Source organism: Erwinia sp. 1181_3 (assembly GCF_052824965.1).
This window is the reverse complement of the sequence record NZ_VTDE01000010.1, coordinates 1-57,671: the sequence shown is the minus strand read 5'-3', so window position 1 is coordinate 57,671 and position 57,671 is coordinate 1. Positions and strand designations below refer to the sequence as shown.

53 protein-coding genes (1 of these 53 running past the window's edge) are annotated in these 57,671 nt (G+C 51.2%); 23 read left to right on the top strand and 30 right to left on the bottom strand.

What is annotated here, in order from left to right; translation table 11 throughout:
* Both FY046_RS19380 and FY046_RS19375 read left to right on the top strand, forming a co-directional pair.
* A protein-coding gene (locus tag FY046_RS19380; protein ID WP_133844594.1) for a dicarboxylate/amino acid:cation symporter crosses the window boundary here: on the top strand, window positions 1–296 show its final stretch. 979 nt of this gene lie to the left of the window's left edge; only the last 296 of its 1,275 coding nucleotides appear in the window; the start codon falls outside the window, past its left edge; it ends in the stop codon at window positions 294–296.
* 260 nt (window positions 297–556) lie between these two features.
* The gene (locus FY046_RS19375; RefSeq protein WP_167864192.1) at window positions 557–2,038 is read left to right on the top strand and encodes a M16 family metallopeptidase; all 1,482 of its coding nucleotides are present in this window, start codon (window positions 557–559) and stop codon (window positions 2,036–2,038) included.
* Between the two features lie 47 nt (window positions 2,039–2,085).
* Here the strand turns inward: FY046_RS19375 and FY046_RS19370 are convergent, their stop codons facing one another.
* Together FY046_RS19370 and FY046_RS19365 are read right to left on the bottom strand one after the other, a co-directional pair.
* Window positions 2,086–2,961 carry an alpha/beta hydrolase gene (locus FY046_RS19370; protein WP_133844590.1) on the bottom strand — a complete coding sequence of 292 codons (876 nt, stop codon included), beginning with the start codon at window positions 2,959–2,961 and terminating at the stop codon, window positions 2,086–2,088.
* A gap of 123 nt (window positions 2,962–3,084) precedes the next feature.
* On the bottom strand, window positions 3,085–3,243 hold the full coding sequence (locus FY046_RS19365; protein ID WP_159338354.1) for a hypothetical protein: 159 nt from the start codon (window positions 3,241–3,243) through the stop codon (window positions 3,085–3,087).
* Between the two features lie 127 nt (window positions 3,244–3,370).
* Here FY046_RS19365 and FY046_RS19360 point away from each other — a divergent pair, with 127 nt between their 5' ends.
* Window positions 3,371–4,651, top strand: a complete 1,281-nt coding sequence (locus FY046_RS19360; RefSeq protein ID WP_167864193.1) for an alginate lyase family protein — start codon at window positions 3,371–3,373, stop codon at window positions 4,649–4,651.
* Here FY046_RS19360 and FY046_RS19355 read toward each other — a convergent pair.
* Window positions 4,617–5,555, bottom strand: coding sequence for a sugar kinase (locus tag FY046_RS19355; RefSeq protein WP_167864194.1), 939 nt, complete (start codon window positions 5,553–5,555; stop codon window positions 4,617–4,619). The two genes, FY046_RS19360 and FY046_RS19355, sit on opposite strands and share 35 nt — an antisense overlap.
* A 285-nt stretch (window positions 5,556–5,840) precedes the next feature.
* Here FY046_RS19355 and pdeH point away from each other — a divergent pair, with 285 nt between their 5' ends.
* A complete protein-coding gene (pdeH, locus tag FY046_RS19350; RefSeq protein WP_133844583.1) occupies window positions 5,841–6,614 on the top strand; it encodes a cyclic-guanylate-specific phosphodiesterase in 774 nt (257 codons plus the stop codon).
* Between the two features lie 63 nt (window positions 6,615–6,677).
* Complete coding sequence (locus FY046_RS19345; RefSeq protein ID WP_133844580.1) at window positions 6,678–8,738, top strand: AsmA family protein; 2,061 nt, start codon at window positions 6,678–6,680, stop codon at window positions 8,736–8,738.
* Between the two features lie 185 nt (window positions 8,739–8,923).
* On the opposite strand, the gene FY046_RS19340 is transcribed toward FY046_RS19345, so the two are convergent.
* A complete protein-coding gene (locus FY046_RS19340; protein ID WP_446186395.1) occupies window positions 8,924–10,252 on the bottom strand; it encodes an MFS transporter in 1,329 nt (442 codons plus the stop codon).
* Window positions 10,253–10,324: 72 nt separating this feature from the next.
* Between FY046_RS19340 and FY046_RS19335 the strand changes: the two genes are divergently transcribed.
* From FY046_RS19335 to FY046_RS19315, 5 genes are all read left to right on the top strand, one after another.
* Window positions 10,325–10,636 carry a hypothetical protein gene (locus tag FY046_RS19335; RefSeq protein WP_339505351.1) on the top strand — a complete coding sequence of 104 codons (312 nt, stop codon included), beginning with the start codon at window positions 10,325–10,327 and terminating at the stop codon, window positions 10,634–10,636.
* A gap of 323 nt (window positions 10,637–10,959) precedes the next feature.
* A complete protein-coding gene (locus tag FY046_RS19330) occupies window positions 10,960–11,658 on the top strand; it encodes an MgtC family protein (protein ID WP_133844575.1) in 699 nt (232 codons plus the stop codon).
* A gap of 196 nt (window positions 11,659–11,854) precedes the next feature.
* Window positions 11,855–14,530 carry a magnesium-translocating P-type ATPase gene (gene mgtA / locus FY046_RS19325; protein WP_238337123.1) on the top strand — a complete coding sequence of 892 codons (2,676 nt, stop codon included), beginning with the start codon at window positions 11,855–11,857 and terminating at the stop codon, window positions 14,528–14,530.
* Window positions 14,531–14,872: 342 nt separating this feature from the next.
* Window positions 14,873–15,193, top strand: a complete 321-nt coding sequence (locus FY046_RS19320; protein ID WP_167864196.1) for a hypothetical protein — start codon at window positions 14,873–14,875, stop codon at window positions 15,191–15,193.
* Window positions 15,177–15,752, top strand: coding sequence for a hypothetical protein (locus FY046_RS19315; protein ID WP_259152191.1), 576 nt, complete (start codon window positions 15,177–15,179; stop codon window positions 15,750–15,752). Before FY046_RS19320 ends, FY046_RS19315 begins: the two co-directional genes overlap by 17 nt.
* A gap of 48 nt (window positions 15,753–15,800) precedes the next feature.
* Here the strand turns inward: FY046_RS19315 and FY046_RS19310 are convergent, their stop codons facing one another.
* Together FY046_RS19310 and FY046_RS19305 are read right to left on the bottom strand one after the other, a co-directional pair.
* The gene (locus FY046_RS19310; protein WP_133844569.1) at window positions 15,801–16,043 is read right to left on the bottom strand and encodes a DUF1158 family protein; all 243 of its coding nucleotides are present in this window, start codon (window positions 16,041–16,043) and stop codon (window positions 15,801–15,803) included.
* A 53-nt stretch (window positions 16,044–16,096) separates the two neighbouring features.
* A complete protein-coding gene (locus tag FY046_RS19305; protein ID WP_167864198.1) occupies window positions 16,097–16,990 on the bottom strand; it encodes a LysR family transcriptional regulator in 894 nt (297 codons plus the stop codon).
* A 104-nt stretch (window positions 16,991–17,094) separates the two neighbouring features.
* Between FY046_RS19305 and FY046_RS19300 the strand changes: the two genes are divergently transcribed.
* From FY046_RS19300 to FY046_RS19290, 3 genes are all read left to right on the top strand, one after another.
* Window positions 17,095–17,691 (top strand): short chain dehydrogenase, encoded by a 597-nt coding sequence (locus FY046_RS19300; protein ID WP_167864199.1) that lies wholly within the window; start codon window positions 17,095–17,097, stop codon window positions 17,689–17,691.
* 433 nt (window positions 17,692–18,124) lie between these two features.
* Entirely contained in the window at window positions 18,125–18,691 is a 567-nt protein-coding gene (gene mntP, locus FY046_RS19295; RefSeq protein WP_133844564.1) for a manganese efflux pump MntP, read from the top strand.
* Between the two features lie 36 nt (window positions 18,692–18,727).
* Window positions 18,728–19,498 (top strand): helix-turn-helix transcriptional regulator, encoded by a 771-nt coding sequence (locus tag FY046_RS19290; protein WP_159338360.1) that lies wholly within the window; start codon window positions 18,728–18,730, stop codon window positions 19,496–19,498.
* Here FY046_RS19290 and FY046_RS19285 read toward each other — a convergent pair.
* On the bottom strand, window positions 19,488–20,120 hold the full coding sequence (locus FY046_RS19285; protein ID WP_167864276.1) for a LysE family translocator: 633 nt from the start codon (window positions 20,118–20,120) through the stop codon (window positions 19,488–19,490). The two genes, FY046_RS19290 and FY046_RS19285, sit on opposite strands and share 11 nt — an antisense overlap.
* 624 nt (window positions 20,121–20,744) lie before the next feature.
* On the opposite strand from FY046_RS19285, the gene FY046_RS19280 reads away from it, so the two are divergent.
* Entirely contained in the window at window positions 20,745–21,272 is a 528-nt protein-coding gene (locus tag FY046_RS19280) for a cysteine hydrolase family protein (protein WP_133844559.1), read from the top strand.
* 49 nt (window positions 21,273–21,321) lie between these two features.
* On the opposite strand, the gene pckA is transcribed toward FY046_RS19280, so the two are convergent.
* Entirely contained in the window at window positions 21,322–22,938 is a 1,617-nt protein-coding gene (gene pckA, locus FY046_RS19275) for a phosphoenolpyruvate carboxykinase (ATP) (protein ID WP_133844558.1), read from the bottom strand.
* 157 nt (window positions 22,939–23,095) lie between these two features.
* Between pckA and FY046_RS19270 the strand changes: the two genes are divergently transcribed.
* Both FY046_RS19270 and FY046_RS19265 read left to right on the top strand, forming a co-directional pair.
* Window positions 23,096–23,989 (top strand): LysR substrate-binding domain-containing protein, encoded by an 894-nt coding sequence (locus FY046_RS19270; RefSeq protein ID WP_167864200.1) that lies wholly within the window; start codon window positions 23,096–23,098, stop codon window positions 23,987–23,989.
* A 160-nt stretch (window positions 23,990–24,149) separates the two neighbouring features.
* The gene (locus tag FY046_RS19265; RefSeq protein WP_133844554.1) at window positions 24,150–24,431 is read left to right on the top strand and encodes a hypothetical protein; all 282 of its coding nucleotides are present in this window, start codon (window positions 24,150–24,152) and stop codon (window positions 24,429–24,431) included.
* 7 nt (window positions 24,432–24,438) lie between these two features.
* Here FY046_RS19265 and FY046_RS19260 read toward each other — a convergent pair whose 3' ends face one another.
* From FY046_RS19260 to FY046_RS19240, 5 genes are all read right to left on the bottom strand, one after another.
* Window positions 24,439–25,002, bottom strand: coding sequence for a hypothetical protein (locus FY046_RS19260; protein WP_238337119.1), 564 nt, complete (start codon window positions 25,000–25,002; stop codon window positions 24,439–24,441).
* Between the two features lie 363 nt (window positions 25,003–25,365).
* Window positions 25,366–26,538, bottom strand: a complete 1,173-nt coding sequence (locus FY046_RS19255) for a Gfo/Idh/MocA family protein (RefSeq protein WP_133844551.1) — start codon at window positions 26,536–26,538, stop codon at window positions 25,366–25,368.
* Window positions 26,539–26,551: 13 nt separating this feature from the next.
* Window positions 26,552–27,472 (bottom strand): TIM barrel protein, encoded by a 921-nt coding sequence (locus FY046_RS19250; RefSeq protein WP_446186394.1) that lies wholly within the window; start codon window positions 27,470–27,472, stop codon window positions 26,552–26,554.
* Window positions 27,473–27,504: 32 nt separating this feature from the next.
* Window positions 27,505–28,935 carry a sugar porter family MFS transporter gene (locus tag FY046_RS19245; RefSeq protein WP_227535478.1) on the bottom strand — a complete coding sequence of 477 codons (1,431 nt, stop codon included), beginning with the start codon at window positions 28,933–28,935 and terminating at the stop codon, window positions 27,505–27,507.
* Window positions 28,936–29,128: 193 nt separating this feature from the next.
* Window positions 29,129–30,160 (bottom strand): LacI family DNA-binding transcriptional regulator, encoded by a 1,032-nt coding sequence (locus tag FY046_RS19240; protein WP_446186393.1) that lies wholly within the window; start codon window positions 30,158–30,160, stop codon window positions 29,129–29,131.
* Between the two features lie 246 nt (window positions 30,161–30,406).
* Between FY046_RS19240 and FY046_RS19235 the strand changes: the two genes are divergently transcribed.
* Together FY046_RS19235 and FY046_RS19230 are read left to right on the top strand one after the other, a co-directional pair.
* Entirely contained in the window at window positions 30,407–31,024 is a 618-nt protein-coding gene (locus FY046_RS19235) for a TetR/AcrR family transcriptional regulator (protein ID WP_339454778.1), read from the top strand.
* Window positions 31,021–31,887, top strand: coding sequence for a helix-turn-helix domain-containing protein (locus tag FY046_RS19230; RefSeq protein ID WP_133844543.1), 867 nt, complete (start codon window positions 31,021–31,023; stop codon window positions 31,885–31,887). The genes FY046_RS19235 and FY046_RS19230 overlap by 4 nt, the downstream gene beginning before the upstream one ends.
* Window positions 31,888–31,958: 71 nt before the next feature.
* On the opposite strand, the gene FY046_RS19225 is transcribed toward FY046_RS19230, so the two are convergent.
* Complete coding sequence (locus FY046_RS19225; protein ID WP_133844541.1) at window positions 31,959–32,171, bottom strand: YdgH/BhsA/McbA-like domain containing protein; 213 nt, start codon at window positions 32,169–32,171, stop codon at window positions 31,959–31,961.
* A 315-nt stretch (window positions 32,172–32,486) separates the two neighbouring features.
* Between FY046_RS19225 and FY046_RS19220 the strand changes: the two genes are divergently transcribed.
* The 5 genes from FY046_RS19220 to fhuB all read left to right on the top strand — a co-directional run bounded on the left by FY046_RS19220 (window position 32,487) and on the right by fhuB (window position 39,298).
* Window positions 32,487–32,987 (top strand): RNA polymerase sigma factor, encoded by a 501-nt coding sequence (locus tag FY046_RS19220; RefSeq protein ID WP_446186392.1) that lies wholly within the window; start codon window positions 32,487–32,489, stop codon window positions 32,985–32,987.
* A 4-nt stretch (window positions 32,988–32,991) separates the two neighbouring features.
* Window positions 32,992–34,044, top strand: coding sequence for a FecR family protein (locus tag FY046_RS19215; RefSeq protein ID WP_446186391.1), 1,053 nt, complete (start codon window positions 32,992–32,994; stop codon window positions 34,042–34,044).
* 90 nt (window positions 34,045–34,134) lie between these two features.
* Window positions 34,135–36,504 (top strand): TonB-dependent siderophore receptor, encoded by a 2,370-nt coding sequence (locus FY046_RS19210; RefSeq protein WP_446186390.1) that lies wholly within the window; start codon window positions 34,135–34,137, stop codon window positions 36,502–36,504.
* On the top strand, window positions 36,504–37,400 hold the full coding sequence (locus tag FY046_RS19205; RefSeq protein WP_446186389.1) for an ABC transporter substrate-binding protein: 897 nt from the start codon (window positions 36,504–36,506) through the stop codon (window positions 37,398–37,400). Before FY046_RS19210 ends, FY046_RS19205 begins: the two co-directional genes overlap by 1 nt.
* Window positions 37,400–39,298, top strand: a complete 1,899-nt coding sequence (fhuB, locus tag FY046_RS19200; RefSeq protein WP_446186388.1) for a Fe(3+)-hydroxamate ABC transporter permease FhuB — start codon at window positions 37,400–37,402, stop codon at window positions 39,296–39,298. Before FY046_RS19205 ends, fhuB begins: the two co-directional genes overlap by 1 nt.
* Window positions 39,299–39,360: 62 nt before the next feature.
* Here the strand turns inward: fhuB and FY046_RS19195 are convergent, their stop codons facing one another.
* From FY046_RS19195 to FY046_RS19120, 16 genes are all read right to left on the bottom strand, one after another.
* The gene (locus tag FY046_RS19195; protein WP_133844529.1) at window positions 39,361–39,756 is read right to left on the bottom strand and encodes a polyketide cyclase; all 396 of its coding nucleotides are present in this window, start codon (window positions 39,754–39,756) and stop codon (window positions 39,361–39,363) included.
* Window positions 39,757–39,945: 189 nt separating this feature from the next.
* Window positions 39,946–40,437 carry a type VI secretion system baseplate subunit TssE gene (locus FY046_RS19190; RefSeq protein WP_446186387.1) on the bottom strand — a complete coding sequence of 164 codons (492 nt, stop codon included), beginning with the start codon at window positions 40,435–40,437 and terminating at the stop codon, window positions 39,946–39,948.
* Between the two features lie 10 nt (window positions 40,438–40,447).
* Entirely contained in the window at window positions 40,448–41,245 is a 798-nt protein-coding gene (locus FY046_RS19185; RefSeq protein WP_133844525.1) for a type VI secretion system accessory protein TagJ, read from the bottom strand.
* 23 nt (window positions 41,246–41,268) lie between these two features.
* The gene (locus FY046_RS19180) at window positions 41,269–42,111 is read right to left on the bottom strand and encodes a TagK domain-containing protein (protein ID WP_446186386.1); all 843 of its coding nucleotides are present in this window, start codon (window positions 42,109–42,111) and stop codon (window positions 41,269–41,271) included.
* Window positions 42,112–42,114: 3 nt separating this feature from the next.
* On the bottom strand, window positions 42,115–42,378 hold the full coding sequence (locus FY046_RS19175; RefSeq protein WP_133844521.1) for a PAAR domain-containing protein: 264 nt from the start codon (window positions 42,376–42,378) through the stop codon (window positions 42,115–42,117).
* Window positions 42,379–42,485: 107 nt separating this feature from the next.
* Window positions 42,486–45,239: a type VI secretion system tip protein TssI/VgrG gene (gene tssI / locus FY046_RS19170; RefSeq protein ID WP_446186385.1), complete on the bottom strand. Its 2,754-nt coding sequence runs from the start codon at window positions 45,237–45,239 to the stop codon at window positions 42,486–42,488.
* Between the two features lie 37 nt (window positions 45,240–45,276).
* The gene (locus tag FY046_RS19165; RefSeq protein WP_446186384.1) at window positions 45,277–45,960 is read right to left on the bottom strand and encodes a hypothetical protein; all 684 of its coding nucleotides are present in this window, start codon (window positions 45,958–45,960) and stop codon (window positions 45,277–45,279) included.
* A 46-nt stretch (window positions 45,961–46,006) separates the two neighbouring features.
* Window positions 46,007–49,873 (bottom strand): type VI secretion system membrane subunit TssM, encoded by a 3,867-nt coding sequence (gene tssM, locus FY046_RS19160; protein ID WP_446186383.1) that lies wholly within the window; start codon window positions 49,871–49,873, stop codon window positions 46,007–46,009.
* A gap of 11 nt (window positions 49,874–49,884) precedes the next feature.
* Entirely contained in the window at window positions 49,885–51,249 is a 1,365-nt protein-coding gene (gene tssL / locus FY046_RS19155; RefSeq protein ID WP_133844513.1) for a type VI secretion system protein TssL, long form, read from the bottom strand.
* Complete coding sequence (gene tssK / locus FY046_RS19150; protein ID WP_133844511.1) at window positions 51,249–52,595, bottom strand: type VI secretion system baseplate subunit TssK; 1,347 nt, start codon at window positions 52,593–52,595, stop codon at window positions 51,249–51,251. The genes tssL and tssK overlap by 1 nt, the downstream gene beginning before the upstream one ends.
* Window positions 52,592–53,131, bottom strand: coding sequence for a type VI secretion system lipoprotein TssJ (gene tssJ / locus FY046_RS19145; protein WP_446186382.1), 540 nt, complete (start codon window positions 53,129–53,131; stop codon window positions 52,592–52,594). The genes tssK and tssJ overlap by 4 nt, the downstream gene beginning before the upstream one ends.
* A 210-nt stretch (window positions 53,132–53,341) precedes the next feature.
* Window positions 53,342–53,827: an Hcp family type VI secretion system effector gene (locus FY046_RS19140; RefSeq protein WP_133844507.1), complete on the bottom strand. Its 486-nt coding sequence runs from the start codon at window positions 53,825–53,827 to the stop codon at window positions 53,342–53,344.
* Window positions 53,828–53,963: 136 nt separating this feature from the next.
* Complete coding sequence (tssC, locus tag FY046_RS19135) at window positions 53,964–55,463, bottom strand: type VI secretion system contractile sheath large subunit (protein WP_133844505.1); 1,500 nt, start codon at window positions 55,461–55,463, stop codon at window positions 53,964–53,966.
* A gap of 17 nt (window positions 55,464–55,480) precedes the next feature.
* On the bottom strand, window positions 55,481–56,014 hold the full coding sequence (gene tssB / locus FY046_RS19130; protein ID WP_133844503.1) for a type VI secretion system contractile sheath small subunit: 534 nt from the start codon (window positions 56,012–56,014) through the stop codon (window positions 55,481–55,483).
* Between the two features lie 120 nt (window positions 56,015–56,134).
* On the bottom strand, window positions 56,135–56,728 hold the full coding sequence (locus tag FY046_RS19125) for a fimbrial protein (protein ID WP_446186381.1): 594 nt from the start codon (window positions 56,726–56,728) through the stop codon (window positions 56,135–56,137).
* On the bottom strand, window positions 56,716–57,671 hold a 956-nt coding region (locus FY046_RS19120; RefSeq protein ID WP_446186380.1), incomplete at its 5' end, for a fimbria/pilus outer membrane usher protein. The genes FY046_RS19120 and FY046_RS19125, both read right to left, overlap by 13 nt.

Sequence of the window (57,671 nt, the reverse complement as noted above, 5' to 3'; positions counted from 1 at the left end):
GGCATCAGATTACCCTGCTGGTGGTGTTGCTGCTCTCCTCGAAAGGTGCAGCAGGGGTGACCGGCAGTGGTTTTATCGTGCTGGCGGCAACGCTCTCGGCCGTTGGGCACCTGCCGGTGGCGGGCCTGGCACTGATTCTCGGCATTGACCGCTTTATGTCCGAAGCCCGCGCACTGACGAATCTCGTGGGTAACGGCGTGGCGACCGTGGTGGTGGCCAAATGGGTGGGTCAGCTGGACGAAAAGCAGTTAAAAGAGACGTTGAATGCGAGTAAAAAGCAGCAAAAAGTAGCCTGAAACATCGCGATAAGTACTTAATTCACAAAAAATCACCTCAAATGCCCGTCGTGACTTGCCCTCACGGCGGGCATTTGCATAATAACCCTCATATTATTTTATGATTTTTCATTCCGCTGTGTGACATCCTCGTCGATGCGTGGTCTAAGAGCTGTTCCTTTTAAAAACAGTGGCTTTCCGGAGCCATCTGTCACCGTGACAGAATCAGGCCGTAGACCGCCAGTGATAATTATTTGGTTTGTGATTGAGTAGGGGTTCACATGCAGGGCACCAGAATTCGTTTATTGATTGGTGGAATCTTACTGGCAGTGGCCAGTAGCACTGTACAGGCTGAAACACTCCAACCCGATCCTGCCTGGCAGCAGGGCAAACTGGAGAACGGTTTTAGCTGGCAGTTGCTCACCACCCCGCAGCGTCCAAGTGACCGCGTTGAAATTCGCCTGTTAGTTAACACGGGCTCGCTGGTTGAAAGCGCCCAGCAGGCTGGCTACAGTCATCTGTTACCCCGTCTGGCGCTGGTGCATAATGCCACGCTGGATCCGGCGCAGCAGCGCTCACTGTGGCAGCAAAGTATTGATCCGCAGCACCCCCAACCGCCAGCCATCACCTCATACGATTACACGCTTTACAATCTGAGCCTGCCGAATAACCGCCCGGAAATGTTGAAAGAAGCCCTGAACTGGCTGGCGGCAACCGCAGGTAAAATGACGATTAACGATCAGGTGGTGAACACCGCCCTCAATGCTGATGACCCGATTGCCACCTGGCCGGGTAATCCGCAGGATGTCTGGTGGCGTTACCGTCTGAAAGGCTCTTCGATGCTGGCGCATGACCCGGCCGCCGCGGTAAAAACCCCGGTCGATATGGCGCAGCTCTATGCGTTCTATAAGCAGTGGTACACGCCCGATGCCATGACGCTGTTTGTGGTGGGTAACGTTGACAGCCGCAGCCTGGCCGAGCAAATCAATAAAGTGTTCTCCCCGCTGGAGGGCAAGCGCGATCAGCCTTCCGCGATGCCAACGCTTTCGCCGTTGCCACAGCAGCCGGTGAATCTGGTGAACAACGGTATTAGCCAGGATCGTCTGTCGCTGGTGTGGGATACGCCGTGGCAGCCCATCCGCGAATCACAAAACCTGCTGCGCTACTGGCAGAGCGATCTGGCGCGTGAAGCGCTGTTCTGGCATGTGCAGAAAGTCCTGAGTGATAACAAAACCCAGGGAATGCAGGTTGGCTTCGATTGCCGGGTGCTGTATCAGCGCGCCCAGTGTGCCATCAATATGGACGCAGACAACGCGGCACTGAACAACAACCTGGAGCTGATCGCCAAAGAGATGGTCAACGTGCGTGATAAAGGGCTGACTCAGCAGGAGTTCGATGCGTTGATGACGCAGAAGAAAAGTGAACTGACCAAGCTGTTTGCCACCTATGCACGCACCGATACCGATGTTCTGATGAGCCAGCGCCTTCGCTCTCAACAGAACGCAGTGGTGGATATCGCTCCTGAGCAATATCAGAAACTGCGTCAGACTTTCCTGTCAGAGTTAACCCTCGACCAGCTCAACCAGGAGCTACGTCAGCAGTTAACCCAGGATATGACGATGGTGCTGATGCAGCCGCAGGGCGAACCTGAAACCAAGGTGAAGATGTTGCTCGAAAGCTGGCAGAAAATTATGACGCCGATAGCGCCAGTGGCTGCCCCAGCGGACGCGGCACAAACGGACGGCAGCGCACCGGCACAGTGACAGGTGTGATCACGGGGCGGACCCGCTGTTTTGGCCCGCCCGTGATATCACCATTTCCGCGCGCGTAGCCATTCGTTGACCAGCATCGGCCAGCTGGCGAGCGGCAGGTCGGCCACGTTGCGAATGCCAAAGCCGTGGCCGCCTTTTTCATAGAAGTGCAGCTCGCACGGCACCTGATGTTCACGCAAAGCGCTAAACATCACCATGCTGTTATTCACCGGGACTGACGCGTCATCAACGGCGTGGATCAGCAGCGTCTGCGGTGTGTTATCGCTCACGCGATTCTCCATTGAGTACGCGTCAATTTCCTTCTGGCCTGGGTTTTCACCCAGCAGTTGCAGACGCGACCCGCTATGAGCCAGCCCGTCACGCATACTGATGACCGGATAGATCAGTACCAGCGCATCGGGGCGCGGAGAGCGCGCATCAGCAGCATCCTGCACCGGATAGAGTTTTTCACCGAAACGCGTTCCCAGACTGGCGGCGACATGCCCTCCGGCTGAGAAACCCATCATGACAATTTTCTCACCATTGCGGCCACGCAGCGCACGTTCACGCAGCACTCTGACGGCGCGCTGGGCATCGGCCAGTGGCGCATCAGCACCTTCATGGTGACCATCTGCGGGCAGACGATAGGTCATGACCGCCAGCGTATAGCCCATAGAGGTAAAGAACATCGCCAGGGCGCTGCCCTCTTTATCGATCATGATGCGCTGGTAACCGCCGCCAGGGGCGACCAGCAGCGTGATGCCGTTCGACTGTTCCGGGTACCACACCGCCAGCTCCGGACAGCGGACGCCGCTGGCAGCACGGTCGAAGGGCTCATAAGGTTTGGCCAAATCAATAATCTGCGGCTGCGCCCGTGAATCGCTGGCGCCTGGCGCATCGCCGTGTGGCCAGAGGTTGAAAATTTCTGCGTTCATAGGCGCCTCAATATTATTGCTGCAACAATAATTAGAAATTATAGAAGCCGTAGAAAAAAGGAAGGTGATATTTATCACGGCGTATTGAACAGAAACTGTGCCGCTTTATTTTTCCGCCGTCTACTATTTCACCTCATCGGTAATCAATTTCGGAATATACTCAATTCTTTCTTTTTTCCGGCCTGATGCACTGTCATTGCTGCTCTGGGCGGCTTTTACATTAGATTTTTTTAAATATTGACCTAAACACAAACTATTTATGCGGCTGCTGTTTTTACTCATTAATAATGGTTCTTTGCTCAGGAACTTTCCCCGGTAATAATTTGACTTAATATTATTGATTCATCAGAACGGCATATTTTACTGTCAGAGACTATGCTGTCAGACGGAATCTGAACGGAGAGTGAAGATGAAACGCAGTGTGCGTTATATCCTGATTTTATGTCTGGGGATGTTCGTCAGTTTGCCCCTGTTTGCGCAGCAGTATGCGTTTCTCAACCAGGATGACCTGGTGCTGAATAAAACGCGGTTGCAGCAGCAGCAGGCACCCACGCTGACACTGAAAGCCTGGCATCAGCTACAGCACGAGGCCGATAAGGCGCTGGTTGCGCCACTGCTGAGCGTGACAGAGAAAGGGCTTACGCCTCCCAGCGGTTCAAAACACGATTACCTGAGCCTCAGTGCCTACTGGTGGCCAGATGACGCGTCTCCGGATGGGCTGCCGTGGGTACGCCGTGACGGTAAAATCAACCCTTCAACCAAGAACAATGACAGCGACGGTGTGCGGCTGGCGACGTTTACCGCCCGGGTACAGACCCTGACGCTGGCCTGGTATTTCTCCGGCGATGAACGGTATGCCGATCGCGCGATCGCCCTGATCCGCCACTGGTTTCTCGATCCTGCCACGCGGATGAACCCTAACCTGAACTGGGCCCAGAGCGTACCGGGCAAGGCGGAAGGGCGGCGATCCGGCGTGCTCGATGGACGTTACTTTGCCACGCGGATTGTGGATTCCCTGCTGATGCTGCGCACCGCGCCTGGCTGGCGTGCGCAGGATGAACAGCAGATGCAGCAGTGGATGAGTGATTACCTGCACTGGCTACAGACCAGCAAACAGGGTAAGGGGGAAGCGCAGGCGGAGAATAATCACGGTAGCTGGTACAACGTGCAGGTGGCGGGTATTGCCTGGTATCTGCAACGGCCTGAGGCGATCACACCCATGCTGGAGCAGGCAAAAAAACGCATGAATCACCAGATTGCTGCCGATGGCAGCCAGCCGAAAGAGCTGGCACGCACCCGATCTTTCCACTACAGCTGGTTTAATTTGCAGGCACTGACCGCGCTGGCCACGGTGGCGCAGAACAGTCATACCGGCGATCTGTGGCATTACCGTACCCCGCAGCAGGCCAGCCTGCTGACAGCGCTGGATTTTATGGCACCGTACAGCGGCAACAACAAAATCTGGCCCTACCACAGCCTTGACCGTATTGGCGTGCGCCTGATCCCGTTGCTGTCGCAGGCCGATAATCAGCGTAATAGCGATCGCTATCAGGCGGCGATCCGTCAGGCTAACTGGGATCTGCCCAATGGCGGAGAAGGGCGCGGGGCAACGATCTCCGCACTACGTGATACCTGGCTGCTGGCCGTGCCGCGCGTTAGCGAGGCGCAGGCATCCGCTCACGGGGAATAATCGCCCCGCGATGCTGGATCACCGTACTGGCGGTGAGGTGGCCGCGCTGTGCGGCTTCGGTTGCGCTCCCGCCAGTCAGACGTACGGCGAGGTAGCCAGCGCTGAAGGAGTCACCTGCTGCCGTGGTATCAACTATCGCTGATGCCGGCAGACGCACCGCGGGGATCTCCAGCAGCGGCTCGCTGCCATTCGCTACCAGGCAGGCATCGGCACCGCGTTTAATCACAATCTCACTGACGCCCGCCTGCTGCGTGCGTGCAATCACGTCTGCTACGCTGGCTTCGCCCCACAGCAGGGTTTCATCGTCCAGCGTCAGGAACGCGATATCGGTGCAGGCGAGGATTGCCTGATAGGCACTCTGCGCCTCTTGCGGGTTCTGCCACAGGCGTGGGCGGTAGTTATTATCGAAAATAATCTTGCCGCCGTTTTTGCGGCACGCGGCCAGCAGGGCGTAGAGGGTTTCCCGGCTCTCTGGGCTTAAGATCGCGAGGCTGATCCCGCTCAGATAGAGATAGTCATAATGGGCCAGCTGCTGACAGATCGCTTCTGCACGCTCGCCTTCCAGCCAGTAACGCGCGGCAGCATCGTTGCGCCAGTAGTAAAACGTACGCTCACCCTGCGGGTCGGTTTCAATCACATACAGGCCTGGCAGTTTGTTCTTCATGCGCTGGATCAGGCCGGTCTGTAGCGACTCGCTTTGCCAGGCGGCGATCATCTCACTGCTGAAGCTGTCCTGACCCAATGCGGTCACATAATCCACCCGCAGCGCCTGCTCTGGTACCTGGCGAGCTACGTACACCGCGGTATTCAGCGTATCGCCACCAAATCCCCGGCTCATATCGCGACCCTGCTGGGAGAGTTCAATCATACATTCGCCGATCACGGCCAGTTTCTGTTGCGTCATGGTCATTCGCTCAATGAAAAGTCTGCGTTCAGTCTCGCTGCGTGCGGGGCAACAGTCAATGATTTAAAACGATGTTTTAATTTTATTGTGACGTGGGTTTAGTCCGGGCCAACTGATGATAAAACGCCCTAAACAGCGCCTGTTTTAGCGATTGAAAGGGCAAAAGATGGGTAATCTTAGCAAGGCTAACGTGGCTGTATGTCGATAAAGTTCTCAGGGACAGTGCCGATACTTGCAACACGGGATGCCATACGAAGGCGGTCTCACAAATAAAGGATCATAATAATGGTGCTGAATAGCCTCAGTCACCGGTTACCGAACGCAATCGTCGAACAAGAGCAGCTTAAAGAACCTGTTTACTGGCAACAGTGTCAGCGTTCCTATAACTTCCAGCCGATTTACCGGGTAGACGGTAGCCTGATGGCAATTGAGTTGCTCACAGCGGTGTTTCACCCATCCGCGCCGAGCCAGAGAGTTTCGCCGGAGCTTTATTTTGCAACGCTTGAGATCCCTCAACGCCTGCATATTGTGGCCGAGCAGCTGACGCTGCTGGCTAAATGGGAAAGAAAATTTGCCAGTACTAACATCGTCGCCTCCGTCAATATCGACGGGCCAACGCTGTTGGAAATCCAGCATAACAGAACCGTTCGTCAGTTAATTGCACGCTGCCCGTGGGTGCGTTTTGAACTGGTCGAGCACCATGTGTTGCCACAGGAAGTGATTGTTGCGCAGATGCCTGAACTGGGGCCGCTGTGGCTGGATGACTTCGGCTCCGGCATGGCGAACTTCTCCGCGCTGACCGAACTGAAGTACGACTACATCAAGCTCGCACGCGAGCTGTTTATCCTGCTGCGTGAAAGCGAAGAGGGCCGAAATCTGTTTGGAATGCTGCTGGCCCTGATCAATCGCTACTGCAAAGGGGTGATTGTTGAAGGGGTAGAAACACCTGAAGAGTGGGAGCAGGTACGTAACTCTCCTGCCTATGCTGCACAGGGGTATTTCTTTGCCCGTCCTATGCCGTTTGAACAGCTTGAGGCATTGCCGCTGAACCTCGTCTGATCCCATGTGCTGTCGTCTCGACTATCTTTAACCAGAGACGGATAGCCATCAAGGAGACGACGAATGTCGCGTACGGGGAAAGTCATTAGCTGGATTGCCGGGATTTTTGTGCTGTTGGTGGTGGTGATGGTCATTGTGATCGCCACCTTCGACTGGAATCGCCTGAAGCCCACCATCAACCAGAAAGTTTCTGCCGAGATTAACCGCCCGTTTGCCATTCGTGGCGATCTGGGTGTGGCGTGGGAGCGCAACCGCAGCGAACCTGGCTGGCGTCGTTGGGTGCCCTGGCCGCACGTCCATGCCCAGGACATTATGCTGGGTAACCCTCCTGACATTCCTGATGTCACCATGCTGCATCTGGCGCGTATCGACGCCACTCTCTCACCCCTGGCGCTGCTGAGTAAGCAGGTGTATCTGCCGTGGATCAAACTGCAACAACCGACCGCAAAGCTGGTGCAAACGGCCGACCGCAAAAATAACTGGACGTTTAACCTCGCGGGCAGTGACTCAAAACAGGAAAATCAGCCGCCTTCCGCATGGTCGTTCCGTCTGGATAATATCGTTTTTGACCAGGGGAACATCGCTTATCGTGATGCGATCAATAAGGCGGATGTGCAGATCACCGTCGATCCGCTGGGTAAACCGGTGCCTTATGCCCAGTTGGCAGGAGGCAACGACCAGCAAAAAGGGGCGGCAGATTTTGTCTTCGGCTGGCGAGTCAGCGGGACGTACAACAACGAGAAACTGAACGGTGACGGCAAAATGGGCGGCATGCTGTCGTTACGCAGCCAGAATACGCCATTCCCGATTCAGGCTGATATCCGCAGTGGCACCACGCGCGTGCGGGTGGCGGGGACCGTGCAGGACCCGATGAACCTCGGCGGGGTAGATATTCGCCTGCGTTTCTCCGGTGATACCCTGGCCAACCTCTATGGGTTGACGGGCGTTCTGCTGCCGGATACGCCGCCGTATGAAACGGATGGCCATCTGACGGCGCGTTTCCAGCAGGCCGCCGGTGCGGTGTTTCGCTATCAGGGCTTTAACGGCCATATCGGCGACAGCGATATTCATGGTTCCCTGACCTACAGTCAGAGCAAACCCCGACCTAAGCTGGAAGGGACGCTGGAGTCGCGTCAGCTGCGTATGGCCGATCTCGGCCCGCTGATTGGCGTCAATTCCGGTAAAGGCAGTGAAAAGACCGAAAAGGCCAAGGCACAACGTGGAGAGGCCGCCACGCAGCCCGCCGATCGCGTGCTGCCGCATGATAAGTTCGACACGAAAAACTGGGATGTGATGGATGCGGATGTGACATTCAAAGGTCGGCGCATAGAGCACAGCAGCTCATTGCCGATCAGCGATCTTTCCACTCATCTGATCCTGAAAAACGGCGATCTGCGCCTCGACCCGCTGCGCTTCGGCATGGCGGGAGGAAACCTGAATGCCAGCGTCCGGCTGGAAGGCGACAAATCGCCAATGCAGGGACGCGTGGATCTCCATGCCCGCAATCTGAAGCTGCGGCAGCTGTTCCCGGGCGTGGAAGCGATGCAGAGTGCGCTTGGCCAGATGAACGGTGATGCGACGCTGAGCGGGCGCGGTAATTCAGTGGCCGATTTGCTGGCAACCAGCAACGGTGACCTGAAGCTGCTGATGAACGATGGCCTGATCAGCCGCAGTCTGATGGAAATTGTGGGTCTGAACGTGGGTAACTACGTGGTGGGTAAGCTGTTTGGTGATGATGAAGTGAAAATCAACTGCGCGGCCGCCAATCTTCAGGTGAACAACGGGCTGGCCTCGTCACGGTTGTTTGTCTTCGATACTGAAAACGCGATTATCAATATTACCGGCACCACCAATTTTGCTAACGAACGGCTGGATCTGTCGATTAACCCGGACAGCAAAGGCATCAGGATTATCACGCTGCGCTCACCGCTGTATGTGCGTGGCACCTTTAAAAATCCCGATGCCGGTGTGAAACCCGGGCCACTGATTGCTCGTGGTGCGGCGGCGGTGGCATTAGGTGCCGTGGTGGCCCCGGCAGCGGCGCTGCTGGCGCTGATCTCACCGAGTGACAACGACGATAATCAATGCAGCCGCGTATTGCAGCAGATGAAAAGTGGGAAATAACGTCGTGCAGGGCGGATATTGATAAGGACGAGGCAGACCTCACCGCTACAATCATTGACACGGGCGAGGCATGCCTCGCCCCTACAGTCATCGATACGGGCGAGGCATGTGGTCGGTCTGTGCCTATGCCTCGCCCCTGGATCCGTTGTAGGGGTCGGGCATGCCCGACCCGCCATCAGGCAATATCAATCAAACAACGATTCGTGACGGGTTTCTTTGCACAGGATCAGCGCAATCAGCGTCAGGCAGGCCATCGACGCCAGGTAAACGCCGACATAGAACAGCCCGTAAGTGTGCGCTAACCAGGTGGCAATATATGGCGCGATGGATGCACCCAGAATCGACGACAGGTTATAGGAGAACGATGCTCCGGTATAACGGACTTCGGTCGGGAACAGCTCCGGTAACAGTGCGCCCATCGGTCCGAAAGTCAGCCCCATAATGCTCAGGCCACAGACCAGGAAAGCCATAATCAGCATCTGATTACCGGAACCCAGCATCGAGGGGAAGATCATCGAAAAGCCGATAATAATCAGGGTAATGATGATCATCGTCCTGCGGCGACCAAAGCGGTCGGCCAGCAGCCCGGCAATCGGCACCATGATGCCAAAACCAATCACCGCCAGCATCAGCATCCACAGGAAAGTATTACGTGGAATACCCAGTCCGTTAGGCTCGGGCGTGGTGCCGTAGGTCATGGAGTAGACGGTCATGATATAGAACAGGGTGTAGGTTGCCAGCATGATGAATGTACCAATAATGGTGGTACCCAGATGCTTGCTGAACAGGGTGCCAATCGGCACTTTCACCTGTTTCTTCTCTTTCTGTACTTTGGCGAAAACCGGTGACTCATGCAATGAGACGCGCACATACAGGCCGATCAGCACTAATACCGCTGAGAGGATAAACGGCACGCGCCAGCCCCAGCTCATAAACTGTTCGTCGGTCAGCAGCCAGGAGAGCAGCAGGAAGGTGCCGTTGGCAAAGAAAAAGCCAATCGGCGCGCCAAGCTGCGGGAAGGAGCCATACAGGGCGCGTTTTTTCGCCGGAGCGTTTTCCGTGGCCAGCAGTGCAGCACCGCCCCATTCGCCGCCCAGTCCCAGACCCTGACCAAAACGTGCCAGCGCCAGCAGCAGGGGGGCAAACACGCCAATCGTTTCATAGCTCGGCAGCAGGCCGATCGCCACGGTTGAAATTCCCATGGTCAGCAGCGAGGCGACCAGCGTCACTTTACGCCCGACACGGTCACCAAAGTGGCCAAACACCGCTGAACCGATAGGGCGCGCGATAAAGGCAATGGCGAAGGTGGCCAGTGACTGCAGCGTGGCAACGGTGGCATCACCCTGTGGGAAGAAGATATGCGGGAACACGATTACCGCGGCAGTAGCATAAATATAGAAATCGAAGAATTCGATAGCAGTGCCGACCAGTGAAGCAATAACGACTTTACCGCGAGAGTTGACGGGCGTGGCGTTGGGATCGGTGTCGATGGATGGCGCGATGGAAGCTTGCATAAATTTTTCTTATTTGAATGTGAATGTAAACGGCGTAACAACGAATCTTACGCACAGGCAAAGCCGCATTCAATGACGAAAAAGCACCGAAAAGGCGGGTTAATCCAGCGAAAAGAGGATAATTTTCATTCCGCGATATTTGCGGGTGGATGGCAGGGTGAAATCGACTATTTCTGGCGTGAATCACTGCAAAATAGCCAAATTAAAGTTATGTCTCAGCCATTAATGCTGTTCTTTGGCGAATTAATCACCAGGTATCGAGATTTTCAACTGGCTGCCTCCTCAGGTGGCGACCTGGCAGATAAGGAGATTCTTAGTATTGTTGATAAAAGGTTTAGAAAGGAAACTATCAGCACGGTTTACAACCTGGTTTCGGCGGAATAGAATCTCGTCACTTTCTTCTCAGGAGCACACAATTGGACAGTCACCCTGTAACTCACGCGTTATAAAGGCAGGCCCACTCCGTTGTGCGCCTGCCGTTAATCGGCGGGCTATGTTTCCTCTCTTCTCAGAGCAGTAGCATCCCGTATAAAGAACTTTAAGATGTCCAGCCTGTGGCCGGACTGGGATTGCGTATGCGCTTTTTTGTTTTCACACCACAACGTCATCATCTTTTTCCTCCGGGCTGCCTGCGTTAATTCCTGTGCAACCGGTGCGCCTGTGCGCATCTCAATTCCCGTCGTGAGACGACAATGAGAACGACAAAGATGACATGGACTCCTTTTATCCTGCATTTGACCCTGGCGGTAGCGCTGGGGGCGATTATTGGTGCCGAGCGCCAGTGGCGACAGCGTATGGCTGGCCTGCGTACCAATGCGCTGGTAGCCACCGGTGCGGCTATTTTTATTCTCAGTTCGGTCAGCACCTCGCCGGACAGCCCTGGGCGTATCGCCGCACAGATTGTTTCCGGTATCGGTTTTTTAGGTGCCGGCGTCATTATGCGCCAGGGAATGAACATCTCCGGGCTGAACACGGCAGCAACGCTGTGGTGCTCTGCGGGAGTGGGCGTGCTGTGCGGTCTTGGGCAGTTTGCCAATGCCACCGCAGCAACCCTGGTGCTGCTATGCGCCAATATCCTGCTGCGTGAAGCGGCCCAGCGTATCAATACCCGGCCCAGCGCGACAGAGCATGAACCGGAGCAGCGCTACCGCATTCAGATTGTGTGCGGCAGTGAAGATGAAATACTGGTGCGCACGCTGATCCTGCAAGCGCTGAATGGAATGGCGCTGCGCCTGCAGTCGCTATACAGCGCGGATATCGCCCGCCCGGGTCATCTGGAAGTGAGCGCTGACGTGATGGCATTTCCCGCCGCGCAGCGGGAGATTGAAAGTATTGTCTGCCGCATCAGTCTGGAAAAGAGTGTCAGTGCGGTGCACTGGCGGATAGCGCCAGACCAGGCGATTTAACCCCACACAGGAGCATAACGATGAAAGAACCTCCGTCCCGGGAGAGGCAGTGGTGTGATAACAGGAGGCGCGTGCGGAAATAATTCCAGCCTGCTGTTCATCCTGCCCGTCGCCTCCCCCCTGAATCAATAAAAAATCCTCGTGTGCAGGCGTGCTATGCCTGCGCGTGAAACACCTTTGTTCAAGGAATGGCATGATGAAAATGCACCAGAGCAACCTGAAAATGGCACGTGACCTGGCGATCGCCAGCGCGGCCACCCAGAGCCAGGATCACACCCTCGCTCGTCTTAATACCCAACGCCAGGGCCTCACCCGTGAAGAGGCGGCGGCACGTTTACAGCAGTACGGCGCCAACCAAATCGCCAGTGATAATGCCCCGGCAGCGCTGACCCAGCTGTTGCAGGCGTTTAATAATCCGTTTATCTGGATCCTGATGGTGCTGGCGGCCATCAGCGTGCTGACCGACTACATCCTCCCGCTACGCCGGGGAGAAGAGACCGATTTGACCGGTGCCATCATTATGCTGGTGATGATTAGTCTCAGTGGATTGCTGCGCTTCTGGCAGGAATATCGCACCAATAAAGCCACAGAAGCCCTGAAATCGCTGGTCAGCACCACCGCTACGGTACAGCGCCGCAGCCATGCCGACAGTGAAGCGGTCAGCATTGAGGTGCCGCTGCAGGAGGTGGTTCCAGGCGACATCGTGCTGTTATCAGCAGGCGATATGATCCCGGCAGACGTGCGGCTGCTCTCCTCACGCGACCTGTTTGTCAGCCAGGCGGCGCTGAGCGGTGAAGCGTTGCCGATCGAGAAATACGACAGCCACAGTCATCTTCATCGCGCCAGCCCGCTGGCCGATGAGCAAGATTTGCTGAGCCAGCCCGGTATCTGCCTGATGGGTACCAATGTGGCCAGCGGCAGTGCGACGGCGGTAGTGGTCGCAACGGGCAATCAGACCTGGTTTGGTTCCCTGGCGAAGTCGCTGGTCGGTGAGCGCCCACAAACCTCCTTCGACCGTGGCGTCAACAGTGTCAGTTGGTTACTTATCCGTTTTATGCTGGTGATGGTCCCGGTGGTCTTGCTGATTAATGGCTACACCAAAGGCGACTGGAGCGATGCGCTGCTGTTTGCGCTGGCTGTCGCCGTTGGCCTGACGCCAGAAATGCTGCCAATGATTGTCAGTTCCAATCTGGCGAAAGGGGCGATTGCCCTGTCGAAACGCAAAGTGGTCGTGAAGCGTCTGAATGCTATCCAGAACCTGGGGGCGATGGATGTGTTATGCAGTGATAAAACCGGCACCTTAACCCAGGACAAAATCATTCTCGCCGGGCACCTCAATGTGCGGGGCAACAGTGATGATGGCGTACTGCAACTGGCCTGGCTTAACAGCCGTCATCAGACCGGGGTAAAAAATCTGATGGACCGCGCAGTACTCGGGTTCAGCCAGGGTAACGCTGCCGTCAGTGGGCTGTGGCGCTTTCGTAAAATCGATGAACTGCCGTTTGATTTTGAACGCCGCCGCCTGTCGGTGCTGGTCGCAGACGATGGCCAGCAGACCCTGATTTGTAAAGGGGCGGTGGAGGAGATGCTGGCGGTGTCAGCCTGGTGGCAGGATGAAGGAGAAGTGCGTCCACTGGATGAAGCAACATGCCGTCAGATTCGGCAGTTAGCAGCGGACTATAACCAGCAGGGCTTCCGTGTGCTGGTGGTGGCAACTCGCCAGATAAGTGAGCACTCGCTAATCACTCAGCTCAGCGCCGCCGATGAACGTGAACTGGTCATTACTGGCCTGCTGACGTTCCTCGACCCGCCGAAAGAGAGTGCGGCTGCCGCGATAGCCGCACTGCATGAACAGGGTGTGACGGTCAAAGTACTGACCGGGGATAACGCAGTGATCACCAGCAAAATTTGCCGGGACGTGGGGCTGGAGCCGGGGGAGCCGCTGTGCGGCAGTGAGCTTGCGCGTATCAGTGATGCTGAGCTGGCACGTCTGGTAGAGCAGAGAACCCTGTTCTGCCGTCTCAGCCCGCAGCAGAAAACGCGCGTGTTGCAGGCGCTGCAAGGTAACGGGCACACCGTGGGTTTCCTCGGTGATGGGATTAACGATGCCCCGGCGCTGCGCGCGGCGGATGTCGGGATTTCCGTCGACAGTGCAACTGACATCGCCAAGGAGTCAGCAGACATCATTCTTCTGGAGAAAAGCCTGCTGGTGCTGGAACAGGGGGTGATCAAAGGCCGCGAGACGTTTGGCAACATCATCAAGTACCTGAATATGACCGCCAGCTCCAACTTCGGCAACGTGTTCTCCGTGCTGGTGGCCAGCGCCTTTATTCCGTTTCTGCCGATGATGGCGATTCATCTGCTCTTGCAGAACCTGATGTATGACCTGTCCCAGCTGGCGCTGCCGTGGGACAAGATGGACAAGGAGTTTCTGCGTAAACCGCGTCAGTGGGATGCGAAGAATATCGGTCGCTTTATGCTGTGGATGGGGCCCACTTCATCGATCTTCGATATCACCACCTTCTGGCTGATGTGGCATGTCTTTGCCGCGAACAGCGTTGAGGCGCAGGCGCTGTTCCAGTCTGGCTGGTTTGTTGAAGGGTTGCTGTCGCAGACGCTGGTGGTGCATATGCTGCGCACGCAGAAAATTCCGTTTATTCAGAGCCGCGCCGCGTTGCCGGTGATGCTGATGACCGGGCTGGTGATGGCGCTGGGTATTTTGATTCCCTTCTCACCGCTGGGCCATGCGGTGGGGCTGGTGCCATTGCCGTGGAATTACTTCCCGTGGCTGCTGGCGACACTGCTGGGCTACTGCCTGGTGACGCAGGGCATGAAACGTCTTTATATGCGCCGTTTCGGTCAGTGGTTCTGAGGAGAAGAGATCATGAAAAATTCGAATGCCGTTACGGCTATCGTGCTGTTTTTCGTTGGATTGCTGATTTTTTCCAGCAGTATTGCGATGATATTTAGCGGATAAATAAAACGGGCGGACCGAAAGAGAAGGTCCGCCCCTACAGAATCCAGGTGGCCGCGAACCGATAGTTTGCACCCACCGTAATGAAGACCATTTTTCCGGTCACCCCGTTCCGATGATTTGTACCGGCACCTCGGGTTTTATCCATTTTTCATTAATACAATGGACTGAGCTTGACGACTGAATAAAAAGAAATCAACCTGAGTCCTCATATGGAAGATGAAAAACAAGAGGGATATAATGCCGATAAAATCATTTCGTTTTACTCACGGGTCAGGGAAAGTCATACCCTGGTGTACAGTAAAAAATAATGTTAATCATAATAAATATATACTTGATACCAAAGGTAAATCATTTTCCCTCGGTTTAGATGAAATACTTATCGGTAGTTCGATTTTTATAATTTCATATAAGAAAAACATACATCCAATTTTAGAAGTACAGGCGGGATATGTTTTAGATACGGGTTATACAGGAACAGTAAGGCCTTTTCCCTTAGACATGACTCAACGTATTTCATTAAATAAATTCAATATGGATTCTTATGAAAAGCAAAATTGACTCTTCGGTTTTTTTTGTTTTATTTATCTTTGTGATGGTCTTTCTTTGCTCTTGTGCATCAGCGAAGGATGGTTCTTTATCCAGAGATGAACCCACCCAGGAAGCCGTTGAACTCACGAAAAAAATGATTTTTTCAGATGAAGAAGAGAAGAATAAAATCTTCTCTTCTTTTAAAGAATTAATGGATGAAAACCCAGGAAATATCACCATCAGAAATATGTATATCAATAATCTGATTGCAGAAAAACATTATGAAGAAGGGTTGAAATATCTCCGTGCGATGAACAAGAAAAACCTCACGCGGACTAACTTACTCACTCAGTGTATGTTGCAGGAACGGCTAGAGAAAAGAGACGAGGGGTGCTATAAAAAAGTTATTGCTCTGTCTGAAGAAAACAATGCTATTGATTCAGACTATATCAGTGCCCTGTTTTTTATGGATGACAAAAGATTTGAAGCGTTAAGACACGAACTAATTAAAGAAAATAAGTTTAAAGAATCTGATTTCTTGGTCTTTACGCTGGGACAAGAGAAAATGTTACATGAGTTCTTTCCATAGTTCTTTTGTTGAACGGGCCGACCGAAACAGAAGATCGGCCCATTTTTTTTACGGGCGAATAAACCGCACGTAAATAAAGCGGATGATGTAAAACTCAATCACGCCCAGCAGCAGGAACCACAGGCAGAACACCAGCGTATACAGCTGGCCGATATCTGCCAGGTGGAACATCTCTACCAGCCTGCGTGCCAGCGTCAGACCGAATGAAGGCGCAGGCAGCAGCAGCGCCGAGAGAAAGCCGAGCAGCAGGGCGCTCATTGGCATCAGGAAAGTTTCAAACGGGTTTTTCATCACAATTCCGTGTTAGTCAGTTGCGGCTATTTTCTGTTAATCCCAGACCGTCTTCAATCATTAACCACCAGGGCTGCGGGCACTTGCTCACGCATCCAGCGCACAAAGCTGCTACGTTTTTCCGACGGGCTGAGGTCCTGGCGCCACAGCAGATTAATCGGGCGACTGGCCGGTTGCCACTGTTGCAGCAATGGCACCAGCCGACCCGCAGCAATATCCTGCGCCAGCAGAATATGCGGTTGCAGTATCAACCCGGCACCGGCCAGCGCCGCCTGACGCAGCGCCTGACCATCGTTACAGGTAAAGCTGTTGTCGAAAGGCCAGGTGACATCGCCCCACTGCCAGGCGTTATTCTTATTCCATGCCATATTGGCGAGGCAACGGTGCCGATGCAGATCCCCGGGCGTTTGTGGCGTGCCGTGTTGTGCCAGATAGTCCGGCGCTGCGCACACCACCATCTGATACTCCCCAAGAAACTGGGCAACCAGCGGTTCATTATGCTTCAGCCCCCCGATACGGATGGCAAAATCAAACCCTTCGGCAATCAGATCGACAAAGCGGTCGTTGAGATCCAGCGCGATCTTCACCTGTGGATAACGTAACTGATAGCCGGTGACGACGGTCGCGATAGCGCTGGCCCCCAGATTGAGCGGGGCGCTGATACGCAGCAAGCCGGACGGCGTCTGCTTCATATTTTCCACGCTTTCATCCGCTTCCCTGAGCAGGACCAGTGCCTGTTTGCACTGCTGGTAGTAACGTTCTCCGGCTTCTGTCAGATGCTGGCGTCGGGTGTTTCGCTGCAACAGGCGGGTATTCAGCGCGGTTTCCAACTGGCGAACATGTTTACCGACCATCACGGCGGTGATATCCAGCCGCCGCGCGGCTTCGCTGAAGTTGCCGCTCTCAACAGCGCAGATAAAGGCTTCAATGCTGCGTAATTTATCCATGATTGCAAACTCTGGGTTTGGAGTTCCCGAAAGTATCGCGCATTTATCCCGCAACTGCACTGCGTCACACTGACCGGACTCATTCATCAGGCAGGAGACACAACATGAAAATTTTAGTGATTGGCGCATCAGGTACGGTGGGTCAGGGCATTGTGCAGGAGTTGGGGCGCGACCATCAGGTCATTCGCGTGGGGAAAACCCGGGGCGATTTTCAAGTCGATCTTACACGTGAGGAGAGTGTCAAAGCGCTGTTTGCCCAAACGGGTAAGGTAGATGCGGTGATCTCAGCGGCAGGCGGTGTCCACTTTGGCCCGCTGGCTGACATGAGCAGTGAACAGTTTAACAGCGGGCTACAGGACAAGCTGATGGGGCAGGTGCGGCTGGTGCTGATCGGCCAGGCATTCGTCAATCCCGGCGGTTCCTTCACGCTGACAACGGGGATTCTGGCCCAGCAGCCGATCCGCACTGGGGTCAATGCCACCGCCGTCAATGCCGCGCTGGAAGGCTTTGTACTGGCGGCGGCCAATGAACTGAACGGGTTGCGCATTAACGCCGTCAGCCCAACGGTCTTAACCGAATCGCTGGAAAGCTACGGCCCGTTCTTCCCCGGTTTTGAAAGCGCAGCGGCAAGCCGTGTGGCACTGGCCTATCGCCGTAGTGTAGAGGGAATCGATACCGGACGTGTTTTCCGCGTCTGGTAATGTCCGTCATACTTGACGCTGGCTCTGCGTTGGTTGCATGCACTTACCCGAGTCACTGACTTAAGTCAGCTCATCGGGATGCATTTATTTACCGCCTTGATCCAGCGCCAATTATTCAGGACATATGAGGTGGGGATATTGATGCTGAAAAGTGGCGAAATATCCCCCAACCCCCGCAGGGATGTATATCCCTACACTTTTTGTAAGACGGTAATTCTTTTAGAGTTTTCGCCCACATTTTCCCCGCTAAAATAGCAATCGTTAAAAAGTATAGCCAAGGCTATACTCAAATCCCTGATTTTACTGTCTTTTTTTCTGGCGATTAGCGTGCTAGGATGCGCTTCACTTGAACGAGCTTGTGATTATTTTTCCAACATAAGCTGATGTTTTAACGAACTGGAACGCAACTGCGGTTTCAGACCGGATAAATACAATGAACCTATACGCCACTCTTATTCTGGCTTTTGCTATGTCGATGGATGCCTTTGCGGCCGCTATCGGCAAAGGGGCCAGTCTGCATCGCCCCAGCCTGAAAGAAGCACTGCGTACCGGTTTGATCTTCGGTGTGATTGAAGCACTGACACCGCTGATTGGTTGGGCGATTGGTCTGGCTGCCAGCCAGTACATCATGGCGTGGGACCACTGGGTGGCCTTCGGACTGCTGTTTATTCTTGGCAGCCGGATGATCGTTGAAGGTGTGCGTAAGAAAGAGTGCAAACCAGAAGAAGCGCCAACCAGCCACGGTTTCTGGCTGCTGGCCTGTACGGCTGTCGCCACCAGCCTGGATGCTATGGCAGTCGGCGTCGGCCTGGCCTTCTTGCAGGTGAATATCGTCACCACTGCGCTGGCGATTGGTTTTTCCACCATGGTCATGGCCTCTGCGGGTATTCTGCTGGGGCGCTTCCTTGGCCCGGTGATGGGAAAATGGGCAGAAATTTTCGGCGGCGTAGTGCTCATTGGTATCGGCTGTAGTATTTTGATTGAACATCTGGGCCGGTAAACAGAAATTCCGGCCTCTTTCTGGGGCGGAGTGGGTATGGCGTTATCGGTAGTCGACTGGAACAGCCGTAATCACATTGAATGTTCACATCTGACCGCCAGTCATGCGGCCTTCCCGCTGCACACCCACGAAGAATATGTCATCAGTGCGAATCTCAGCGGCATTGAAACCCTCAGCCTCCATCAGCAAACCCTGTCAGTTCATGCCGGGGATATCACCATTTATAACCCTGAAACGCTCCAGTCTTCGCAGTTTGGAGCCGAGCCGGTTGAGTTTTTTAGCATTCATTTACCGCAACAGGTTTTTGCCGATCTCACCGATCGATCACTGCCGATCCTGCGGGAAGGGGTGCTGCGCGATCCCGCATTGTTCGCGGCGATATGTGGTTATGTGTTGTCGCCGGATGAAGAGCAGGTTCAGCAGCAAAACCTGCTGTGGCTGACCAGCCAACTGCTGAAACACAGCCATGGGGAGGAGACCCCGCTGGCACCCGTCACCATCGGGCGGGCGCTGGAGTGCATGCGTGACAATCTGACGATGAAGATGACGCTGGATGAGTTGGCCGCCGCCGCCGGGCTGAGTAAATATCATTTTGTGCGTCAGTTTCGCCAGCAGATCGGCATTGCGCCGTTGCAATATCATATGCAGCTGCGCCTGCTGGCAGCGCGTAACCTGCTACGGCACCAGCACAGTGCGCTGGATGTGGCGCACCGGCTGGGTTTCTACGATCAGAGCCATTTTATTAACAGCTTTCGGAAGATGATGGGCATTACGCCGCATCACTATCTGCGTATCTTCAGCCAATAAATTCACGGTAACCGGAAAGGATAACGTAACCCGCGAAGTAGCAAAAAATCACCGCTGACGCGATGTACGACCAGCGTAGCATCTTTGCCCCCAGCATCCGTCCGCCCACGCTGCCCACCGTGCACAGCACGGCCGTCCAGACAACGCCTGCAAGGAAAAATCCGCTCAGGAACCAGCCTGAAGCCGCGGTGCCGTTGCTGCTCATCCGCGAAATCAACGCCCCGCCGACGGCGGCAAACCACAGGATTGCCGTGGGTGAGGACATGGCAAGGAAGATGCCTCGGAAAAAATTCTGGCGCAGACTCAGTGCTTCACCGATATCCCCGGCGCTCAGTTCTGCGGTCGGGCGCAGGGCGCTTTGCACCATCTTCCAGGCAAACCACAGCAGGATCAGGGAGCCGCCGATCCACAATACCCAGCGTACCGGAGTGAACTGCAGCAGCACCGCCATTCCGGCCATCGCGAGGACCGCATAGATCAGATCGCCCACGCAGGTGCCGATCCCCAGCCAGAAGCCATGGAAAAAACCGCGCTGCATCGCCAGGGTGATCATCGCAATGTTGGCGATGCCGATATCCAGGCACAGGGAAAGACTGAGGAGAAAACCATTAGAGAAGGGCATTGGCGTCCGATCCAGGATGAGTGAGGCCGCCATTATCATCAGGCATCTTGCAGAAATATTGGAAAAAATTGCGCAGCAAGTCGGGATTTCATCCCGGGCCGGGTTTGCCGTTTAGCAACGGTTTACCTTTTTATCGGCATAATTAACTCAATTTTGTGATCTGTCTCATAAAATATTGCCTGAAAAACGCGCGGCATGTATAATTTTTTAGCGATTTTCAACAAAAGCTGCAAACAGGTCATCATGAAAAAATTCTTCAAATACGTGTTCCGGGTTTATGTCGACACCTTCAAACACGTACCGCCAGGCGCTGTTCTTTAAGCGCCGGCTGCACCGAACACCCTCGATAACGCGTCGGTCAGGGATTTGACCGATGGTTATCACCTCTTCTGATAATCACTTTATAAAAATATTGCATCATCGTGCGTCCTGCGCGAATCTGACTGCTATGCAAAATACTCAGCTGTTCCTCACCACCACGACCACCACCGCTTCTGGCGGAGAGTGGCGAGTTTGCGTGGCTGAGTAGTTAGCAAACCTTTCCCCTCCCGCCGGTTACCGACGGGGCTGCATTGTTCTCCGTTGTTGCCGGTTCAACTGAAGCCAGAATAAAGGAGAAATGCCATGTCTGACGCCTCCGCGTTGCTCGTGATCGATATGCAGGCAGGTTTACTGCACGGCCCGCAGGTGCCCCATAACAAAGCACAGTTGCTGGATCACGTTTCCTATTTGATCACATCGGCGCGCGCGCAGCAGATACCGCTGTTTTTTGCCCAGCACACCGGCGCGGCGGGTTCACCGATTGCCGCAGGCAGTGAACTCTGGCAAATCGCACCTGAACTGCCACTGCTGGATTCTGACCGCTGTTTTAACAAAACGCGTCCGAGCTGTTTTGCCGACACACCGTTACTGGCCTGGCTACAGAATGCCGGGATAAAACGGCTGGTGATCGTGGGGATGAAGACCGAATATTGCGTGGATACCACTTGTCGTGCGGCGGCAGATCGGGGATTTGAGGTGGTGCTGGTAAGCGATGCACACAGCACCACGGATAATGCGGTGTTAACGGCAGAGCAGATTATTGCCCATCATAATGCGACGTTGTCGGGGCCATTTGTGCAGCTGCTGACGACGCAAGAGATCCGTTTTTAGTCAGTTATCGGCATTGAGGCAGAAAAAGCCTCAATGCCGGCTTTGCCTGTTATGCGGTCGGGCCTGCCTGGGCGATGCGTGCACCCTCTTCCGTGCGGGTGTACTGCTCGAAATTCGCGACAAACAGCTGGGCTAATTTTTCGGCTGCCTGCTGCCACGCTTCTGCGCTTTCCCAGCCATTACGCGGGTCGAGCAGCGCATCGTCAACACCCGGCACCTGCGCCGGGATAGCCAGCCCGAAGATCGGCAACTGGCTATCATTTTGCTCAATGGTGCCGTTCAGGATCGCGTTGATGATAGTGCGCGTATCCCGCAGTGACAGGCGCTTGCCTGCGCCATTCCATCCGGTGTTAACCAGCCAGGCTTCCGCCTGAGTCTCATTCATTTTTTCTTCCAGCACGCTGGCATAGCACGTTGGCGGCAGCATTAAAAACGCCGCGCCATAGCAGGCCGAGAACGTCGGTGTCGGCTGGGTGATGCCGCGTTCTGTTCCGGCTAATTTTGAGGTAAACCCAGACAGGAAGTGATACTTCATCTGTTCGCGGGTCAGGCGTGAGACCGGAGGCAGTACGCCGAAGGCATCAGCGGCAAGGAAAATCACCTTCGACGGGTGACCTGCGGCGGACACCGGCCTGACAATATTCTCAATGTGCGAGAGGGGGTAGGACACGCGGGTGTTCTCGGTTTTGCTGCCATCCGCGTAATCGACGGTTCCATCCTCTTTGAGCACCACGTTTTCCAACAACGCATCCTGACGAATAGCGCGGTAGATCTCCGGCTCTGCGGCTTCACTGAGGTTGATGGTTTTGGCATAGCAACCGCCTTCGAAGTTGAACACGCCCTCGGCATCCCAGCCGTGTTCATCATCACCAATCAACTCGCGCAGTGGATCGGTGGAAAGCGTGGTTTTCCCGGTGCCTGACAGGCCGAAGAACAGAGCGACATCACCCGCCGCGCCGCGGTTAGCAGAGCAGTGCATCGAGGCGATGCCACGCTGTGGCAGCAGGTAGTTCATCACCGAGAACAGACCTTTTTTCATTTCACCCGCGTACCAGGTGCCGCCGATAAGCTGGATTTTCTCGGTGAGGTTGAAGGCCACAAAGTTTTCAGAGTTCATCCCCTGAGCCTGCCACTGGCTGTTGGTGCACTTGGAGCCGTTCATCACGGTGAAGTCAGGGGTAAAGTTCGCCAGCTCTTCTGCGGAAGGGACAATGAACATGTTCTTCACGAAATGTGCCTGCCAGGCGACCTCGGTCACCACCCTCACTGCCAGTCGCGAGTCTTTATTCGCACCACACCAGGCATCGACAACGTAGAGTTTTTTACCTGACAGCTGCGTGCAGACCAGTGCACGCAGCTCTGACCAGACGGCAGGTGAGAGAGGATGATTATCGTTGCGGCCCTGACCGGCATCCGACCACCAGACGTTATCTTCGGTCAGTGCATCGCGCACGATGTATTTATCACGCGGTGAACGTCCGGTGAATTCCCCGGTATCCACGGCTACTGCACCGGAGGCGGTAATGGTTGCGCGTTCCCAGCCCACTAAGTCCGCCGCGGTTTCATGCGCCATCAGCAGTTCATAGCTGGGGTTGTAAATCACGTCCTGGAGGTCGGTGATTCCAAGGTCTGACAAGGCTGTGTTAAGGGATGCAGTGCTGGACATGAGATACCTGACTATTTAGGGGCTGAGGATGAGTTAATGGTTTGTTGCGAACTATTCCACGGATACTAGCACCGGATAACAGATGCTTTAATTGCATAATTTCTATTCTGGATGCAAAATTTGCATACTATTTTTGCGATGCGGGAGACGGACAGCGGTGATCGGTAACCTTGAAGTGAAATGGTTTTATGATGTGATTGCACTGGAAGAGAGCCGGAGCTTTACCCTGGCGGCGGAGAAAAGGAACATCTCACAGTCATCGTTTAGCCGACGCATACAGTCGCTGGAATCCGCGCTGGGTTTTATGATTTTTGATCGCAGCAAAAACCCGTTACAGCTGACGCAACAGGGTAAAAACTTCATCGGCTATGCGCGCAATATGCTGGACGATATGGATTTTCAGCTCAACCGCATCAAAGGGTTAGATAACCTCCGGCAGAGCATCAAGATCGATGCCGCGCCCTCTCTTTCCGTGCTGTGGCTGCCCGAAATGATTGCCGGATACAACGACAGTAATGAGCGCATCCACTATGTGGAATCGATTAATGTGAATGATGCGGTCTATAACCTGAAAGAGGGAAAATGTGATTTTATTCTGAGTTTTTATAACGAAGAGTTAATGAACTATCCCTTTGTTCATCACAAGATTTTTGATTCTCATCTCCATCTGGTCACCCCCTGCGATGATGATGGTCAGCCGTTGTACTCCCTGAGCCACGATATTTTGCCGTTAATGAAATACGCTACCGACAGCTATATGGGACGGCAGGTTAACCAGGTGATCGACACATTGTCTGAGGACACTTTTACGCTGCGTTTTGTCTCGTCGATGAGTGAGCTGTTAAAGCGTATGATCGTTAACGGGCAGGGTGTGGGCTGGTTACCGCAGTACTCAATAAAAGAGGAACTCAGCCAGGGAAAACTGGCAATTATGGACCCTTCTGTTTCCCTCGGGATCAGCGCCTATGTTTACCGTTCCGGCTCTAGGCTGAACCTTTCCGCTGAACGGTTTTGGCAGTATATTCGCGCGCAACCGACACGGCGGGAATAACCAATAGTGGGGCTGGTCACTGTCATCAGGATGGATAGAGCTTAGTCATCTTGCAGGGAACTGGTAGGTAAATAAAATTATTGCATTAATTTTATTTTTCTTACAAAAACAAAACAACAATGATAATATGAAAATAATTTTTCAAGGAAGGAGAAATAAAATGGCTGAAATAATTTCTTTAATGTTTTTGTGTGTTGGTGTTATTGCCTTCACCAAGGAGATAAAACTCTTTAAAATTGTATCCAGCATTATGTTGTATTTTTCTTTTGTTGTTGCAAACGGAAGTGTTCCTCTGCAAGTTTCCTATATTTCCATAATACTCATGGTGCTAATAGTTCTGCTCTATGTGAATTCCAGCAAGAAAAATAAAGATATATTTTATTTCTCAATTCCTTGCTGGTTGTTAATTGTTTCGGTTATATTTAAAGTATTTATTTACTGATCGTGAGTTACTTGATTTTCATTAGTTTTTTAGCTATGGATATAAATTCAATCTCACTATTTATGTATATTATCTCTTTTGTTTTTGAATTATACTTCGCCAGGGAAACAGGTGCGCCATCCCCACCATTTTCAATAAAGAATTTTGATCTTATACTGTCATAAAGATTCACGGAACTTATCGGATCCCTTCCGAACTTGTAGGGTGTTGGCGCACTGATCTTATGTTTGCTAGATAACCACCTGGGTAAAATTCTATCGAACCCATCAATTGGAGTTATAAAAGTACTAAAACCGCAATACTCAAGGTTGAAAATTAGTTTTCCATTCTTTTTATCTTTTTCACTAATGCCAATCCCAAAAGAAATTTTGAATTTACCCCAAGTGTTTACATTGCTATAGTTCACCGGGCTATCATTATAAAACAATTCTTGCTCTCTCATTAAATGATAAACAGACTTTACAACCTGAATAGAGGTTGGGCCTATTGTGTTTGCAATGCTCGGTAATCCTGACTTGGTGTATATCTGTTCTTTTATAAGATATATCCCCGTTCCTTTGAAATATTCCATAAAACCTTCCTTGTTTTTTAAACGTAAAATTACTGATGAAGTTATGATTTGATATGCAATCATGAACCAGAACGATAATCATTGTGTCATAATTAAAATTCGCGAAAGTTAAACTCACGCAATGTGAGTTATTACACATATTCAAGGGGGTTGTCTTTAGTAAAAATAATGAAAAAATAAAGAAAATACGGAGGGTTAAAAATGAGTTCTACAGATTCAGCTAAAAACAGCTGGATAAAGAAGGTATTCATTATGGTGAGTGAAAACCATCAGCAGGGTTCGACCGGAAAAAAAGGTCGAACCCTACGTTGAGGCGATTGCTGTAGGGGCGGACCTGCTGTTTCGGTCCGCCCGCTCGCGTCGTTATTCGAAATCGACCCAGGTCGCGCCGGCATCGGCCGACTCAACACAGCGTTCAACCCACTGCACACCGGCAACACCCGCATGAACATCCGGATACCAGAAGTCAGCCAGCAGCGCTTTATCACCACGATCGGTGGCATCCATTGCTACGGCAAAGCGACGATAGAGGTTTGACCAGGCTTCGAACAACCCTTCCGGATGGCCGCCACCGATGCGGTCTTCTTCCAGCGCACGCGGGGCCAGGTAGCCCATGCCGCGCTCCAGAATGCGTACCGGCTCGCCCTGAATTTCATAGCGTAACTGGTTCGGCTGCTCGTCCCACCACTCCAGGCTGGCTTTCGATCCGATCACGCGGATCTTCTGACCATGCATCGATCCGCAGTTCACCGCAGAGCACCACAGCGATCCCACGGCACCGTTGTCGTATTCCATCAGCACAAAGGCGTTATCTTCCAGCGGCGCACGGGTTTTCACAAAGCTCTGACGGGAACACATCAGACGCGTGATTTTCAGATCAGGCAGCATGGTTTCCGCGAGGAACAGCGGATGCGTGGCCAGATCGCCCAGTACGTAGCTTGGTCCGACAAATTTCGGGTCAACACGCCAGCGGGTGCTGGGGTTCGCCAGTTCCACCGCTTCATTGTGGAAGCCGTGGGAGAACGACATATTCACAATACGGATATCGCCCAGCAGGCCTTCCGCAATCATGCTGCGCGCCTGTTGGATCAGCTGATGGCCTGAATAACCGTAGGTGACACCGATGATTTTATTCTGTTTTTTGCTGAGTTCCGCCAGCTCTTTGGCTTCTGCGGTGGTGAAGCACAACGGTTTCTCACACACCACGTGCAGGCCCGATTCCAGCGCGGCTTTACAGATGGCGAAATGCGTGTTGTTCGGCGTGGCGATGGATACGGCTTCAATGCCGTCAGCGCGCCCAGCTTCCTGCTGGAACAACGTCTGATAATCGGGATAGCAGCGATCGCCCGTCACGCCCAGGCTTTCACCGAAGGCGCGGCCGCGTGCCGCATCAATATCAAATGCGCCCGCCACCAGGGTAAAGGTGTTGTCACGCAGTGCCGCTGAACGGTGGATATAGCCGATCTGGCTGGTGCCGCCGCCGCCAACCATGCCCCAGCGCAGGGAGCGATCGAGAGGTTTGATGCCGTTAATCATGGTAAGTCCTTAATCAGAATCCAACAGAGTTGAGGTAACGCAGGCTTTCGGTCACGTCGTGCAGGCTGCCATCGGCATTGCGCGGGTCACGTTCCTGTTCAATGGTGATCCAGCCCTGGTAGTGGCGTTCGGCCAGGAAGGCACGCACTGCCGGGTAGTCGATGGCCCCTTTGCCAATCGGGCACATCACCCCTTCGGCACAGGCGGTGAAGAAGTCCAGCTCACGGGCGATCACATCGCGGAATACCTTGTCGTTAACATCCTTAAAGTGCAGGTAGTCGATACGGTCAAAGTACTGTGCCAGCGCAGGGATCGGGTCCATACCGGCGTAGTACAGATGCCCGGTATCCAGACACAGGCCAGCCACGCTGTGCGGGATGTCCTGCACCAGTTTTGCCAATTCATCGGCAAACTCAATGCTGCCGCCTGCATGCGGATGGATAACCGGGCGCACGCCGTACCCTTTGGCGATACGGCTGATCTCGGTGATGTGGCTCATCATGCGCTGCCAGTCGGTGTCGGACAGGCGCACGGCTTTATCGTACTGCCCGGCAAGACGTGCGCGTTCTGCATCGCCAAAGTCGATAATCACCAGGTAGGGCGCAGGAAGGTTGTCGCCGTGAGTCGGGGTTGCCGTCGGCACTTGCGAGACATTGCGGCACAGGTTATGCGTCAGCTCAATCATCGCCGGGAAGTTCGCTTCGCTCACCAGATCGTCAAAGAGGGTGCCCGCCACAATCGTCAGCCCGTACTGGTTCAGTTTTTCGGTCAGCAGTGCCGGGTCGGTTGGCAGATACGTCCAGGGACCCAGCTCTATGCTCTTGTAACCGGCCTGTGCGGCTTCTTTCAGCACTTTTTCATACGGCGGCAGGTGCGGGTTCTTTGGGTCATCGACGCCCCAGCTGCAGGGTGCGTTAGCAATATGAATAGTCATTTCGGTGTCCTTTCTTTATCAATAAATCGCACTCAGCGAGTGGCTGTTTTGCTTTCTTGTTGGGGGGTGTTGAAGCGTTCCAGAATCAGCGCTTCCATTTTTTCCAGTGAAACCCCTTTGGTTTCAGGCAGCAGAGCTTTCACAAACCACCAGGAAGCCAGTGAACACACCGCGAACAGCAGCAGTGGGAAGGCGCCGTGGAAGTTATCGTTGAGATAGGCGTTCTGGTTCATCATCGGGAAGGACTGGCTGACAAAGAAGTTACCGGCCCACATGGCGCAGATAGAGAAGCCCATGCCAGCACCGCGCAGGCGGGTGGGGAAGATTTCACCAATCACCGTCCACACCACCTGGCCCCAGGTGCCGCCGAACAGGAACATAAAGCCGAACAGGCCGATAACGGAGACCCAGCCGGTCATGCCGCTGTAGAAGGTATAGAAGGTGATCAGCAGGCAGACGGCAGAGCCGAGGGAACCGATCAGCAGCAGTGATTTGCGTCCCATTTTGTCGATCAGCATCATGCCGACCACCACGCCCACAAACTGCAGCACCGCCAGCCAGATGGTCATGTACATCGCTTCCTGCATGTTATGGGTCACGTTCATCAGCAAGGTCGGGCCAAAATACTGGATGACGTTGATGCCGGTGAGCTGGTTAAAGATGGCCAGGCCAACGCCAATCACCAGGAAGATCGAGGTCTTACGGTTGAAGCTGACGCGCTCGCGGTTCACCTGCTTATCGGCGTTATAACGCAGCGACTCCTGGATCTCGTTCATCACGCGTTGTGCATGCTCAGGAGTGGAGATGCGCGACAGGGTTTTCAGTGCCTGCTCGTTGCGGCCGACCATCGCGTTCCAGCGGGGTGACTCAGGAATAAAGCCGACAAACAGGAAGAACAGGATGCAGGGAACAAAGGCGGCACCCAGCATCCAGCGCCAGCCGTAGGCATTCAGCCACTCTGGATCGGCATTTTTGGCAATCAGGTAGTTGGTCAGCAGGACCAGCACCTGGCCGCCAACGCAGCAGATCATGTGCATGGTCATGGCCCGACCGCGATAATCTTTCGGCGCGACTTCGGCAATGTAGATAGGGGAGATCACCGAGGCAAGGCCGATGCCCAGTCCGCCGATAATGCGGAACACCACAAAGGTGGTGAAGTCCGGGGCCAGCGCAGTGCCGGCAACGGAGACCACAAACAGAATGGCGGTGACGATCAGCATTTTTTTACGGCCATAACGGTCAGCCAGTTTTCCTGCCACCAGACAGCCAATAACACAGCCGATGATGACGTTAGACACCGCCCAGCCCGTTTCGGCAGGTGAGAGTTGATAGTGGTGGCTGATAGGTTCGATAGCGCCGGAGATGACCGACGAATCATAGCCAAACAGCAGACCACCGAGGGCAGCAACGGCGCAAATCGCCATCACATAGGCCATGTTATGTTTTGGTGTTGATAGAGGCACGGAGGAGATCCTTCAATTATTATTTGAAGGGAGTATCAAACAAACATTCCATTACCCACAATGATGGAATGTTTGTTTTTTGATGGTGATCTCACTATTTTTGATAGTTTTGGATGATAATATTCTATCATTTGCGCTATTTCAGTGAGTTATTCGATAGTTCTGTCGGATTTCGCTGTTGACCCGCAGTGCGTCAGTAATTCTCTTTGGTTATCAATTCGAAACTGCTGGTCAGGGCGATAAAGCCACCACGTTCCTCGATGCTGGCTTGCTGCATCGCCTCAATGACGCGGGCGGCCAGCTCGTCCAGTCGATGGGCAATCATGATATCCAGCGTGCCGTCGATCAGTGCCAGCTGAGCATCCTGCAACGGGCCGTGGCAGATCAACGTAATCTCCCGCCGCCGGGCACTGTCACGCAGGGCATTGACGACACCTTCCACGCCGCCGCAGGGCGCATAGATCACGGACAATTCCGGGTGGCGATGAATCAGTTCGGCAGTGACCTGATAGCCCCGCTCAACGTTTTCAAAACTCTTAACCGGTTCCAGTACCGTATGGCCGGTGGTGTATTCCCGCAGGTACGAACGGAAGCTGATTTCGCAGGTTTCCTGACATAAAAAGCGATTATCACCGACAATCACCCCGACTTTTCCCGGTGGGCCGCTCAGACGCTGAACAGCCCATGCGGCGGTTCGGCCTGCTTTTCGGTTATCCAGGCCGATATACCCGGCGTGGCCACAGGGCGAGAGATCGGAGAGGACGGTAAACACTTTCACGCCTTTTTGCGTGGCTTTTTCCACCGCCCGACGGATGAGTGCATTATCCAGCGCGATCAGTGCCAGCACGTTAACGTGATCGCTCAGTTCATCAATCGTTGCCGCCGTTTCTTCAATGGCATGGATATCATGAAAGGCGAATTCAATGCGGGTGCCCTCCTGTAAATACGGTGCGGCGTGCTGTTCCAGTGCCCGGGAAAACGTATCGTAGAACGAGTAGTCACGCGACAGCAGAATGACGCCAATCCGCAGCGAACCTGAACTCTGGCGCGGGGCGCTGACGTTAAGAAAATCAGGATCAAAACGATAGCCGAGCCGGGACGCGGCCTGAACCACGCGATGTTCGGTGTCCGGGCGAACGGGAGCTCGTCGGTTCAGTACCCTGTCGACCGTGGCAACACCCACGCCAGCTTCGCGGGCGATGTCGGTTAATGTGGTTTTTTTCATCCTGGATTCCCTGATATAAGCAATGACAAAAAACTATCACGTCTGCCCACAGGGCAACAGTACAGGCAGGGGACTAAATACTCAGGACATGACGCTCATCAGATTATTTTTTTTATTGTGCACAAAATAAGATTTAAAAATTTCATTTTTGGCCGGTGTCAGTAAAGGTAAAAAAACCCAGATATTTCCAAAATTATGCTATCTTTCTGCAAACATACCGCGTGGTATCTTTTAGCCGAAAACGTCATGATTAAATACCCCACATCATCTCATTCACTGCGCGAAGCGCTCTGCTGTGAACGAGGTTATAAGCGTAAAAAACAACCGGAACAGGTCAGAGCGGCGCTGATCCACTCCGCTGCCGAGCTTGCCGCCCTCGAGGGGCTGACAGGGGTCACTGTTCAGGCCGTTTCTGCGGCGGCGGGTGTGACGAAAGGCGGGTTCTTTCATCATTTTCCCCATAAGCAGGCGCTGCTGGATGCGGTCTTCGAGAGTTTCCTCGCCGAGAATGAACAAGCTATTGACCGTGTCATGGCCGCTGACGAGCCATCATCCGGTTGCTTCACGCGTGCGTATATTAGCGTGGCGTTTGATGACATTTTACAGGCAGAGAAAAGCCTGAGGATCCCGTTATCGCTGTCGATGATGGCATCACCCGATCTGTGTGAACGCTGGTCGTTGTGGCTGGCGGGGCGGCTACAACGCCACCACGAGACGGACAGTCTTCCACAGCATGAGGTGGCACGACTGGCGGCTGATGGCGCATGGTTGGCCTATTCACTGGGTAATGGCCGCGGTATACGTGACGCGTTATCCCTGAAAAACATTTTGCTGACACTCACCAGAGAGCGACCTTTATCGTGAAAACGACCTTCAAACAGGAAGTTGTTCATCAACTGCTGCACTGGCTGGAAGGGAATATCCATACGCCGCTGACCATTAACGACTTTGTTGAAAAGTCGGGCTATTCAAAATGGCATCTGCAACGTATTTTCAAAGAGGTGACCGGGCAGAAGCTGGCATCGTATTGTCGTCAGCGGCGGCTGACCTCCAGTGCGGTGATGCTGCGTCTGTTTGATAAACAGATCGATTCCGTTGGCAGTGAGCACGGTTTCTCCAGCCATAACGTCTATCACAAAACGTTTAAGCGCCACTTCAACGTGACGCCCGCACAGTATCGTGATGCGTTGCACTGGTCATGCAAAGGGTTGTGTCCGCCGATTAACCTCAGCGAAATGGCTGTTCCTGAAGGTCAACTGGTCGAGCTGGATGCGATGACCTTGCAGGGGCGCGTGACGGATTATGCTTTCACGCTGGATACCATTTGCCACTTTTGCTGGGATCAACGCGCCATTTTATGGCGGGAGCGACTGGCGTCAGCGGTGGCAAAACCCACTGCGCTGTACGGTCTGACCAATGTGATCAAAGGGGGGCCGCGTGCCGATGATTGCGCCACCCTGCAGTACCTGGCCTGCTTTGATCCTGATACGGCAAGTGGGGAAGAGCCTTTGGTGCAGGTGGATATCGAAAAGCAAACTTATCTGCATTTCACTTTCAGCGGCGATGTGCAGCAGTTCGCTGATTTCATCAAGCTGATTTATGAACATGCTCTGCCGACAGCGGGCGCGGTGCGCCGTGATGGCTACGATATTGAGCGCATCGATCCGCAGCGCATCAGAAGTTCCGCTACCGGTCGCATCGACTACTATGTGCCAGTGATTGTCTGATTGCAGGATCGGGTATGCCCGTTCCCTGTTATCCAGGGACCGGGCATATAACCGTAAACTGTCTGTCGGTGTTATTTCAGCAGTTCAGCTGTCATGTGAACGCCATTGTTGGTATTGGCTTCAGTAATTTTGTAAGACGATGCACCCGCCTGCTGTGCCTGAGCGGCGATACTGGCTTCTGCGCTGTCCAGCGTTGAACCGGTTGCTGTCACGCTTTGTGCGAAGCTGGCGAAAGAAACGGTAGAAAGCACGATAACTGCTGCAAAAGTTTTGATGGATTTCATGGGGTGGTTCCTTTATTAAGTTTGTATGATTGAGGCTTGTTGCCTCGTTGAAAGCAATACTACGCTTGCTAATGAAGTAGTGATAGCGGAGTGATTTGCTCATCTATATCAAATAATTTGATTGAAAATTGACGGCGTTTTACATTGTTTGCAGAACGCTGACTGACAACGTTATTTCACGCTGTAGATTGACGTTGTATGACATTAGCTGCCCGAAAATAGTCCTTCCTTTCGCGTAATAATAAAAATGATTATCATTCAACTTAATGTTACGCTCAGGCGGCCGCTTTGCTCTGTCGCCAGTGAGAACCTATCGTGTCAGCGTTTGAACAGTATTACGTAGAAGTCCTGCGCTTTCTGACGCGTAAGCTGCGCGACCGCGACAGCGCCCAGGAGATGACGCAGGAAACGTTCAGCCGGGCGTTGACGTTGCCATCCGGTGGGCCTGTGCAATCACCGCGCGGCCTGCTCTATCACATCGCACGTAACCTGCTGGTCGACCGCTATCGCCATCAGCAGCGTCAATCCCATGAAAACCTTGATGACATCGATGAATCCTGTATTGTCGCACCCGGCGGCTGGCAGCCTGAGGCCCAGGCCGAAAGCAGCCAGTATGCGGCTCAACTGGTGTCGACTATCGACAGTCTGCCACCGCGCTGTCGTCAGGCGTTCGTGCTGCACCGTTTTGACGGGCTCTCACAGAATGAGGTGGCGAAGCAGATGGGGATTTCCACCAATATGGTTGAAAAACATATTATTCGGGCGATGACGGCCTGCCGGGAATGCAGCGAACGCTGGCAGGACAGCAAGGGATAATGCGATGAATACCTCTGATTCCTCACGCACCGAACGGGCGGAGAAAGCCCAGCACTGGCTACTACAACAGCAGGCGGGGTTAACGCCCCGGCAGCAGCGGGAGTTTGCGCGCTGGCAGGCTGATGACGACAATGCTGCTGAGTTTGCCCGGGCGCAGCGCCTGTGGCAGCAACTGGGTGCGTTGCCTGCGGCTGATATTGCCCGCCTGCGCCAGCAAACCCGGCGCGAACTGTCCGCCCCGACACGGCGGACCCGACTGCTTTGGCCTGCACTGGCAATGCTGTTGCTGGCGGTGCTGGTCTGGCCTGCCTGGCAGAGCCTCGCCCCGGCTCAGTTCGAACAGAGCTACGCCACTGCACGTGGCGAACAGCGTCTGATTACCCTTCCTGACGGCAGTGAACTGAATCTGGATGCAGGCACCCGGCTGCGTGTTGCTTTTTATCCGCAGCGGCGCGAAGTGTGGCTGGAGCAGGGGCAGGCCTTTTTCCAGGTGGCGCATCAGGCAGAACGCCCTCTGACGGTGCGTAGTGGCCCGTCACGGGTGACGGTACTTGGCACCGCCTTCAGCGTTCGTTATATTCCGCACTCGATGAGTGGGGAAGGGGTGGATGTCGCAGTGCGTTCCGGTGCCGTGCGCGTTGGCCCGCTGTCAGGCTGGGAATACAGCTGGTGGCGACTGGTGAAAACCGTTGGACTGTCTCAGGCTGATGCTCATCTTCAGGTGCTGCGCGCCGGGCAACAGGGCCGCAGTGATGCCCGTGGTTTGCTGGTGGCAGAAAACGCCATTGCTCCGCAGGCGGTCGCCCCCTGGCAGCAGGCGCGAGTCAACTTTGATAACACCCCGCTACCGCTGGCGCTGGCCGAATTCGCCCGCTACGGTGCGGTGAACTATCAGGCAGATCCGCAGCTGGCGGATTTGCGCATCACAGGAAGTTTCGAATTGCAGCGGCTGGACAGTTTTGCCAGAGCGCTACCCGCCGTGCTGCCGGTGGTACTGAAGAAGCAGGGTGACAGCACACTGATCGTGCCGCGTAACAGCAAAGCAAAAAAGTCGTAAAAAAAATGGCGATGTGACGTCAGGGTTTTGTCGATTTATGCGTCTACTAAGGGAAATGATTCTTATTACATAACCTTTGGGAACTGACACATGGCTCTGTTTACCTTTGCTGCACTGCCGGGAAAATCTCTTAAATACAGCGCAGTATCGCTGGCTATCGCACTGAATACGCTGGCGCCTTATGCTGCTGCGGCAAGTACAACCGTGGCAGTTTCACTGCCGCAGCAGCCGTTGTCGTCGGCGCTGAACGCGCTGGCACAACAGGCTGGCGTTCAGCTTATCGTTGCGCCATCGGCGGTCGCCAATAAAACCGCCCCTGCCGTGAGCGGCACCATGACGCTGGAAAGCGCCCTCGACCGCCTGTTACAGGGCAGTGGCCTGCACTACAGTCGCCAGAACGATATGGTCACCGTCGAGCCGGGCGATACCCTGGATGGCAACACGCTGACAGTCACCGCCAACAGCGGCCAGCAGGGCGGCAGTGTTCCGCAGCAGACCAGCAGCGCCACCAAAACCAACAGCTCACTGCTGGACGTCCCGCAGTCAGTCTCCGTGATCAGTCGCCAGCAGATGGACCGCCAGAACGTACAAAGTGTGACGGAAGCACTGCGCTATGTGCCGGGGGTAAAAACCGAAACCTACGGCGTTGACCCAAAAGGCTATGACTGGATTTATATTCGTGGCTTCAATGCATTAACCACTAACGACTATCGTGACGGTCTGCGCCAGCTCAACAACAGCTACAGCTATTTCCGTACCGAGCCGTATGCACTGGAACGCATCGATGTGGTACGCGGCCCGTCATCCACCCTGTTTGGCCTGGGTGATGCCGGTGGCATTATCAACCGCGTCAGCAAACTGCCGACCGCCCAGGGCGTGCATGAAGTGGAAGTGCAGCTTGGCAACTTCGACCGCCGCCAGCTGCAGTTCGACCTTAGCGACAAGATTAATGATGACAGCCGTTATCTCTACCGTCTGGTGGGGGTAGCGCGCGACAGCAATACCCAGTTCCAGTACGCCAACGGCCCGAAAGTGAAAGATGATCGCGTGTATATCGCCCCCTCATTCACCTGGCTGCCGAATGCCGACACCAGCCTGACGCTGCGTGCCGACTACCTGCGCGACAGCTCCGGCGGCACCATCGCCGTATTGACGGAGCCTGATGGCAAAGTCACCGATACGCTGCTGGGCGATTACAGCTATAACCATTTCCGCAACGAGCAGTTCACCGTGGGTTATGAGTTTAGTCATCAACTGAATGATGCTATCCAGCTGCGCCAGAACCTGCGTTTTGGTCAGACCGATACCATCCTCAATAACCTGCTGCCGGGCGCGACGGATTACACCGCAGGCACCCAGGCACGCAATGCTGTGCGTTTTGATGAGCATATGCAGGCGTTCAACATCGACAACCAGTTACAGGCTGATTTTGCCACTGGTACGATCAATCACACCTTGCTGACCGGCATCGATTACAGCTGGCTGGACGGTAACGCAAAACGCTTTAACCAGGCTGCTCCGACGCTGAATATCTTCCAGCCCCAGTACGGTGTGGATATTTCTGACCCGACCACGCTGGTGAATAATAACAATCAGACCACCTCCCAGCTTGGCGTCTATGCGCAGGACCAGATCTCCCTGACGCCGAACTGGCTGCTGACCGTGGGGGGGCGGCATGACGATATCAGTATGCGTACCCAGAACAACCTGACGGAGAACACCAGCTGGTTGGATAAAGATGCCTGGACCGGTCGCGCCGGGTTGACCTGGCTGGTGGGTAACGGCCTGGCGCCATATATCAGTTATGCTGAGTCCTTTACGCCGAACAGCGGGACAGACAGCAGCAATAATACGTTCACGCCGAGTAAGGCACACCAGGTTGAGGCCGGGATCAAATACCAGCCCGATCCTGACCTGCTGATGACGCTGGCAGCCTTTGAAATCACCAAAACCAATGTGCTGACCAACGAACTGGTCAATGGCCTGGCGACCGGTTACCAGACGGCCTCAGGCGAAGTGCGTTCACGCGGTATTGAGTGGGAAACCCAGGCGCAGCTGACGCAAAATCTGCATGCGCTGGCGTCTTACAGCTATACCGATACGGAAATAACCAAGAGCAATGACGGCGTGCAAGGCAATAAACAGGCTAACGTCCCGAAACATATGGCGTCAGTATGGTTGAGCTATGGCTTCACCCAGGGCGTGTTGGATGGCCTGACGCTAAACAGTGGCGCACGCTATGTCGGCAGCATGTATGGCGACAACGAAAATACAGTGGCGGTGAAGAACTTTGCCCTGGTGGATGCGGGTGCGGCGTATAAAGTTAACTCGCATCTGACCTTCGGGATGAATGTGCAGAATCTGCTGAACCATCAGTATGTTGGCACCTGTGACGGCACCACCAGCTGCTATCCGGGCCAGGAGCGTACGTTGATTGGTTCCGTGAAATATAACTTCTGATGTCACAGGGATTGTGGCGGCGGCGCGACTGCCTGAAAGCGCTGTTGCTGGCACCGCTGGCGTTCAGTCGCGATCTGTACGCGCAGCCGCTGGCGACAGATCGCATTGTGGCGATTAACTGGGCGGCAGCGGAGCTGATGCTGACGCTCGGGATCACGCCGCTGGCGATCTCCGACAGCGGCTATTTTCGCCGCCGTATTCCCGACCCGGTGCTGCCTGCTGCGGTCAGGGATATCGGCCCTTACTGGGAACCCAATCTGGAGTATCTTGCTCAACTGCGGCCGTCACTGATCCTCAGTGATGCGCTGTCGCCGTCAATCCTGGCGGCGCTGGCGCGGATTGCTCCGGTGGAAGTGGTGAATATCTACCCGGCGGAGGGGGATGCCTGGCAGTCGCTGTGTGACTGGCTGCTGCCGCTGGCGGCCCGGCTTAATCGTTTGGCGCAGGCACAACAATTGTTGGATGCGGCCAGCCAGCATCTGGCTGATTTACGACAGCAACTGGCGACGCGTGCGCGTCCGAAAGTGTGTGTGGCGGTGCTCAATCAGGACGGTAAGCATGCCACGGTTTATGGCCAGCACAGTCTGGTGCAGTGCGTACTGGATCGGCTGGGGCTGGAAAATGCCTGGCAACAGCCGGGTAACCGCATTGGGTTGGCGAATGTCAGCATCGATCGTCTGGCGACTCTGGCTGATACCCGGCTATTTTATAGTGAATTGCCCACTACCGCTGACCGGCTGCGCAAGGCACGGCAGTCCAGCGCGTTGTGGCAGCATCTTCCTCTGGTGCAGCAGGGCGATGCCGTCCCGCTGCCCCCCTTTTTTCCGTTTGGTGGTGTACGCACCGCCCTGCGTCTTGCCGACAGCCTGGCGCTGCGGCTGCTGAGTGAACCCTGATGTCACGCTATGCGCCGCTGGCACTGTTCTGCGGTTTGCTGCTGTTGGCGCTGGCGCTGACGGCCCACCATCTGTTGCCGTTGTTGCACGACCAGGGCAACGGTCACCTGCTGCTGCACTACAGTTTTCTCCCCCGACTGACGATCAGCCTGCTGGCCGGAGGCGCACTGGCGCTGGCCGGTCTGCTTTTCCAGCAGGTACTGCGTAATCCGCTGGCCGAACCTGCCACTCTTGGCGTAGCCGCTGGATCGAATCTGGCGATTGCGCTGGCGCTGGTGCTGGCACCCGGTCTGCTGGTGTGGGGGATGGCACCGGTGGCGCTAGTGGGCGCGGGCATCACCACTCTGTTACTGCTGTTGCTGGTGGCGAAGCAGCAGCTGGCGACGCTGAACATTCTCCTCGCGGGCATGGTACTGAGCCTGTATGCCAGCGCCATTTCTACGCTGCTGGTCATGTTTAACCACGACTATCTCAGCGATTTGTTCAGCTGGCAGGCGGGGGCACTCAGTCAGAATGGCTGGGACAGTGTGCGTCTGCTGTTGCTGCCGTTACTGCTGCTGAGTGGTGGCAGCCTGCTGCTGGCTCGACCGTTAACGCTGATCGGTCTGTCAGAGCAGAGTGCCGCCAGCCTCGGCGCTTCACCGTTGACCGTTCGCCTGCTGACGCTGTTGATCGCCGTGGCGCTCAGTGCGTTGGTCACCAGTCAGCTAGGCATTATCAGCTTTATTGGCCTGGCGGCTCCCGCACTGGTGCGGCTGCTGGGCGTACGCCGTTTCAGCCAGCAGTTACCCTGGACCCTGGCCTTTGGGGCATTGCTGTTATGGCTGATTGACCAACTGGCACAGTCACTTTCTCCCGCAGCGGGCGATGTGCCAACCGGCGCAATTACCGCATTATTCAGTGCGCCGCTGATCCTGCTGCTGCTGTCCCGCCAGCGGACCATTCGTTTTCCTCAGGCCGCAGCGGATGTACCTGCTTTTTCTCCACCATTGGGTGGCCGTAAGATCGCACTACTCCTGTGCCTGCTGTTGCTGACGATCGGCTTGTCGCTGGGATGGAATCGTCAGTTCACTGAAGGGATGCTGCTGGCGTGGCGCTGGCCGCGGCTGCTGGGATCGCTGGCTGCCGGAGCGATGCTGGCGGTGGCGGGTGTGTTAATTCAGCGCCTGACGCGCAACCCGCTGGCCAGCCCTGAGTTGCTGGGCATCAGCAGCGGCGCATCCCTGGCGATACTGCTACTGTTTATGCTGGCGGGACCATTGTCGTGGATGTTTCCTGCCGCGCTGCTCGGCAGCCTGCTGGCGACCGGGGCGATGTTGTGGCTGGGGGCCCGGCGGGGTTTTCAACCACAGCGTCTGGTGCTGGTGGGGTTGTGTCTGACCAGTATCAGCGGAGCGCTGACCAGCCTGCTGATGCTAAGCGGTGACCCGCGTGCGTTGCAATTGCTGAACTGGAGCACTGGCTCGACCGCAGGTATCACGGCCAGCGTTGCGTTGTTCGGGGCAGGGCTGGCGGTCGTGTTGATTCCTTTGACGCTGCTGCTCCGGCGTGGTCTGCAACTGCTGGGATTGGGCACACAGCCCGCGCAGTCGTTGGGGCTGCATTTGCGTACCCATAGTCTGTTAATTCTGCTGCTGGCGGCGGCGCTAACGGCGGGCGGTACGTTGTTGATCGGGCCGCTGAGTTTTGTCGGACTGATCGCTCCACAGCTTGCTCGCTACAGTGGTGCGCGCAGTGTGTCCGCTCAGATTGGGTTGGCAGCATTGCTGGGGGCAACGCTGATGGTGCTGGCCGACTGGCTCGGACGTAACATCGCCTGGCCGTGGCCCGTTTCGGCAGGGATAATTTGCTCACTGATCGGCGCACCCTGGTTTTTATGGCAACTACGTCGGCGCTGAATGAGTGCCGACGCATCTGCCTGCGACTGATATTGGCCAGTCCGGCGGTGTCTCTCTGGCTGTCAGGTGGTCAGCAGCTGATGTAGCGCCTGTAAATCACGTTTCACCCATTCCAGTTCCTGGGCGAATTTTTCATCCGACAGCAGTGGCTGGCGAAAAACGGTGATTAACACTTGTGAGCCCTCTTCGTTGGCGACAATGCGCATAGGAACGAAGATTTCTTTGCTATAACCGCTGTCAATATAGTGGTCCATAATGCAGAACGGGTTATGTTCGGTGAAGCGTACTTTAACCGGTCCCTGTGGGCCACGCCCTTTCCAGCTATTGCCATCTGGCTCAAGCGGCCCCTGACTCAGACCCGAAGCCCACTTGGGGAAAAACTCCGGTTTCCAGATCGTTTCATACAAATCTACCCAGTTACGATGGATAGCCAGGCTAAGAGTATGTGAGGACAGCATAATACCTCCGGTCAGTGGTCAATAACGGATTTAACCATCCTGAAAGGAAGATGGGAAGGAGGAGCGTTCCATTGTGTTAACTGGGTAGCGAAGCGCGAGGACTGAAGCGACAAACGTGAAGGCGGTCTGACCTGAATAAGGTCCCTCACCGCTAGCACAGCTTTCCGCTACGGTGAGGAATCTTGTCGTTTACATGCTTATTATTTCAGCATGCGAGGTTTCTACATCATAACGTCCGTGGAAACAGAGATCGATTGGATGAGGATGCCAGTCAATAAGCCCTCTTATTTCAAAAAGAATCATACCATTTTTCGTGGGGTGCTCTTCGGTCAGTAGCGAACGCACCATCAGTGATTCAGGAATAATCCTTGTTTCAAATCTCAAGATCGCTGTTCTGATATTTTTTTCAATCGAATGCCATCGATGCTGATTGGCAAAGCTTCCGACCAGGGCACTTACGCCATAGTTTACCACTGAATCGGCGACCAGATTGTGCCTGTATTCATCAAGACTGTCTTCGATGTTGGTGTTATTCAGCATCGTAGCGATATCTTTCTGAACAATTGATCGCATCTTTCTCGAATCAAAAAAAAATTCATCAAAGCGTTCACTACTTTTTTTCGGCTCGTCATCCTGCAGTCTTTCCAGTAATGTAGGCAAAAACTGCCTTTTCTTTTCCATCACTGAATCCTCAGGCAAACGTTATTTTTCCGCTTTCCAGTAAAGAGAAATCACCTGCATCGGTAATGATGACCTTGCGTCCTGATCCTTTGGAACAGGTGGCAGAGACATCTTCCCACTCTGTGACTAAACCGAGTTTGGCATCCTTACTGGCATTTTCCATCAGGGGATAGCGTGAAGGGATGTAACCGTAATACACATCGCTATGGGTCTGAATATGGGCTTTAGACCAGATCAGATCGATGATTTCTTTCGGTTTTTCAATGCTTAATGATTTTATCTCGGAGAAGGGTACCCAACGGTAACCACCGGCAGCGATAAACTCACAGGCAGGCCCAATACGCCCGTCACTGTCTGAAATCCAGGAAAAGGACCCTATGTGCGGACTTTCCCCGGCGCTTCCATTCACCAATGAGAAAGCCTGGCTACGCAGTTCGTCCTGCTCGTTCAGCGCTCCGTCAGACAGTAACTTGTTTGCCTGATTTAACAAGTTAATCCATTCGGGTAACTCAAGATTGAGCATGCCAGGTAAGCGTTCGCCACGCAGCACTTCTTCTCTGATTAATTCACTGAATATCAGGTTTTTTGCAATTTCCACTTCTTGTAATGAATCACTATTAATGACTTCGATGGTTTGCAGTTGCATCAGTGCTTTTTGCCACGAACCTTCAATACAGTATAGTTTGTAGAGTGTTTCACGTAAGGAGATATCATCAGGTTTAGCTTTAACCTGAGACAAACAATTCGCCAGAACCTCCTCAAGTGAGGCGGTCTTCAACGATCCATATAATGACTTTGTAGTATCCATCTACTTTTCCTTCAGAGTATATTTTAGTAATGACTGTCCAGACCAATCTTATAAAGATCCTGGAAAGCAAGTTCAGGTATAACTTTTTTCTCTTTTGCCGTGAATTTTTCCGGCGCCAGTAGCATTAATATTTCATATTTTTCTTCTTCATACAGAACATCATCCTGCAGGTTGGCAACTTCAAGTTCATCCCAGACTTTATCAATCAGTGAAGGAGCATCCAGAATACACTCCATGATGGTTTTCGATTGCATATCCGATCGGGTAGCATCAAAGAAACCATCATCATTAATAACGTAATGAGATTTTTTTTCATCCTTATTATAAAGATTGCTGTTGATCTGCCCCCAAATCAGGAACTTCTTATATTCAGTTTCTAGCGGTTTAATTGCATCATTCTCACTGACTCTTTCTGAGAACATCTCATTTGAGTAATTGAGATCGGCAATATAATGTGCGCCACTCGGTAAAATATCTTCTATTTCAGGAATGTGAGTGTTGCTTCTGTCGGTTTCATAGCCATTCAATGTATAGAACATGTCATCAAGAGCCGTCGTGCTCTCGCTCACCACTGCCTGAATATTATAATGGCCTATTTGTATTTCTGAACCTAAATTCAGGGTGCGAATTTCGTTCTTTTCAACAGGGATCCCATCAATGATACAGACATAATCGCTACAGGCATTGAAAACGGCGACCCCGGCGAGTGTCCAGTAAAAATACACAGTATTCTCTTCTGGTAGAGCAGGATGCTCGTCTGAGAACTCCCCCTTTATGACGTTGAAGCCCACACGCGCTTCTGATGTATGAGATTCATCAAGTTTGAAGCGATAGCGCTGATCAGGCCAGGTGATTGATAAGTACATTATTTATCCACCGATATAAACATCACCAGAACCACTGGCGACTGCGGCACCGCATCCGCAGACGTCTCCCAGCCGGGCTGCGTTGCAACTATTGATAAACACAGATCCCGAACCGGAAGCAACCGGTGCAGCACCATGAATGGCACAGGTCGCAACGCTGCCGCCCGTGATAGCGGCGTTAGAGCTGTTGATCGTGGTATCGCCTGAACCTGAAACAATCACTCCACCGTGGCAGACTGCATCACTAACTCTGGCTGCATTTTGCATAAATCACCTCATGTTGATTAATTCATGATCAAGTAAAAAGGGCCCGAACTGTTTCGCCATGATTGGCTTGAGTCAGGTCCGGCCCTTTTAGTGTTTATCCCCGTTGCTTAGGGACCCCACGTCGGGGTCACCGGCGGCTCAGTCACCGGCGGCTGAGTCACCGGCGGCTGAGTCACCGGCGGCTGAGTCACCGGCGGCTGAGTCACCGGCGGTTGAGTCACCGGCGGTTGAGTCACCGGCGGTTGAGTCACCGGCGGCTGAGTCACCGGCGGTTTGGTCACCGGCGGTTGAGTCACCGGCGGCTGAGTCACCGGCGGCTGAGTCACCGGCGGCTGAGTCACCGGCGGTTGAGTCACCGGCGGCTGAGTCACCGGCGGCTGAGTCACCGGCGGTTGAGTCACCGGCGGCTGAGTCACCGGCGGTTGAGTCACCGGCGGTTGAGTCACCGGCGGTTGAGTCACCGGCGGTTGAGTCACCGGCGGTTTGGTCACCGGCGGTTGAGTCACCGGCGGTTTGGTCACCGGCGGTTTGGTCACCGGCGGCTGAGTCACCGGCGGCTGAGTCACCGGCGGTTTGGTCACTGGCGGCACAGTTACAGGTGGCACAGTCACAGGCGGTTGAGTAACAACCGGGGGCTTAGTCACCGGCGGAACGACTACCGGTGGGAGTATTGGCAACGGTAGTAACGGTAATGGGAGCGGTAAAGGAATGAATCCAAACGCGGCAAGCCCAGGTAAACCAGGTAAAAAACCACCGCCACCGCCGCCACCGCCGCCACCGCCTCCTTTACAATCGCAACAATCACCGGGGTTAATATCGACCTCACCAGCTTGTATGACAATTTTTCCACCGGCGACAATTTTAATATTTGAAGCCGAGATGGTGAGCATGCCACCTGAACTGATTGCGAAAGCCCCCCCGGCAACGGCTGAAGCTGCGCCACCCACTGCCAGTGCACTGGCACCACCAACAACTGTTGAAATGGCACCGCCCACGGCAGTTGCCATGGCACCCCCCACATTGATGGCGTTTGCTCCACCCACAGCGAGTGAGTTAGCGCCGCCCACACAGGTTGCCATAACACCACCTACGTTGACGGAGTTCGCTCCACCTACGGTATTTGACTGGGCAGCGCCAACAACAGTGGTCATGACACCACCGACGAGTAGGCTATTGAAGCCCAATATGTTTGCTGTCTGGAAACCACCGACAAATTTCGTTCTGGAAAGGCCAACCTTAAGATTTGAGTTCGCACCAATAACCTGTTTTTCGTTAGCTTTTGTCAGGCGGCTCATATCGCGCTCAGCTTGCTCCCAGTAGCGTTCAAGACCAGGTTTATCTTCAAATCGTACGCCGTTGAAGTTGGTTCGTCCGCCACCGACAGTACGGCTGACCAGGCCACTTTGTGTGGCATTAGCCGGAAGATCCCAGGGAGGCATCGTAACGTTATTGTAAAGACTACCTAAAATCAGAGGTCTGTCGGGATCGCCATTAAGAAAGTCGACAATGACTTCATGACCAACACGAGGAATGTTGATTCCACCAAAATTATTACCTGCCCAGGCCTGGCTTACACGCAGCCAGCATGAGTCTGATTCGATATTTTTACCGTAGCGATCCCACAGAAAATGAACTTTGACCCTGCCATATTTATCGGTCCAGATATCTTGTCCCGGAGGGCCAACCACAATGGCTGTTTGTGGGCCACGAGTCTTAGGTTTTATCGCAGTTCGTGGATGACGATAAATTTTGGTTGTCGGCTGTACGGTAAATTCGCATTGGTATTTAAAATCTTCCTGCCCCGATACCTGACCAATTTCTTCAACGTCTAATTTGCTGGAAATGATGAGATACTCGCGATTAACTTTTTTAACCGGGAATCCTTTGAGATTAAAATTAGACCCACAGACAACGCCGCGCAACTCACCAAATCCAGTTGCACGAGAACCCGTTGCACCTAATTCTTCAATACGTACTTTAGCTAATTGCTCACCAATGCCGGGCTGATCGTAATCGCCTGGCCAGTGATAAACTTCCATGTCATTAAAACTGGTTTTACGGGGTTTGCTGTCCAGTGCCATAATATCAGCACGTGACTTAGTGAAGTCGTAGTCGTTGGTCACCCAGGAACCCGTGGTGATAGTTTCCTGATGATCGAATCGGGTAACATACTCTCCACCTGCCTTCGGTAAATCAGGTTCATATTTGAGCGTATGGTAGGCAGCACTCTTAAATTTTTTGTGGGCACCGACATGATCGACAATAACCATTTTATGCTTATGTCCATGGTGCTCAAAAAACCAGTAAATGCCCCATTCTTCCATCAAACGCTGGATGAAGTTAAAGTCAGTTTCACCATATTGAACCTGAAAATCGAGCTGTGGGTAACTGCCACTAAGACGTTTATCTAATGGGAAATTATAATCAGATAACACTTCATCAATGATCTCGACCACATTCTTATGCTGAAAAGTTTTATAATCTGATGTTAGATCAGTCAGATAAAGCCAAGGTCTGATAACAAATTCATGCTTGGCCTGATTGGCATCACGGCCAAGAAATCTCGCCTGCTGCACCAGCCCTGATATTTCGCGTATCCCTTTCCCAACGCCTGTAACCGCATCAAGGCCGCTGCCATCCAGCTCTATCTCGATCGTCATTTCTTTTCCAATGAGATCTTTAATCTCAATGTTTGACGCAGATTGCCAGGGGATCAAGGGATTAGCGGCAGTTTTGGTCATGATGGTGTACGAGTACAGTGTAGATAATGACTCTTCACCTTTAAGCGTCGATGGGACCAACGCCGGTTCCCCTAACAAGAGAGGCATTGCAGCGCTGTACAAGTTAATAGTTCGTGACATGAGAATCACCTTATACGAAATTGATTATCCATAACCACTAACGGCGGGCGTTAGTAATATCCATCGGTACTGATATTTTCTTAGAGTCGATAATTCGACCATATCGACTTTGTCGCCAAAGCCAGACTGAATTTCCGGTCTGAATGCACTCAGGCCAGTTTTTCCATGGCATAAATTCCACTCCACCATTAATGGGTATCTGATTGTCCAAAATGTGGCAATTTGACAGTAATGGCTCAGATGTATTAATGAATCTATAGCTTTTACGAATTAAAACATATTCTAAAAATGGCGAATAGTGTATCTGTAAGGCTTTAATCCACTCCAAAAAATGAGAGCTTTTTTTATTGACATTCATTTCACCTTGTCGAGTTGCAAGTATTCTTGACTGCCAAAAAGCGATGTGAAATTTTCTTTTGAAGTCCACAGATATAACATTATAAGGAAGTCGAGAAAAAATGACACAAAGGCTATCTTTATTACAGTTATTTTTTGAAATAGTCAATGCACCGATGTAATAGTGTTTTCGGTTTAGTTGTTTTGCCGAAAAAACAAAGCACCATGGATAACTATCGGATAGTTCATTATCCTGAGAGAGCGTTTTAATCTCAGGTTCAACCATATCCTGTAAAAATTTAAGTATTCTCCGATGATGCTTTTTACGCCAGTGATACCAGCGATAGTGGCGACTATCATCAATAACAGATATCTGCAATGTCATATTCACCTCCTCTGGTAATATTTATGAAAATTAAACAGACCAAAGGTCACCCTGGACACTGGAAGTCCCGCAGTAAACGCGTAATTAATCGATCATCATAGGTGATTCCTGATGCTTTGATATCCACGCGCCGGTTACTCAAGGAGAACACCATGACAGGGTTAGCAGATGAAGAGTTTTCGATTTTTTTCACGTTGTCCATCCAGTGGAAAAGAGCCCAGGGGCCAGTGAAAACCAGGCCGGAGGTTTTATCAGCCATTCTTGGCTGGGCGGTCATACTGACAATGGAGCCCATGCGACTGCCCGGCCAGGTAAATGTTTCCGGAGCAACCGGCCCGTGTGAGTAGTCCATCGTCGTCCCATCGAAATTCATACTGAGCTGGGTGATGGTAGGTGCCATGTAGGGCAGAGAGATCGAGAAGTTAATCGACATTTGTTTACTTTCTCCGTTCTGGAAAAAGGTATTACGGATGTCCTGGGCCTGTTCGAACGTCTTCAGTGTGCTGGAGTCGTTCTCTCCATTGTCACTGTTATAGCGCCATGGTTTGACGGACGTGTTGACCTTATCAGCCAGATTATTTTTGAAGAACATCTCAGCCAAGCCACCAGGTGCGAAGAAATGTTCAAAATCACGAACACGTACTTCTTCAAGACTCTTGGTAAAAGGATAGCGTCCCTCAAGAGTGTTTCTACATACCTCACCCAGATCCGCTTCTATCTTTTTATTACTTTCAGAGATAACCAGATGGTTGACCTTTTTATAAGCACCATTCAGAAGTGGTTCAATAATATTCTTTAGTGGGTCAGGCCAGGTTTGTGATTCTGCACTGATCTTAAGGCCTGCATCTGACAGCGTCGGCATATTGCCACTTTTGAGTGCATTATCAGAAAGAACAAAGAGGGTGTACTGGTCATGGAGAACCCCCATGATGTTCCTTAAACGGCTGCCAGTCATGGCCGTGCTACCCGCCTTTTCACTTGGGCGTGTAGAGCCTGTAACAAACTCTCGCAGGGTGGAGAAGTGACTATCGACACCTTCCCATAACCGCTTTTTCTCTAGTGATATCAGCAACTGATTGGCTTTATTCACGTTTTGTAGCAAACGTGTATTTGAAGAGCGGCTATCAATTAACTCTTCGTTCTGTAAGGCCGAGAGTGTCGTTTCCTCAACAGCCCTTTGCGCCAGATTCACCAATGGTGAATCTGATGAAACCATGGTCCGCAGCAAGTAAATATCAAAGGACAGTGCTAACTGTCCATTTCGATTCTGTGAACGATTTGAATTCAGGCTGATCTCACTGAGAAAGCGACTCCACCGTTGGGTATATTCATCATAGTAACGCTGCATAATCTTTTGCTTTATAGGATCGATGCGTTTAGCGTTTGCCAGCATGGCAGAGCCGAGCAGCCCCAACTCTGCATGCATTCTGGCTGAGCTGAATTCTGCTAACGAGGTGTTATGTTTACTTTCCATGACCCAGCTATCTTCATCATTAAGTCTGGTAACAAGGGCGGTGACTTTTTTTTTAAAAACCTGATGGTAACCGACATAGGTAAACAATCCAGGAATGCTGGTCGCATGATGATCGGCTTCATCCAGGGTGAATATCTGGTTAGCTTTACCATCGGTCATTTTATCTAACGTCAGGTTTTCTGGGGCATCATCCTGCATAATCACCTTCATGCGTTCATAAAGGCGGTCACTGAGGGAAATACGTCCCAATACATCCCTTGCCTGTGCAACCAGTTCAGCATCTATCGGTTGTGAATAATGGTTCCATTCCGGTAAATCAAACAGATTATCTAAATGAGAAATGAAAATTTCTTTATCAGCGTAAGGTATAATTTTACCAGAATCATCCCAGGCCTTAGTGATGGTATCAATAAGGAATTTCTTATCGAACTTTCCTTTCCCATTGAGCATCAGGTACGCTTTTAACGCTGTATATATCTCACCATTATCATCACCAAGAAGTGCATCCTGAAGCTTATCTTGCGCTTCATTTTGCACATTTGGAAAGAGCAGTCTCTGTAAGAAATAGTAATATAATGAGGTCGATTTTGATGTGATATCCCAGCCCACATATTGGCCGAACCTGAAGTCCAATGGCGGGTGTTCAACGTCCAGGTCACTATATTCAGGCATGTACTGAGCCATGGATAGCAATGTCGGAATTAGCTCTGTGTTGTTTGCTTTCTCAAACTCTTCAACTTTACCTTCTAAGGAAACCACTTTTTCACGAATAGTGTTGAGGTATCCATCATTATTATAATAACTATGATAGAAACCATTGATAAGCCATGCAGTTAACAAAATACATGAGCAATGTATAAATATGTTCTGGAATCGGTATTTAGATTCAGCACTTAAGTTATGGCGCACCAGATGGGCATCTTTAACGATGATCTCTGAAAATAGGGTCTTGAGAAAATAATGGCGGCCATAAGCGTTGTCAGTGACTAAAAAATCAGCATCATTATATCGCTTTGTGACGGATTCAACCGCGTTAACGGAGCGTCTGTGAACAAAGTTATCCCACTTGTGCATTAACGTACTGTTATTTAATAGATAAACATCAGCAGGTTGGTGATTACTGACGAAATATAACCCACGCAAACTGGTGAAACCTTTACTTTCGTCATATCTGGAGGTGAAAAATATATTTTGCAGCATGTCAGATATTTCTTGTGACAGAACACGGAAATCCTGAGGGAAGCTGTACATTCTTTTTCTATCGCTAAGATTCAGCTCTTCCTGCTGGCGTAATGTCATCTTCTCTTCAATACGACTTTCCAGCAGTGCCAGCTCCGCGTCAACACGCTCACGCAGGTCAGAAGCCGGCATTTTCATTTCTTCGCCATAAGGGAAGGTGACGCCCCAAATCTGTTCGCGTTCCTGCTCTGTCAGTATCCTGAAGTATTCAGAAAAACCAGAAAGTTGATCGACTTTTGACACCAGTACATAGACCGGGAAGTGTATTCCAAGCGTTTTTCGAGTATCATCGAGTCTTGCTCTAATTTTAGCTGAAAGATCGTACAATTCGGCCTTGCTGCGCCCCATAACATCAGTAACACAAATGTTGATAATAACACCGTTTATGGCTTTTATAGATCGGTACTTCTTGATGCCATTTAAAATATTGCTCCATTCATTATTACTTTCTTCCGCCTGACTAACATATTTACCAGCGGTATCTAAGAATAGAGCATCATTCGAAAACCAACATTCACAATTGGTTGTTGCCATCGTCTTTCGGGCAATTTTTTTTAATTGTTCTGGATCGGGGAAACTCTGCCCTGACGACAGTACTGATGATGTTTTACCGGCATTTTCAGTCCCAATTACCATGTACCAAGGGAGATCGCTAAGGAATTTTTCTGGCAGGAAAAACTGCTTAAATTTCGAAGCATTCTTGCTGATATTTTTAATGTAATTGTTAGCATTTCGAATTATTGAGAAAATTTCAGCTTGATTGTAATCTTCCTTTACCTCTTCATCTTTAATGAATTTATCTAAGAATTTTGGGTTTCTCTTTAACGCAACAATGAGATTCCAGACACCATAAATAAAAGCAAGTGCGAGTATGCAACCAATTACGATCACTCTACGATTTATGCTATTAAGTGGATAGGACTTACCCATTAAAAGGTATGGGCCCATGATCCAGACTGCACAGCTAAGCGCCAGTAATACCATAATAAATAGAGGGAATCTGAACCATATTCCTATCGTACAGAACAGCGAAAGAACGATCAAAATGATGCGTGGCTCAACACTTTCTAATGGCCGTGTTTCTCCAAATCCGAAAAATGGTCCCAAATACCAAATAAAGAGCACCAACAAAATGAAACATGCCACTGTCAGCATGAATTTTGTTACACGGGTTGAAAATAATCTATTAATTAAAGACATTTCTGATCTCATCAATACGTAACGAAGAATTCTACGCGCCTGTTTTGCGCACGACCTTCGGGTTTACTATTACTACTCACTGGCTGAGTATCACCTACGCCTTGAGTATGTATTTTTTTCTCAGATAAGCCGGTGTTAACAAAAAGCCTGGCTACCGCCTTAGCGCGTAACTCTGAAAGAATAGTATTGTTTTCAATTCCAGGTTTGTGAATCGGCGTTGCATCGGTATGTCCAATAATAAGGACACTACCATTGACTCGTTGTACTTCTTTAGCGACACGATTCATAACATAATCCATCTCAGGCTTTACAGATGTTGCACCGCTTTCGAATATTGAATCACCTTTGAATATGACTTTACTTTGCTCTTTCGTCTCGTCAACACTGACCAGACCTTTCGCTATTTCATTTCTTAGTAAATATGCGAGCCTAAGTTTCTTTGCCTCAGGTTTTGCCACGTTCAGTTTTTGCATCGCAAGAATTTTATGCTCAATAACACTCTGGTTAACGGACAACCAGTACTTATACCAAAAAAAAGTTGAGGCAATTAAAATCCCGCATAACAATAATGTCACACGTACGGGAACGATTAACTTCTCACGCTTTGGCTTTCCGCGGCTAACCAGACCGTGTGGCGATAAAATCGTCGATGCTGTATCTTTTGTACTTTGAATAATGGTAAGTAATCGTTGTCTTATTTTCGTCAGTTGACGGTCACCATCTTCAATAATACTGTAACGACCTTCAAATCCAAGGCCAAGAATACGCAAGAGTACCTCAAGAACATCTGCATATTCATGGGGATTCATAGAGAGGCGGCCAACTAACAGGAAAAATTTGTTACCCCCGTCGTTATCGCCTTCGAAGTGGTTGAGCAGGTTGCTCTGTGACCAGCCAGCATTTTGCGCCCACGTTTTTTCATGCGCAGCTTCATCCAGTGCCGTACACAGACAGTAGCGAACAATGGCCATTTTCTTCCACGAGACATCTATCTCATCACAAACAATAACGAAGAGATTAATTTCATTTTTTATACTTCTTTTGAGCACTTCGACATGTTCTGCCGAATCGACATGTTCAGGCATTTCACTTAACGCGCGAAGCAAATATTGGCTCGCTTCCAGTAGTGGGTTTTCAGCCTGCCTGATGTTGACCAGCCGCTGCTGGACACTCTCACTTCTTAACGATGTTTCGTTTAGATAGTTCTTCTCGCTATGAAGAAATCGTTCAATTTCATCCTCCTCATTGCTTTGTTTAACACGATGATCAATGGAAATACTGTGCTCATCCGGCAGAAATCTGCCGAGCGCCTGAGGTGTAAGTTCTTCTGGCGGGACGTCTTCAGCCTCAAGACCACGGTCCTGTATTTCGCTCATTAGTTCCTGACTCCCCAAAGTTCCATTTTTATCCCAGGGAATTCACCGGCTACGTGTAAGGCTATTGCACCTGTAGCAGAGATTTTTTCCCAGAATGGTCCACTTTTGAGCAGATCGAAATAGACATAACCTGAACTGTAAGGAATCTGCCGTGGAGGAACCGGTAAGGCTTGCAGGACTAGCCCTGGTAGATGCGATCTAACCAGCTCATGCAATTGCTGTGGGGCGCTAATTTTTGTCTGTGAGGTAAATTGCTGCTGCAACACATCCATTGAGAGTTGTGCATGGACAGCAAGCACAAGGTTTGAGAATGAGTGTAATTCTGCAGGCAACATAGATGCAGACCAGACACCATTTCCTTTTGGTAGTAACGGGATCATTTGTCCTGCCCGTACCAATATCTGATTCAAAAGATAGTTCACTTCATCAACCAATGGCCGAATCGATTCATAAAGTCGAGCATGATCGTAACCTGGCGCAGCTATCGGGCGGCGTGTTGTTGTTCGTACAAAAGTGGATAATTCACCCGAAAACTTTGCTAGTTCTTGATATATGAGGATCGGCGGCAGCTCAGGAATATGCCTGATATGATCAAGAAGTGGTTCATATTTATTGAAAATTTGTAGCAGCAAATAGTCAACAACCTCTGCACCGGCACTCGCTTTTCCATCACTGGCGGATAGACGAGTTGCTAGCATTTCTGCTCGCATTTTAACCAGGCCATTAAGGTGAGTTAACCATTCTGTCAGAAGTATATTGGCTGCGTAAGCGGTGACTGGTGGAATATGGTCCTCTGAGTGAAGTAATACACTACCATCCGGCTGCATTGCCTTAACTTTAGTTAATGGCAGACCGAGCCAGGATTCAGTCATTTCTGTTTCGGGTACCAGGCGCATACGTAGCCGACTTAATTGAACAGGTTTAGCGCCTTGTCTAATCGCGTTAGTATCGTTAAGACTCGTTTCATAGGCCAAAAATCGTGCGAGAGAACTCTGATTGTTGCTATCAAAGATCGTCTCATCACTGTTTTCCAGACGAAGTGGAACGGCAAGATAGATCATCTTTCCTAAATGGTCTGGGCTGATGGTCAGTGGCTCAGGAATTTCTGCATGCTCAGGGATATCGAATGGTGTTCCATCAGGTAGAACGCCGCCTCCTGATCTGAGAACCAGTTTCCCATATGCCAGCGCTTCTTTATCGATATCATATTGGGAAAAACCCCAAAAAAAAGGATTGAGGGTCGCTGTGCGCTTATGTACAAAATATTCTAAATAGCGTTCTTGTTGTTGGAATAGTTGGGGACGTAGAAACAGTCCTTCGCTCCAGACGACTTTATTCGTTCTCACATCTTAATCCATTTTATTGTTGAGATTGAAGTTTTACTAAAGTCAATACTCAGGACTTTTGGTTCTTCTGAATGTATTAACTTCCACCAAGGAACAGGTTTAACATCTGGAAACATGATAGCTTTGTTCCAGTCCGCAATGTTTATATCCCGATATGCGGCGACGACGCCCAGAGCTACACTGGATTTTCCAGGTTTAATCTCAATGTTTCTTTTTTCACCTGGCATCAAAATAGCCTGATACAATTTGTTCGATTGTTGTGAAAATTCGATATTGGTGTTGTTTATTATTGAGTAATAATCACTATTATCAAAGGTATCGGGTGTTTTTAACTCATAAATGTAAATGCCAAGAGGTGATGGCCTGTTATGAATGTTAAGATTTACATCACTCGATGCTAACAATGTAACTTTTATAACTTCCTGGTTTTTTTCTCCAGGAAACAAACTGCATGATGTCAAAGCTGAGATGAAAAAAATTGCAAAAAATAGCAGTGTATAGCGTTCTGCGGACGTTTTTAACCATTTTGTCATCATAAAAATCTATTTTATAAAATGTAATAAAAGAAGACTACGCGGCATAAAACTTAAGCTGTACGATTGTTCTTAATGCTATAAATACCAACTGTGTTAATCAGTATGAAAATCGAATTTAGAATACCCAGGAAGCCAAGTGATTTCCTGGGCAATGTTTCTATTGGCAATGCTCACTATCACTAAGATCGTGAGTTATTTCCCAGATACATATTAACCGTGCTGGTTAGCTTTAACATCATAAGTCGCAGAAATAACACCAGACTTCTGACCTTCGGCGTTCTGCATAATGTAATCTTGTGTCATTTTCGAGAATGAGAATTTCACGGTTTCACGAGGGCGAGATTCATCTTCTACAGAACCTGTCATTTCAACTAAAGTGATAATGACATCTGTAAATTTAATCATCAAATACTCAAGAGGGTTACCACCCGCTTTACGTACGACAAATTGAATGTTTTTGATGTGCTTACCTGTCAGACAGTAATTCAACAGGTTAGGACTGGCTTTGTCAGTATAGTGCTCAAAGCAAAAATCATTAACGGATGCTTTTCCTGAACCACCACCTGAACCACTGTGCATGTTCGAATGCTGACTCACGTCCCATTTCCACTTCAGAACCTGAATTTCGTTTTTATGAACAGCATCTGGAGATTCACCGTCGATACCATCAATTTTGATAAACATATCTTGTGACATGATAATTCCTTTTTTCTATGTGATAAAAGCCACAACAAGTGCGACAGCTGCATTTCCTACTTTAGGAAAATTTAATTTTTTTCATATTGTGGTTTATTTGATAAATCCGAATGCAATTTTATTATTTCAGGCTTTATCAGTTAGAGCCTTTAAGTGAAGGTAGTTTAGCAACCATACGTAAAGACACAGTCAGACCTTCAAGTTGGAAATGAGGGCGCAGGAAGAATTTGGCCTGATAAAACCCTGGATTTCCTTCAACATCTTCTACAACAACCTCAGCTGCTGCTAATGGACGACGCGCTTTGGTATCCATCGACGAGTTATTTGGATCGCCATCGACGTAGTTCATTATCCAGTCGTTCAACCAACTCTGCATATCATCACGTTCTTTAAATGTACCAATTTTGTCGCGGACAATACATTTGAGGTAATGCGCGAAGCGTGAACAGGCAAACATATAAGGAAGTCGTGCTGAAAGATTAGCGTTCGCGGTTGCATCTGGATCGTAATATTCAGCAGGTTTCTGCAGTGATTGGGCTCCAATGAAAGCCGCATAATCTGTATTTTTACGATGAATTAATGGAATGAAACCATTTTTAGCCAGTTCAGATTCCCTGCGATCGGAAATCGCAATCTCCGTAGGGCATTTCATGTCGATGCCGCCGTCATCTGTAGGGAAAGTATGACACGGAAGATCTTCCACTACACCGCCACTCTCAACGCCGCGAATCAAGGTGCACCATCCGTAGTGTTTAAATGAACGGTTAATATTGACTGCCATGGCGTAAGCTGCGTTCGACCACGTATATTTGCTATGATCAGCTCCGTCCGTTGTTTCCTCAAAGTCAAAAGCATCTACCGGATTTGTGCGAATTCCGTAAGGGAGACGTGACAGGAATCGAGGCATTGCGAGGCCGATGTAGCGTGAGTCTTCAGAATTACGTAGTGAATTCCATGCTGCGTATTCCAGGTTTTGCGTGAAAATTTTCGTCAAATCACGCGGGTTGGCGAGTTCTTGCCATGACTCCATTTGCAGCACCGATGGGGCAGCACCCGTGATGAATGGGGAGTGAGCTGAAGCAGAAATCTTAGCAATTGATGCCAGCAGATCAACATCGGGTGCCGTATGATCAAAATAGTAGTCCGCAACCAGACAACCATAAGGCTCACCACCCAGCTGACCGTATTCCTCTTCATAAACCTGTTTAAACAAAGGACTCTGATCCCAGGCAATTCCCTTATATCTTTTCAGGTTACGCCTCAGTTCGTTTTTAGATATATCCATAAAACGAAGTTTCAGCTTTTCATCTGTTTCAGTATTATTGACAAGATAATGCAGTCCACGCCACGCGCTTTCCAGCGACTGGAACTTTTCATGATGAAGAATCAGGTTGATCTGCTCTGAGAGCTTTCTGTCAATTTCAGCGATGTAGACAGCAATATTCTTATATGCGTCATCAGCAATTGTCAGAGAGTTCGCCAGCGCTTGTTCAGCCAATGTTTTGACTGCTGATGCAACAGCAGATTTCGCCTGTTCAGATTTAGGCTTAAATTCTTTTGTCAAAAGAGCATTGAAGTCGCTATAGGAGGTTGTCGCTACAGCCGGCTTTTCATTTTTTACAGTTTGAGTTGACATAGTTCCCTCTACAATAATCAGTCGTTCTCAGAAGCATTGGTATCTGGCGGGGTCGGTCTTGCTTCACTGGCCAGTGTATTGAGTAATGCTTTATCCTTCAGCACTTGAGTGACCAGGCTCTCAGCCCCTGCTTTACCATCCATGTAAGTTTGTAAGTTAGCCAGTTGTGTTCTTGCTTCAAGTAACTGAGATAAAGAATCAACTTTTGTTGCAATAGCATCGGGTGAAAAGTCGTGAATGCTTTCGAAGGTCATATCAATCATTAACATACCTTCTCCGGTTAACGTATTAGGTACAGCAAATGCAACCCGAGGCTTCATTGCTTTCATTCGTTCATCGAAGTTATCAATGTCAATACTAAGAAACTTTCGGTCAACAACCGCGGGAAGTGGTTCTAAAGGTGTTCCAGATAAATCAGCCAGCACGCCCATAACAAAAGGCAGCTCGATTTTTTTTTCACTTCCGTAAATTTCAACATCATATTCGATCTGGACTCTAGGTGCCCGGTTTCTGGCAATGAACTTCTGCGCACTGCTCTTATTGATCGCCATTACTACTCCTTTTTAATAAGTTCCATGAGCATATAGATTAATATCGAGAGTGATATTTATCTATAATTTATCTGGTTGTAAAGTTGTTTTTTTGGACGCTGTTTGGTGTCATTAACGCTTTTATTTATAAAAAAGCTCTATTCCCGCCGTGGTTTTTACTAAACCGGGAGTTGCACCTGTTTTACCACTTGAATAATAGTTTGCAATATAGTCATGCGTTACCATATCGCCTGATTCAGAAATATAGTAGTTCTGTGCGCTGACCTGGTCATCAATGCTAATTTGTGTTCCGTCTTCTTTTCGGAGTCTTATTTGTGTGTTTTTGCTATATCCATCACCTAATGTATTTAATAAATTTCCAGTTAATGGGTCTGCTTGTGATGTGTTACTGACAAATTTTAAAATTATATTTCTATTCGTCGGGCAGTTTTTTAGACCAATATCAAATGAGCCACTGCCGGCTTCACTTCCTGGTACTTTAAGGCTTTGAGTCGATATCACTGGTAATTCAACAATGTCTGTGTTTTCTTTGCCATTGATAACAATTTCGCATGTTTCATCATTGTATATTCCAGTAAATGAAACATCGACTGTGCAGTTCTTACAGTCTTGAGCAGCTACAATATTTTGGCTGGCTGTTACTATAACCACTAACAGCATTCCTGAATATAGGATTTTACTCAAAAATGGGGGGCGGTTATTTAAATTATGCATTTTACCTCCATGGTAACTATCTGATTATTACCTTTGTCGGATGGTGCAATCCATTTCTTGTTAGGAAGAATACGGCACACACTTCGGCCTTCATCCCATTTTGCATTAAGTGTATTTATCGTTGGATCCCAGCCGCGAATAAATGCCATTCCACTTTGACCAATAATTCCCTGGCTTACGCCATTCTCATTGAACAATTCGGTTCCTATTGGAAGGTAACTGTTATCAGAACGCTTCACTATAAGTATGTAAGGCGTGCCAACAATTGTCTTCATATTAACCAAAATGGCTGAGCCTGCTCTTGGTACAACCGTGCTTTCACTTTCTAGCACATCAACCGTAGCTGGAAGTCCTCTGGTATCTATAGAAACTGTGTTTTCCCGATATGCGGTTAATGAAGGCATGATGGCATATCCATTTGAGTCAACTTTAGAACCATAGCCGTTTAGTATTTTAGCCCCCCTTCCTCCTGGGGCGTTGATGATAGCAAAAGGAGAATCACCTATAGGCGGGCCAGCCGTAATGCCACCCTGATGACCGATCACACTACCGTTAGCAGAGAAAGAAACCTGATTGGTTGATTTATTATCAGCCGATGCTGTCAGGCCGAGGTTTCCTACAGGAGAACGATAGAAAGCATTACCAGAGACTGTTTCCTTAGTCCCTTCGTTATGATTTTTCGTCGTTGTTGTTCCAATCCCATAGTTCAGCTCATTCATTTCACCCTGGCTACCATTGGCATTGACCTGCAGAGAGGATCCTCCACCCTCATCATGCGTCAGAGTGGTATATATTGAGTTAAATACTGGCTGGCTGCTGATACTCTGGCCAAGTGGTATGTTGAAAGACAACATATACGTGTTCTCATTTCTACGGTTACTATTCATCGTTCTCATACCCGTAAGTGAGTAAGAAAAGTATCTTTCAGACTTATTATAGGTAA

What these genes read in the sequence shown, in the direction of transcription:
- FY046_RS19375 (WP_167864192.1), top strand. Translation starts at nt 557, where the DNA reads ATGCAGGGCACCAGAATTCGTTTATTGATTGGTGGAATCTTACTGGCA.
- FY046_RS19370 (WP_133844590.1), bottom strand. Translation starts at nt 2,961, where the DNA reads ATGAACGCAGAAATTTTCAACCTCTGGCCACACGGCGATGCGCCAGGC.
- FY046_RS19365 (WP_159338354.1), bottom strand. Translation starts at nt 3,243, where the DNA reads ATGAGTAAAAACAGCAGCCGCATAAATAGTTTGTGTTTAGGTCAATAT.
- FY046_RS19360 (WP_167864193.1), top strand. Translation starts at nt 3,371, where the DNA reads ATGAAACGCAGTGTGCGTTATATCCTGATTTTATGTCTGGGGATGTTC.
- FY046_RS19355 (WP_167864194.1), bottom strand. Translation starts at nt 5,555, where the DNA reads ATGACGCAACAGAAACTGGCCGTGATCGGCGAATGTATGATTGAACTC.
- pdeH (WP_133844583.1), top strand. Translation starts at nt 5,841, where the DNA reads ATGGTGCTGAATAGCCTCAGTCACCGGTTACCGAACGCAATCGTCGAA.
- FY046_RS19345 (WP_133844580.1), top strand. Translation starts at nt 6,678, where the DNA reads ATGTCGCGTACGGGGAAAGTCATTAGCTGGATTGCCGGGATTTTTGTG.
- FY046_RS19340 (WP_446186395.1), bottom strand. Translation starts at nt 10,252, where the DNA reads ATGCAAGCTTCCATCGCGCCATCCATCGACACCGATCCCAACGCCACG.
- FY046_RS19335 (WP_339505351.1), top strand. Translation starts at nt 10,325, where the DNA reads ATGACGAAAAAGCACCGAAAAGGCGGGTTAATCCAGCGAAAAGAGGAT.
- FY046_RS19330 (WP_133844575.1), top strand. Translation starts at nt 10,960, where the DNA reads ATGACATGGACTCCTTTTATCCTGCATTTGACCCTGGCGGTAGCGCTG.
- mgtA (WP_238337123.1), top strand. Translation starts at nt 11,855, where the DNA reads ATGAAAATGCACCAGAGCAACCTGAAAATGGCACGTGACCTGGCGATC.
- FY046_RS19320 (WP_167864196.1), top strand. Translation starts at nt 14,873, where the DNA reads ATGCCGATAAAATCATTTCGTTTTACTCACGGGTCAGGGAAAGTCATA.
- FY046_RS19315 (WP_259152191.1), top strand. Translation starts at nt 15,177, where the DNA reads ATGAAAAGCAAAATTGACTCTTCGGTTTTTTTTGTTTTATTTATCTTT.
- FY046_RS19310 (WP_133844569.1), bottom strand. Translation starts at nt 16,043, where the DNA reads ATGAAAAACCCGTTTGAAACTTTCCTGATGCCAATGAGCGCCCTGCTG.
- FY046_RS19305 (WP_167864198.1), bottom strand. Translation starts at nt 16,990, where the DNA reads ATGGATAAATTACGCAGCATTGAAGCCTTTATCTGCGCTGTTGAGAGC.
- FY046_RS19300 (WP_167864199.1), top strand. Translation starts at nt 17,095, where the DNA reads ATGAAAATTTTAGTGATTGGCGCATCAGGTACGGTGGGTCAGGGCATT.
- mntP (WP_133844564.1), top strand. Translation starts at nt 18,125, where the DNA reads ATGAACCTATACGCCACTCTTATTCTGGCTTTTGCTATGTCGATGGAT.
- FY046_RS19290 (WP_159338360.1), top strand. Translation starts at nt 18,728, where the DNA reads ATGGCGTTATCGGTAGTCGACTGGAACAGCCGTAATCACATTGAATGT.
- FY046_RS19285 (WP_167864276.1), bottom strand. Translation starts at nt 20,120, where the DNA reads ATGCCCTTCTCTAATGGTTTTCTCCTCAGTCTTTCCCTGTGCCTGGAT.
- FY046_RS19280 (WP_133844559.1), top strand. Translation starts at nt 20,745, where the DNA reads ATGTCTGACGCCTCCGCGTTGCTCGTGATCGATATGCAGGCAGGTTTA.
- pckA (WP_133844558.1), bottom strand. Translation starts at nt 22,938, where the DNA reads ATGTCCAGCACTGCATCCCTTAACACAGCCTTGTCAGACCTTGGAATC.
- FY046_RS19265 (WP_133844554.1), top strand. Translation starts at nt 24,150, where the DNA reads ATGGCTGAAATAATTTCTTTAATGTTTTTGTGTGTTGGTGTTATTGCC.
- FY046_RS19260 (WP_238337119.1), bottom strand. Translation starts at nt 25,002, where the DNA reads ATGGAATATTTCAAAGGAACGGGGATATATCTTATAAAAGAACAGATA.
- FY046_RS19255 (WP_133844551.1), bottom strand. Translation starts at nt 26,538, where the DNA reads ATGATTAACGGCATCAAACCTCTCGATCGCTCCCTGCGCTGGGGCATG.
- FY046_RS19250 (WP_446186394.1), bottom strand. Translation starts at nt 27,472, where the DNA reads ATGACTATTCATATTGCTAACGCACCCTGCAGCTGGGGCGTCGATGAC.
- FY046_RS19240 (WP_446186393.1), bottom strand. Translation starts at nt 30,160, where the DNA reads ATGAAAAAAACCACATTAACCGACATCGCCCGCGAAGCTGGCGTGGGT.
- FY046_RS19235 (WP_339454778.1), top strand. Translation starts at nt 30,407, where the DNA reads ATGATTAAATACCCCACATCATCTCATTCACTGCGCGAAGCGCTCTGC.
- FY046_RS19225 (WP_133844541.1), bottom strand. Translation starts at nt 32,171, where the DNA reads ATGAAATCCATCAAAACTTTTGCAGCAGTTATCGTGCTTTCTACCGTT.
- FY046_RS19215 (WP_446186391.1), top strand. Translation starts at nt 32,992, where the DNA reads ATGAATACCTCTGATTCCTCACGCACCGAACGGGCGGAGAAAGCCCAG.
- FY046_RS19210 (WP_446186390.1), top strand. Translation starts at nt 34,135, where the DNA reads ATGGCTCTGTTTACCTTTGCTGCACTGCCGGGAAAATCTCTTAAATAC.
- FY046_RS19205 (WP_446186389.1), top strand. Translation starts at nt 36,504, where the DNA reads ATGTCACAGGGATTGTGGCGGCGGCGCGACTGCCTGAAAGCGCTGTTG.
- fhuB (WP_446186388.1), top strand. Translation starts at nt 37,400, where the DNA reads ATGTCACGCTATGCGCCGCTGGCACTGTTCTGCGGTTTGCTGCTGTTG.
- FY046_RS19195 (WP_133844529.1), bottom strand. Translation starts at nt 39,756, where the DNA reads ATGCTGTCCTCACATACTCTTAGCCTGGCTATCCATCGTAACTGGGTA.
- FY046_RS19190 (WP_446186387.1), bottom strand. Translation starts at nt 40,437, where the DNA reads ATGGAAAAGAAAAGGCAGTTTTTGCCTACATTACTGGAAAGACTGCAG.
- FY046_RS19185 (WP_133844525.1), bottom strand. Translation starts at nt 41,245, where the DNA reads ATGGATACTACAAAGTCATTATATGGATCGTTGAAGACCGCCTCACTT.
- FY046_RS19180 (WP_446186386.1), bottom strand. Translation starts at nt 42,111, where the DNA reads ATGTACTTATCAATCACCTGGCCTGATCAGCGCTATCGCTTCAAACTT.
- FY046_RS19175 (WP_133844521.1), bottom strand. Translation starts at nt 42,378, where the DNA reads ATGCAAAATGCAGCCAGAGTTAGTGATGCAGTCTGCCACGGTGGAGTG.
- tssI (WP_446186385.1), bottom strand. Translation starts at nt 45,239, where the DNA reads ATGTCACGAACTATTAACTTGTACAGCGCTGCAATGCCTCTCTTGTTA.
- FY046_RS19165 (WP_446186384.1), bottom strand. Translation starts at nt 45,960, where the DNA reads ATGACATTGCAGATATCTGTTATTGATGATAGTCGCCACTATCGCTGG.
- tssM (WP_446186383.1), bottom strand. Translation starts at nt 49,873, where the DNA reads ATGTCTTTAATTAATAGATTATTTTCAACCCGTGTAACAAAATTCATG.
- tssL (WP_133844513.1), bottom strand. Translation starts at nt 51,249, where the DNA reads ATGAGCGAAATACAGGACCGTGGTCTTGAGGCTGAAGACGTCCCGCCA.
- tssJ (WP_446186382.1), bottom strand. Translation starts at nt 53,131, where the DNA reads ATGATGACAAAATGGTTAAAAACGTCCGCAGAACGCTATACACTGCTA.
- FY046_RS19140 (WP_133844507.1), bottom strand. Translation starts at nt 53,827, where the DNA reads ATGTCACAAGATATGTTTATCAAAATTGATGGTATCGACGGTGAATCT.
- tssC (WP_133844505.1), bottom strand. Translation starts at nt 55,463, where the DNA reads ATGTCAACTCAAACTGTAAAAAATGAAAAGCCGGCTGTAGCGACAACC.
- tssB (WP_133844503.1), bottom strand. Translation starts at nt 56,014, where the DNA reads ATGGCGATCAATAAGAGCAGTGCGCAGAAGTTCATTGCCAGAAACCGG.
- FY046_RS19125 (WP_446186381.1), bottom strand. Translation starts at nt 56,728, where the DNA reads ATGCATAATTTAAATAACCGCCCCCCATTTTTGAGTAAAATCCTATAT.